The organism is Streptomyces sp. GS7, from assembly GCF_009834125.1.
In the GTDB taxonomy this organism is placed as follows: domain Bacteria; phylum Actinomycetota; class Actinomycetes; order Streptomycetales; family Streptomycetaceae; genus Streptomyces.
Genome location: NZ_CP047146.1, coordinates 8631956 through 8686889, shown reverse-complemented (window position 1 = coordinate 8686889; position 54934 = coordinate 8631956). Strand labels below are relative to the sequence as shown.

57 protein-coding genes, 1 tRNA gene and 1 pseudogene (2 of these 59 cut by a window edge) are annotated in these 54934 nt (G+C 70.5%); 29 read left to right on the top strand and 30 right to left on the bottom strand.

Annotated features, from left to right (window positions below; translation table 11 throughout):
- The 8 genes from GR130_RS37845 to GR130_RS37810 all read left to right on the top strand — a co-directional run.
- A protein-coding gene (locus tag GR130_RS37845; RefSeq protein WP_159508995.1) for a cytochrome P450 family protein crosses the window boundary here: on the top strand, window positions 1–910 show its 3' portion. Its footprint begins 368 nt before the window's first position; only the last 910 of its 1278 coding nucleotides appear in the window; the start codon falls outside the window, past its left edge; it ends in the stop codon at window positions 908–910.
- Between the two features lie 182 nt (window positions 911–1092).
- The gene (locus GR130_RS37840; RefSeq protein ID WP_159508993.1) at window positions 1093–2025 is read left to right on the top strand and encodes an L-tyrosine/L-tryptophan isonitrile synthase family protein; all 933 of its coding nucleotides are present in this window, start codon (window positions 1093–1095) and stop codon (window positions 2023–2025) included.
- Between the two features lie 208 nt (window positions 2026–2233).
- Complete coding sequence (locus tag GR130_RS37835) at window positions 2234–3019, top strand: hypothetical protein (protein WP_159508991.1); 786 nt, start codon at window positions 2234–2236, stop codon at window positions 3017–3019.
- 236 nt (window positions 3020–3255) lie between these two features.
- On the top strand, window positions 3256–3396 hold the full coding sequence (locus tag GR130_RS37830) for a hypothetical protein (protein WP_159508989.1): 141 nt from the start codon (window positions 3256–3258) through the stop codon (window positions 3394–3396).
- 80 nt (window positions 3397–3476) lie between these two features.
- The gene (locus tag GR130_RS37825) at window positions 3477–4109 is read left to right on the top strand and encodes a hypothetical protein (RefSeq protein WP_159508987.1); all 633 of its coding nucleotides are present in this window, start codon (window positions 3477–3479) and stop codon (window positions 4107–4109) included.
- Between the two features lie 117 nt (window positions 4110–4226).
- Entirely contained in the window at window positions 4227–4952 is a 726-nt protein-coding gene (locus GR130_RS37820; RefSeq protein WP_159508985.1) for a YcnI family copper-binding membrane protein, read from the top strand.
- Between the two features lie 304 nt (window positions 4953–5256).
- The gene (locus GR130_RS37815; RefSeq protein ID WP_159508983.1) at window positions 5257–6105 is read left to right on the top strand and encodes a PE-PGRS family protein; all 849 of its coding nucleotides are present in this window, start codon (window positions 5257–5259) and stop codon (window positions 6103–6105) included.
- 378 nt (window positions 6106–6483) lie between these two features.
- On the top strand, window positions 6484–7104 hold the full coding sequence (locus GR130_RS37810; protein ID WP_159510487.1) for a sigma-70 family RNA polymerase sigma factor: 621 nt from the start codon (window positions 6484–6486) through the stop codon (window positions 7102–7104).
- A gap of 376 nt (window positions 7105–7480) precedes the next feature.
- Here GR130_RS37810 and GR130_RS37805 read toward each other — a convergent pair.
- Window positions 7481–7639 (bottom strand): annotated as a pseudogene (locus tag GR130_RS37805) (Dyp-type peroxidase domain-containing protein); the annotation flags it as partial.
- Window positions 7640–7839: 200 nt separating this feature from the next.
- Here GR130_RS37805 and GR130_RS37800 point away from each other — a divergent pair.
- Complete coding sequence (locus GR130_RS37800) at window positions 7840–8469, top strand: hypothetical protein (RefSeq protein WP_159508982.1); 630 nt, start codon at window positions 7840–7842, stop codon at window positions 8467–8469.
- 417 nt (window positions 8470–8886) lie between these two features.
- Window positions 8887–9234, top strand: a complete 348-nt coding sequence (locus tag GR130_RS37795) for a hypothetical protein (protein ID WP_236573846.1) — start codon at window positions 8887–8889, stop codon at window positions 9232–9234.
- Between the two features lies 1 nt (window position 9235).
- Here GR130_RS37795 and GR130_RS37790 read toward each other — a convergent pair whose 3' ends face one another.
- The 4 genes from GR130_RS37790 to GR130_RS37770 all read right to left on the bottom strand — a co-directional run bounded on the left by GR130_RS37790 (window position 9236) and on the right by GR130_RS37770 (window position 12199).
- Complete coding sequence (locus GR130_RS37790) at window positions 9236–9442, bottom strand: hypothetical protein (protein WP_159508978.1); 207 nt, start codon at window positions 9440–9442, stop codon at window positions 9236–9238.
- A gap of 1153 nt (window positions 9443–10595) precedes the next feature.
- Window positions 10596–11312 (bottom strand): NADPH-dependent F420 reductase, encoded by a 717-nt coding sequence (locus GR130_RS37780; RefSeq protein WP_159508976.1) that lies wholly within the window; start codon window positions 11310–11312, stop codon window positions 10596–10598.
- A gap of 58 nt (window positions 11313–11370) precedes the next feature.
- A complete protein-coding gene (locus GR130_RS37775) occupies window positions 11371–11751 on the bottom strand; it encodes a VOC family protein (protein WP_159508974.1) in 381 nt (126 codons plus the stop codon).
- Between the two features lie 13 nt (window positions 11752–11764).
- Window positions 11765–12199 carry a VOC family protein gene (locus GR130_RS37770; protein ID WP_159508972.1) on the bottom strand — a complete coding sequence of 145 codons (435 nt, stop codon included), beginning with the start codon at window positions 12197–12199 and terminating at the stop codon, window positions 11765–11767.
- 455 nt (window positions 12200–12654) lie between these two features.
- On the opposite strand from GR130_RS37770, the gene GR130_RS37765 reads away from it, so the two are divergent.
- Window positions 12655–13281, top strand: coding sequence for a TetR/AcrR family transcriptional regulator (locus tag GR130_RS37765; RefSeq protein ID WP_159508970.1), 627 nt, complete (start codon window positions 12655–12657; stop codon window positions 13279–13281).
- Complete coding sequence (locus tag GR130_RS37760) at window positions 13278–14453, top strand: winged helix DNA-binding domain-containing protein (RefSeq protein ID WP_159508968.1); 1176 nt, start codon at window positions 13278–13280, stop codon at window positions 14451–14453. The genes GR130_RS37765 and GR130_RS37760 overlap by 4 nt, the downstream gene beginning before the upstream one ends.
- A 25-nt stretch (window positions 14454–14478) precedes the next feature.
- Here the strand turns inward: GR130_RS37760 and GR130_RS37755 are convergent, their stop codons facing one another.
- Window positions 14479–14967, bottom strand: coding sequence for a VOC family protein (locus GR130_RS37755; protein WP_159508966.1), 489 nt, complete (start codon window positions 14965–14967; stop codon window positions 14479–14481).
- Between the two features lie 129 nt (window positions 14968–15096).
- Here GR130_RS37755 and GR130_RS37750 point away from each other — a divergent pair, with 129 nt between their 5' ends.
- Window positions 15097–16095 (top strand): helix-turn-helix transcriptional regulator, encoded by a 999-nt coding sequence (locus GR130_RS37750; protein ID WP_159508964.1) that lies wholly within the window; start codon window positions 15097–15099, stop codon window positions 16093–16095.
- Between the two features lie 45 nt (window positions 16096–16140).
- Here GR130_RS37750 and GR130_RS37745 read toward each other — a convergent pair whose 3' ends face one another.
- From GR130_RS37745 to GR130_RS37735, 3 genes are all read right to left on the bottom strand, one after another.
- Window positions 16141–17091, bottom strand: a complete 951-nt coding sequence (locus tag GR130_RS37745) for a Gfo/Idh/MocA family protein (protein ID WP_159508962.1) — start codon at window positions 17089–17091, stop codon at window positions 16141–16143.
- Entirely contained in the window at window positions 17088–17921 is an 834-nt protein-coding gene (locus GR130_RS37740) for a VOC family protein (RefSeq protein ID WP_159508960.1), read from the bottom strand. Before GR130_RS37740 ends, GR130_RS37745 begins: the two co-directional genes overlap by 4 nt.
- Before the next feature lie 196 nt (window positions 17922–18117).
- A complete protein-coding gene (locus GR130_RS37735) occupies window positions 18118–19686 on the bottom strand; it encodes an MFS transporter (RefSeq protein ID WP_159508958.1) in 1569 nt (522 codons plus the stop codon).
- A gap of 62 nt (window positions 19687–19748) precedes the next feature.
- Between GR130_RS37735 and GR130_RS37730 the strand changes: the two genes are divergently transcribed.
- Entirely contained in the window at window positions 19749–20567 is an 819-nt protein-coding gene (locus GR130_RS37730) for a helix-turn-helix transcriptional regulator (protein ID WP_159508956.1), read from the top strand.
- Entirely contained in the window at window positions 20564–21538 is a 975-nt protein-coding gene (locus GR130_RS37725; protein WP_159508954.1) for a radical SAM protein, read from the top strand. Before GR130_RS37730 ends, GR130_RS37725 begins: the two co-directional genes overlap by 4 nt.
- A gap of 74 nt (window positions 21539–21612) precedes the next feature.
- Here the strand turns inward: GR130_RS37725 and GR130_RS37720 are convergent, their stop codons facing one another.
- The 7 genes from GR130_RS37720 to GR130_RS37690 form a co-directional block, all read right to left on the bottom strand.
- Entirely contained in the window at window positions 21613–22659 is a 1047-nt protein-coding gene (locus GR130_RS37720; protein ID WP_159508952.1) for a serine hydrolase domain-containing protein, read from the bottom strand.
- Window positions 22660–22741: 82 nt separating this feature from the next.
- Window positions 22742–23839 carry a glycosyltransferase family 4 protein gene (locus GR130_RS37715; protein WP_159508950.1) on the bottom strand — a complete coding sequence of 366 codons (1098 nt, stop codon included), beginning with the start codon at window positions 23837–23839 and terminating at the stop codon, window positions 22742–22744.
- Entirely contained in the window at window positions 23836–24372 is a 537-nt protein-coding gene (locus GR130_RS37710; protein WP_159508948.1) for a dCTP deaminase, read from the bottom strand. The genes GR130_RS37715 and GR130_RS37710 overlap by 4 nt, the downstream gene beginning before the upstream one ends.
- Window positions 24369–24908, bottom strand: coding sequence for a dCTP deaminase (dcd, locus tag GR130_RS37705; protein ID WP_159508946.1), 540 nt, complete (start codon window positions 24906–24908; stop codon window positions 24369–24371). Before dcd ends, GR130_RS37710 begins: the two co-directional genes overlap by 4 nt.
- Entirely contained in the window at window positions 24905–26128 is a 1224-nt protein-coding gene (locus GR130_RS37700) for a metallophosphoesterase (RefSeq protein WP_159508944.1), read from the bottom strand. The genes dcd and GR130_RS37700 overlap by 4 nt, the downstream gene beginning before the upstream one ends.
- Window positions 26125–27411, bottom strand: a complete 1287-nt coding sequence (locus tag GR130_RS37695; RefSeq protein WP_159510486.1) for a UDP-N-acetylglucosamine 1-carboxyvinyltransferase — start codon at window positions 27409–27411, stop codon at window positions 26125–26127. The genes GR130_RS37700 and GR130_RS37695 overlap by 4 nt, the downstream gene beginning before the upstream one ends.
- Window positions 27412–27449: 38 nt before the next feature.
- Window positions 27450–27887, bottom strand: coding sequence for an ATP-binding protein (locus GR130_RS37690; RefSeq protein WP_159508942.1), 438 nt, complete (start codon window positions 27885–27887; stop codon window positions 27450–27452).
- Between the two features lie 177 nt (window positions 27888–28064).
- Here GR130_RS37690 and GR130_RS37685 point away from each other — a divergent pair, with 177 nt between their 5' ends.
- Together GR130_RS37685 and GR130_RS37680 are read left to right on the top strand one after the other, a co-directional pair.
- Window positions 28065–29327, top strand: a complete 1263-nt coding sequence (locus GR130_RS37685; protein WP_159508940.1) for a helix-turn-helix domain-containing protein — start codon at window positions 28065–28067, stop codon at window positions 29325–29327.
- Window positions 29324–29887, top strand: a complete 564-nt coding sequence (locus tag GR130_RS37680; RefSeq protein WP_159508938.1) for a flavoprotein — start codon at window positions 29324–29326, stop codon at window positions 29885–29887. Before GR130_RS37685 ends, GR130_RS37680 begins: the two co-directional genes overlap by 4 nt.
- On the opposite strand, the gene GR130_RS37675 is transcribed toward GR130_RS37680, so the two are convergent.
- The 6 genes from GR130_RS37675 to GR130_RS37650 form a co-directional block, all read right to left on the bottom strand.
- On the bottom strand, window positions 29797–31590 hold the full coding sequence (locus GR130_RS37675) for a mobilization protein (protein ID WP_236573845.1): 1794 nt from the start codon (window positions 31588–31590) through the stop codon (window positions 29797–29799). The two genes, GR130_RS37680 and GR130_RS37675, sit on opposite strands and share 91 nt — an antisense overlap.
- 4 nt (window positions 31591–31594) lie before the next feature.
- Window positions 31595–31987 carry a plasmid mobilization protein gene (locus GR130_RS40135; RefSeq protein WP_201305112.1) on the bottom strand — a complete coding sequence of 131 codons (393 nt, stop codon included), beginning with the start codon at window positions 31985–31987 and terminating at the stop codon, window positions 31595–31597.
- 319 nt (window positions 31988–32306) lie between these two features.
- A complete protein-coding gene (locus tag GR130_RS37665) occupies window positions 32307–33623 on the bottom strand; it encodes a hypothetical protein (RefSeq protein ID WP_236573843.1) in 1317 nt (438 codons plus the stop codon).
- A 2-nt stretch (window positions 33624–33625) separates the two neighbouring features.
- Window positions 33626–34147, bottom strand: coding sequence for a hypothetical protein (locus GR130_RS37660; RefSeq protein ID WP_159508932.1), 522 nt, complete (start codon window positions 34145–34147; stop codon window positions 33626–33628).
- An 86-nt stretch (window positions 34148–34233) separates the two neighbouring features.
- A complete protein-coding gene (locus GR130_RS37655) occupies window positions 34234–34923 on the bottom strand; it encodes a zinc finger domain-containing protein (RefSeq protein ID WP_159510485.1) in 690 nt (229 codons plus the stop codon).
- Between the two features lie 5 nt (window positions 34924–34928).
- Complete coding sequence (locus tag GR130_RS37650) at window positions 34929–35807, bottom strand: helix-turn-helix domain-containing protein (protein ID WP_159508930.1); 879 nt, start codon at window positions 35805–35807, stop codon at window positions 34929–34931.
- Between the two features lie 592 nt (window positions 35808–36399).
- Between GR130_RS37650 and GR130_RS37645 the strand changes: the two genes are divergently transcribed.
- The 3 genes from GR130_RS37645 to GR130_RS37635 all read left to right on the top strand — a co-directional run bounded on the left by GR130_RS37645 (window position 36400) and on the right by GR130_RS37635 (window position 38738).
- Window positions 36400–36651 (top strand): helix-turn-helix domain-containing protein, encoded by a 252-nt coding sequence (locus GR130_RS37645; RefSeq protein WP_159508929.1) that lies wholly within the window; start codon window positions 36400–36402, stop codon window positions 36649–36651.
- Window positions 36652–36813: 162 nt separating this feature from the next.
- Complete coding sequence (locus tag GR130_RS37640) at window positions 36814–37176, top strand: DNA-binding protein (protein ID WP_159508927.1); 363 nt, start codon at window positions 36814–36816, stop codon at window positions 37174–37176.
- 47 nt (window positions 37177–37223) lie between these two features.
- Window positions 37224–38738 carry a LacI family DNA-binding transcriptional regulator gene (locus GR130_RS37635; RefSeq protein ID WP_159508926.1) on the top strand — a complete coding sequence of 505 codons (1515 nt, stop codon included), beginning with the start codon at window positions 37224–37226 and terminating at the stop codon, window positions 38736–38738.
- A 193-nt stretch (window positions 38739–38931) separates the two neighbouring features.
- Here GR130_RS37635 and GR130_RS37630 read toward each other — a convergent pair whose 3' ends face one another.
- The 3 genes from GR130_RS37630 to GR130_RS37620 all read right to left on the bottom strand — a co-directional run bounded on the left by GR130_RS37630 (window position 38932) and on the right by GR130_RS37620 (window position 42268).
- Window positions 38932–40836 (bottom strand): competence protein CoiA family protein, encoded by a 1905-nt coding sequence (locus tag GR130_RS37630; RefSeq protein WP_159508924.1) that lies wholly within the window; start codon window positions 40834–40836, stop codon window positions 38932–38934.
- Between the two features lie 323 nt (window positions 40837–41159).
- Window positions 41160–41233: transfer RNA gene (locus GR130_RS37625), tRNA-Pro, on the bottom strand.
- A 108-nt stretch (window positions 41234–41341) separates the two neighbouring features.
- Window positions 41342–42268, bottom strand: coding sequence for a metallophosphoesterase (locus GR130_RS37620; protein ID WP_159508922.1), 927 nt, complete (start codon window positions 42266–42268; stop codon window positions 41342–41344).
- A gap of 161 nt (window positions 42269–42429) precedes the next feature.
- Between GR130_RS37620 and GR130_RS37615 the strand changes: the two genes are divergently transcribed.
- Complete coding sequence (locus GR130_RS37615; RefSeq protein WP_159508920.1) at window positions 42430–42894, top strand: GatB/YqeY domain-containing protein; 465 nt, start codon at window positions 42430–42432, stop codon at window positions 42892–42894.
- 150 nt (window positions 42895–43044) lie between these two features.
- On the opposite strand, the gene GR130_RS37610 is transcribed toward GR130_RS37615, so the two are convergent.
- Window positions 43045–45234, bottom strand: a complete 2190-nt coding sequence (locus GR130_RS37610) for a transglycosylase domain-containing protein (RefSeq protein WP_159508919.1) — start codon at window positions 45232–45234, stop codon at window positions 43045–43047.
- Between the two features lie 381 nt (window positions 45235–45615).
- Here GR130_RS37610 and GR130_RS37600 point away from each other — a divergent pair, with 381 nt between their 5' ends.
- Complete coding sequence (locus GR130_RS37600; RefSeq protein ID WP_043265402.1) at window positions 45616–45960, top strand: WhiB family transcriptional regulator; 345 nt, start codon at window positions 45616–45618, stop codon at window positions 45958–45960.
- Window positions 45961–46019: 59 nt separating this feature from the next.
- Here GR130_RS37600 and GR130_RS37595 read toward each other — a convergent pair whose 3' ends face one another.
- On the bottom strand, window positions 46020–47432 hold the full coding sequence (locus GR130_RS37595) for an ArsA family ATPase (RefSeq protein WP_159508917.1): 1413 nt from the start codon (window positions 47430–47432) through the stop codon (window positions 46020–46022).
- Window positions 47429–48406, bottom strand: a complete 978-nt coding sequence (locus tag GR130_RS37590; protein WP_159508915.1) for an ArsA family ATPase — start codon at window positions 48404–48406, stop codon at window positions 47429–47431. The genes GR130_RS37595 and GR130_RS37590 overlap by 4 nt, the downstream gene beginning before the upstream one ends.
- A 176-nt stretch (window positions 48407–48582) precedes the next feature.
- Here GR130_RS37590 and GR130_RS37585 point away from each other — a divergent pair, with 176 nt between their 5' ends.
- The 4 genes from GR130_RS37585 to GR130_RS37570 all read left to right on the top strand — a co-directional run bounded on the left by GR130_RS37585 (window position 48583) and on the right by GR130_RS37570 (window position 51034).
- The gene (locus GR130_RS37585; RefSeq protein ID WP_019992579.1) at window positions 48583–48741 is read left to right on the top strand and encodes a DUF4177 domain-containing protein; all 159 of its coding nucleotides are present in this window, start codon (window positions 48583–48585) and stop codon (window positions 48739–48741) included.
- Window positions 48738–49202, top strand: a complete 465-nt coding sequence (locus GR130_RS37580; RefSeq protein ID WP_159508913.1) for a RidA family protein — start codon at window positions 48738–48740, stop codon at window positions 49200–49202. Before GR130_RS37585 ends, GR130_RS37580 begins: the two co-directional genes overlap by 4 nt.
- Window positions 49203–49292: 90 nt before the next feature.
- Window positions 49293–50207 carry an NUDIX hydrolase gene (locus GR130_RS37575; protein WP_159508911.1) on the top strand — a complete coding sequence of 305 codons (915 nt, stop codon included), beginning with the start codon at window positions 49293–49295 and terminating at the stop codon, window positions 50205–50207.
- Window positions 50204–51034: an MBL fold metallo-hydrolase gene (locus GR130_RS37570; RefSeq protein WP_159508909.1), complete on the top strand. Its 831-nt coding sequence runs from the start codon at window positions 50204–50206 to the stop codon at window positions 51032–51034. The genes GR130_RS37575 and GR130_RS37570 overlap by 4 nt, the downstream gene beginning before the upstream one ends.
- A 42-nt stretch (window positions 51035–51076) precedes the next feature.
- Here the strand turns inward: GR130_RS37570 and GR130_RS37565 are convergent, their stop codons facing one another.
- On the bottom strand, window positions 51077–51910 hold the full coding sequence (locus GR130_RS37565; protein ID WP_159508907.1) for a nucleotidyltransferase domain-containing protein: 834 nt from the start codon (window positions 51908–51910) through the stop codon (window positions 51077–51079).
- Between the two features lie 113 nt (window positions 51911–52023).
- Window positions 52024–52698 (bottom strand): Crp/Fnr family transcriptional regulator, encoded by a 675-nt coding sequence (locus GR130_RS37560; RefSeq protein ID WP_006604164.1) that lies wholly within the window; start codon window positions 52696–52698, stop codon window positions 52024–52026.
- Between the two features lie 383 nt (window positions 52699–53081).
- On the opposite strand from GR130_RS37560, the gene nth reads away from it, so the two are divergent.
- From nth to GR130_RS37545, 3 genes are all read left to right on the top strand, one after another.
- Window positions 53082–54062 carry an endonuclease III gene (gene nth / locus GR130_RS37555; protein ID WP_159508905.1) on the top strand — a complete coding sequence of 327 codons (981 nt, stop codon included), beginning with the start codon at window positions 53082–53084 and terminating at the stop codon, window positions 54060–54062.
- A gap of 97 nt (window positions 54063–54159) precedes the next feature.
- Window positions 54160–54867: an NUDIX hydrolase gene (locus GR130_RS37550; RefSeq protein WP_159508903.1), complete on the top strand. Its 708-nt coding sequence runs from the start codon at window positions 54160–54162 to the stop codon at window positions 54865–54867.
- 13 nt (window positions 54868–54880) lie between these two features.
- Window positions 54881–54934: the 5' portion of a MarP family serine protease gene (locus GR130_RS37545; RefSeq protein WP_159508902.1), read on the top strand. The gene runs 1146 nt beyond the window's last position; 54 of the gene's 1200 nt are visible here — the first part of the coding sequence; the start codon lies at window positions 54881–54883; the stop codon falls past the right edge of the window.

Below are 54934 nucleotides of genomic sequence, written 5' to 3'. Positions count from 1 at the left end.
CGATGCCTTCACCCCCCGCCGCATCGAGAGTCTGCGCCCCCGCTTCGAGGAACTCGCCGACGCCCTCATCGACGCACTCCCCGAAACCGGCCCCGCCGACCTCGTCACCGGCTTCGCCGCCCACTTCCCCTTCCAGGTCCTCGCCGAGGTCATAGGCCTCCCGCAGGATCTGGCCGCCCGCTTCGACCGGGACTGGGGCAAGGTCGTCCAGCCCGTCGGCCCCACCGACCCCGGACGCCCGCTCTACGAGGCCCGGCTGCACGGCCTGCAGAGCTACATAGCCGAGGTCGTCGCCCACAAGCGCGAACACTGGGACGACGACCTCCTCAGCCGCCTCGTCGTGGCCCGCGACCGACGCGAACTGTCCCAGGAAGAGCTGGACTCCATGATCTTCCAGCTCCTCGTCGCCGGCCAGGAACCGGTCACCAACCAGATCACCACCGCACTGATCGCCCTCTTCCGCCACCCCGGCCAGCTCGCCCGCCTGCGCGACGAACCCGCCCTGCTGCCCCGCGCAGTCGAGGAACTCCTCCGCTACGACAGCGCCTTCGAGCTGACCACCTGGCGCTTCCTCGACCAGGACGACGACCTGCACGGCACCGAAGTCCCGGCCGGTGACTCCGTGATCGTCTCCCTGTGCGCAGCCAACCGCGACCCGCGCCGCTTCCCCGACCCCGACACCCTCGACCTCGACCGCACCCCCAACCCCCACCTCGCCTTCGGCCACGGCATCCACTTCTGCCCCGGCGCCGCCCTCGCCCGTACCGAACTCCAGATCGCCCTCGGCACCCTGCTCACCCGGCTCCCCGGCCTCCACCTCGCCATCAGGGACGAGGACATCGAGTGGATCCCGGCCGTCCTCGGCCGCGGCACCAACCACCTGCCCGTCGGCTACGACCGACGCCGCTGAGACACCTCTGACACGCCTCGGACACGCCTGTGATGCCGGCTTCCGGCTGAGCGGGTCCGGCCACACAGCCCGACCCGGAGCCGGACCCGGCTGATCCACCACCCCATCCGCCTGACGGCGCCTGGCCGCCCCCACGCCACGGCGCCATGCCGTCATGCCCGCACGCTTCCCGGAGGAACGACATGCCGCCGACAACCACGCCGGACGCTCTCCCCACGAGAATCAGCACCGCGATCCTGAACCTGCTCCTGCCGCACCACCGCACGACCGACCAGGCCCCCGCCTCCGCCGAGAGGTTTCCCCACCAACTGCGCCAGATCGCCGACTTCGTACGCGACGACGCGCCCGTCACCTTCACCCTGCCCGGCTTCCCCTGCAAGTCCCCCAACCGAGCCAAAGTCCTCGGCCACCTCCCCGACCAGGGAGAAAGCCTCTCCCTCGGCTTCCTCAACGCCCTGTGCACCGAGATCGGGCGGATCCACCCGCCCGGCGCCCGCATGGTCATCTGCTCCGACGGCCACGCCTTCGGCGACCTCATACGCGTCCCCGACAAGCACATCGACGCCTACGCCGACGAACTCCGCACCCTCATAGGTCGATTCGGCCTGACGCGACTGTCCGTATTCGACCTGCGCGACGTGTTCGGCGACCTCCCGCACGACACCAAACGCGCCCACCTCCACAAGAGCTACGCCCCCACCCTGGACGCCCTGCGCGCCGAGGTCCGTGCCGACGACAACACCCTCGCCCTCTACCGGGGCATCACCCGCTTCCTCGTCGAGGACACCGCCGACTGGACTGGCACCCGCTCCGCCCTCCAACGCGAGTGCCGGCAGCGCGCGTACGGCGTCATCCAGCGCAGCCGCGCCTGGGGCGACCTGATCGCCGACCACCACCCCCGCTCCGTACGCCTGTCCATCCACCCCCAGCCCGTCGGCGCCCTCAAGTTCGGCATCCGCCTGCTGGACGCGCCCGATGCCTGGACCACCCCCTGGCACTCGACGGCCTTGCGCCGCGCCGACGGCACCTGGACTCTCATGCCCCGGGCCAAGGCCGCTGAGCGGGGCCGCCTGATCGAGTGCGACGGCCGGCCCAGCCACTTCGACCAGGGCTGACGGGACTGACCGGACCGGCTGAACCATGACGCGGTATGCCGTCCTGGAGCCCGGTCGCGGGCGGCGGCGTCCAGTGATCGTCCGCAGACGGGATCGGCGAGTGGGCCTCAACGATCAAGCTGACGTTGATCGTTTGGACATGCCGCGGTCGGTATTCGGCCACCCCCTGTCCGAAAGCCTCTGGGTCCCTTGTCATGATGTCGGCGCCATGCCTGTCACCACTGCTGTGCGATATGTCCGGGCCGCGGTGTTCGCCGCGGTCTGCGTCGTGCTGTCCGCGGCAGGGCATGCCGTGATGTCCGGTCCGGCGATACCGGGGTGGGCGCTGGTGGCAGCCACGGTGACGGTGTTCGGGTGCGCTGCGCTGGCTGCCGGCCGTGAGCGGTCCCTGCCGGTCATCGCCGGCGGTGTACTCGCCTGCCAGGGCGGTCTGCACCTGTTCTTCTCTCGGGCGCAGGGGATCGCGGTACCTGCTCATGCCCCGGGCAAGGCCGCGGCCTGGGCGGATCTGCTGCTGTGCGGTCACTCGGGCCCGGCAGGTTCGACGCCCCTTCCTGTCGGGTCGATGCGGCAGGTCGTGCGGGCTGCGGGCATGGACTGGAACAGCCCGCCCGTGCACCAGCCCGCCGGGGGTATGACTCGCGGTGGTTCCAGGGCCGACGCCGTGCACTCCATGGCGGGCATGCACCCCATGCCCGCCATGCAGCATGCCGGCGTCGGCATGCTGGCGGCGCACCTCCTGGCGGGGCTGGTGTGCGGCTGGTGGCTGCACCGCGGTGAGCGTGCGCTGTTCGCACTGCTCGCGGCTCTGGCCGCCGCTGCCGACCGGTCGCTGCACCGGCTGCTGCATCTGCTCCTCGTAGGCGTAACGGTGCCCGTTGCGCACGTCGGGCCCCGGCGGGTCCGTCGTCGGGCCACGGCTGAGCAGCCGCACCTGGCGGTGGTCCGGCACACGGTCATTCGCCGCGGCCCTCCGTTGTCCTTCTCGTACTGATCACCGCGTGGTGTGCGGGCTCCGTAGGCCGGGGCCTGTGCTTCGCCGTGCTCTGCGCGGCGGACACGCGGCATCCCGGACGGCGTCCCGGTACGCCCGTCCGCTGACCGGCGGCCGTAGTCGTATCTGTATCCGTGCTCGCGGCCGTCCGGATTCCCGCTGCGATCACCCGTGGTCGGCGCTGCCCGGCCGCCGGGTACGACGAAAGACGACGTGCGACGACGCACGCCCCGAGCGTGCCCGGGGACAGGCCGGACCACGCCGGGATCTCCGTGCTGGTCATCCTTCCCCTGGACCGGTCGATGATCCGCCGGATCGCCCCGCTGCGCCGCCTCTTCGGCTCAGCGACAGGCCGTGAGTCGAGCAACAAGCCGTGAGAGGAGGCGAGACGAAGGTTTTGCGAATGTGGACAAGGGGCCGGTACGCACTCCGGCCTGAAGGAGAGAATCCAGCCGTCATGCATGCATCCCCGGCGCTGCGGATCCTGCGCGCCGCGGTGTTCGCCGCGGTGTGCCTGACGCTGTCCGCCGCCGGCCACCAGCTCGCGGTGGGCTCGGCGCCACCGGCGTGGGTGGACGGGGCCGGGTTCCTCGCCGTCCTCGTTCCGGGCTATCTGCTGGGCGCCCGGGAGCGGTCGCTGCCGGGGATCGGCGGCGCCATGCTCACCACCCAGGGCGGGCTGCACCTGGCCTTCGACGCCGCCCAGGCCCCGGCACGGCGCCTGACTGCGGCCGGCATGCCGATGGGCATGCAGCCGATGGGCATGCACGCGACGCGGATGATGGCGCACCCCCACTCGATGAGTGCCCACGCCGTCGTGGCACACACGGCGGCGGCCCTGCTCGCGTCCTGGTGGCTGCGGCGAGGCGAAGCAGCGCTGTGGTCCCTGCTGCGCAGGGCCGTCGCGCTGGTGCCGGGGCTGCTGGCCTGGTGGGGCGCCCGCACGGGCCAACTGCCCACTCTCGCCCACGCGGTCGCCCCCGGCGGGCGGACGGCCGGGCACCGGCCCCTACGCCAAGTACTGCTGCGCCACGCGGTTTTGCGTCGCGGCCCACCGCTTCCGGACCCGTACCGAGTTCTGTCCGGGTGAGCCGTTCAGCCGTTCAGCCGTTCAGCCGTTCCCGGCAACGGCCTGCTCACCCACACCTCCCGCATTCCTCCCGGCGGCCGATCACCGCGCCAGCCGATTACCAGTACGGAGTCCCCCGTGTCCCCGAAGCACACCACCCTCCGGCGCGCTCTGCGCCGTACCACCCTCGTCACCACCCTCACCGCGGCCGGGCTGCTCACCGCCGCGGGCTCGGCCTTCGCACACGTGACGGTCCACCCCGGCAGCTACCCGAAGGGCGCCACCGACGGCACCCTCACCTTCCGGGTCCCCAACGAGGAGGACAACGCCGACACCACGCAGGTCCAGGTCTTCCTGCCCACGGACCACCCCATCCCCTCGGTGCTCGTCACCCCTGAGCCCGGCTGGACCGCGGAGGTGAAGACCACCAAGCTGAAGAACCCGATCAAGACGGACGACGGCACCATCAACGAAGCCGTCTCGCAGATCACCTGGACCAAGGGCAAGATCGAGCCCGGCCAGTACCAGGACTTCAGCGTCGCCTTCGGCCAACTCCCCGACGACACCGACCAACTGGCCTTGAAGACGCTCCAGACCTACTCCGACGGCAAGGTCGTGCGCTGGATCGAGGAGCCGAAGGCCGGTCAGGCGGAGCCGGAGAACCCGGCACCGGTGCTGCACCTCACCAAGGCCGCAGACGAAGCCGCCCCCTCCGCCTCCGCTTCCGCGGCTCCCAAGGCTTCCGCTGCCGCCGCCGGCGACTCCACCACCCGGGCCCTGGGCATCGCGGGCCTGATCGCGGGCGTCCTGGGTATCGGAACGGCCGCCGTCGCCCTCTACCGCAGCCGCCCGGCCCGCCCGTAACACCCGTAACGCCCGTAGCCAATCGGGATACCGGGCAGCAGACCCTGGTGGGGCGGACGGAGCGCCACCGCCCCACCAGGGTCTCCGGTACAGGCAACTCAGGCTCGGACGACGACGAAACCTCAGGCAGGCGGCGGCATTGATCGGTCAGCTCAGGTCAGTTGGGCAACCCGACCGTCGCCGCCCCGGTAATCGCCGCCGTGGCGGTCTGGTCCTGGCGGACGGTCAAGCAGCGCCACGGTCACCGAGATGTACCGTGCTCTCACCCTCCCGAGCGGGCGGCGCGGCTGGCACGATGGCCGACATGACTGCCGGGTCGGTTTCACGCGCTGTGCGCGCCGCGATCTTCGCGGTGGTGTGCGTGACGACCGCGGCTCTGGGGCACGCGTTGATGTCCGCGCGGCCCTTGCCCTGGTCGACTCTGGTTGCCGCGCTCGGCATTACGGGCTGGGCGGCCTGGTGGCTGACAGGGCGGGAGCGCGGCGTACTCGTCGTCACCGGTTCCACCGTGGTTGCTCAGCTCGGTCTGCACTCCCTGTTCAGCCTGGCGCAGGCGTGCCGGGCCGGTACGACCGCCGAGATCGTGTCCGAAAGGCTGTGGAGCGTAAGGGCGTTGGGCGGTGCGTCGGGCGGCGGCCCGGCGCCTGAGTCGCAGGCGCCGGCGGCCCGGATGCTGCACCAGGCCGGCCTCGGCCCGGGGGCCACCCACGCGTCCCCACCGACGCCGATGGACGGCATGCCCGGGATGAGCGGTACGGCGGGCATGGACGGCATGCCCTCCACCTCTGCCGCGCATGTGGACTATATGGGCCATCTGGCCACCACCATGCACGGCGATATGAGCACGAGTCAGATGCAGTCGATGCACTCCGGCCACGGGGCGCTCGGCATGTTCCTCGCCCACGCGCTGGCCGCGCTGGTATGCGGGCTGTGGATGTGGCGCGGCGAGGCGGCGGCTTTCCGGCTCGCCCGCAGCATGGCCGCGGTGTTGTTCGCGCCCTTGCTGCACGTCCTGACGACGCTGGGGTGGATCGGCCGGAAGCCGCCCGCGCGCCCGGTGGCCGCCGCGGGGCACGTCGTGCGCCTACGCGGGGTGCTCCTGCAATACGCCGTCTCCCGCCGGGGCCCGCCCGGGCACGCCATCCGCTGCTGACCGCTCGTCCTGGAACTTTCCCGGCACCGGCCGGGATTCTGCAATGCCGTCATCGACGCCGTTGATGCGAATGTCGCCGATGACGCAATGCTGTCGATGCCGTCCGGGATCCCCCACTCCCCTTTTCCACAAGGCGCATTGAATCGGTGGCGGGCGGAGTGCCGGCGTGTCCGCGCGGCCGCCTTCCCCATCCGTGAGCACTGTTGCCCGACACGCCGGCCTTGGCCCTGCGGCACTCCGGCCTGCCCGCGGACGCACGCCCGTCGGCCGTCGTCCCTTGACGTCGACATCGACCCAAGTGCGGGTGCTCGGAGTGCCGCTCAGCGACGGGCCGTGCCATACCTCGACACGGCCCGCACCCTCGAAGGACATGTGGCGATGATTCCTGCCCTCATGGGTCCGACCCGTGGCAATCGGACCGCAGTCGACAATGAGCAACTGACCAGCTTGGCGCTGGCCGCGCGGGACGGCGACCCGGTCGCCGTCGAGCGCTTCGTCCGCGCCTCCCACCGCGATGTGTGGAGGTTCGTGGCGCGCCTGAGCGGCGACACGCACAGCGCCGACGACCTCGCCCAGGAGACGTTCCTGCGCGCCCTCACCGGCCTGCCGCGATTCGCCGGACGCTCCGGCGCCCGCACCTGGCTGCTGTCGATCGCCCGCCGTGTGGTGATCGACCGCTACCGGTCCGCCGCCGCCCGCCCGCGCATCGCCGACGTCGAGGACTGGCAGGCGGTCGCGGAATCCCGGCAGCCCAGCGGACTGCCGGGCTTCGACGACGGACTGGCGCTGACCGAGCTGGTCGACGCGCTGGACGGCGAGCGGCGTGAGGCATTCGTGCTCACACAGCTGGTCGGGATGCCGTACGCGGACGCCGCGGCGGTCGTGGGCTGTCCGATCGGCACGGTGCGCTCGCGGGTGGCCCGCGCCCGCGCCGACCTCACCGGCTGGCTGAGAGCTGCCGAGACCTGCGGTGGAGTCCCCCAGGCAGTCGCGGCGTGAGCGGCTCCGGTTCCGAGTGATCACGGGGTTGCCGGTACGCCGCCCCATAGGGCGGAGAGCACCCGTCCGGGCCGGCGTACCGGCAACCCCGAGGAGGCACTGCCGTCGCCGGGCGGGCGCAGCCATGCCCTGTCCGGAACTGACGGAGAGGGCGGGCCCGTCAGGGGCCGGGCGGCGCTCTTCCGGCTGTCGGGTGTGGTGTCCACATGGGATGCATCGCAGAACTGTTGACACGCTCGTGATCAATACACCTGGCGGGTGTTCTGCATCAGCCGGGAGCCGAACCAGGCGTCCTTGTCGCGTACGCCGGGCAGGGCGAAGAAGTAGCCGCCGCCTCGCGGAGTGACGAACCGGGTCAGCGGTTCGTGCCGCAGCCGCCGCTGAAGCGCGCCGGGTCCAGCCGGTCGTCGGGGAACGACGGCATGCGCTTGAGATGCCGCGGCTTGTGCCCGGCCAGTCCGAAGCGGTCGTCGAAGAGCGACGCCCCGACGCCGAGTGTGACGGTCAGTGAGTCTGGTGTGGGCGGCTCGGCAGCGAGAGTGCGACGCCGGTGTCACGGCGGGACTCATGGCGCGCGTGATGGCGTGAGGTGGACGTTCTGGACGGCCGTGCAGGTCACCCGCCGACGGCCGTGAGTGCGACGGCGGTGTGCGCTTGCCCGGATCTATCAAAAAAATACGGAAATACACCGTCTAGATCCCGTTTGCGTGGGTGGCTGGTACTACGCTGGCGGCCGTGACCCCTGGGCCTGGTTTCCGCCTCGCACGTGCTGCGGTCTTCGCGGCGGTGTGTGTGGTGGCGTCGGCTCTGGGGCACGCGCTGATGTCCGGTCAGACCGTGTCCGTGTGGGCGGTGGCGTACGCGTTCGCCGCGACCACGGTGGGCGCGTGGTGGCTCACCGGACGGGAGCGCGGCGCACTGGTGGTCACCGGCTCCGCCGTGGCTGCGCAGTCCGTGCTGCACACGGTGTTCAGCCTGTCGCAGTCGCCGACGGCATCCGCGATGTCTGTACCGATGGCCGCGCACGACGGCATGGGTGGCATGGACGGGATGTCCGGCTCCGTGGGCATGGCGGCCACCGGACACTCCTGGTCCCTCGGTATGGGGCTCGCGCATGGCCTGGCCGCGCTGATCTGCGGGTTGTGGCTGTGGTGCGGTGAGGCGGCGGCGTTCCGCCTGGGCCGGTCGTTGGCCGCCTGTGTCTTCGCGCCGCTGCGGCGTGCTCGGCGGTCCTTCGCCTACGTCGGCCCGGCCTCCCCCGTACGTCCCGGGGCCGTCTACGGTCCCGTTCGGCGGCTGTGCGCGTGGCCGCTGCGATACGCCGTCCTCCGCAGGGGTCCTCCGGTACTTCCGGTCTGCTGCTGACCCCTCGTCCCCGCACGCGGGTCGACGGGCGGATCGCCGACGTGCGCGGATGTCCGCGCGCCGGCTCAATGCCAGCTGACAGCTGGGGCAGCACCAGGACCACTGCCGGATCGAACCATCATCGCGGTTTCGATCGGCAAGTCTGGGTTGGCGGCGGTAGCCGAAGGCCCAGAACCTTCAGGCCGGGAACATTCGCCGGTTGTGCGCCATGGCGACTCCTTTGGGGGACTCGCATGGCGAAACCGTCTGTGAAGATCTTGGAAGGCGAATCGCTAGATGCCGAAATCGAGAAGAAGTACGCCGTCACTCACCTTCGCTCTGCGCCAGCTCAACCGTCATGGACTTCTTGCTCTGCGCTTGTCCCTCGGGACCGTCTACGTATGGTTCGGGGCCCTCAAGGCAGCTGACTGCACCCCCGTGGGCAAGCTCGTTCGCGATGCCGTGCCGTTCACCACCCCGACCTGGTTCGTGTCTGCGGTGGGCATCCTGGAAATCGTCGTAGGTCTCTGGTTCCTGTCCGGACGCCGCCTCAAGTGGCTGCTTCCCCTGTTCGCCGCCCACATGTTCAGCACCTTCAGCGTTCTGGTCTTTCTCCCCGGAATCGCCTTCCTGCACGCCAACCCATGGCAGCTGACCTTGACTGGCGAATTCGTCGTCAAGAACCTCGTCCTGCTCAGCGCCGGGCTCTTCCTGTGCAGCCACCCGGACACATCCCGGGGACCCGAGCATGAGATGAGGGCAGCCGTGCGAGCTCTCAGGGTGTGAACTACGAGCTACTCCGCACATCCTTGTCCCATCCTGCTTCACCGGCGCCTGCCGCCAACACCTCCCTCCACTGCCCGCCGGTCTCGAACCGCCAGATCACGCCCTCGAACTGTTGCCGCAACCGCTTGGGGTACAGGCCGTACTCGCCGATCGGCAGGTGCGGTCCCATGAACTCCCGAGCCTCGTCCGTCAGTTGGCTGCCAGCCACAGCGGCAGTGGTCGTTGGGTTCAGCGGCGCGTACTGCGTCGGCTTGGCCCGGGCGTGCCCTGGGTGGCGGCCATTCGAGGCTGCGGCGGAGCGAGATGCGGCTGCGCTCCTCGGCTGCTGCGGGCCCTCGCTGCTTGAGCCCGAGGGCTGGGGGCGTGGCGTTCGCCGAGGCGGCGGACGCGCCAGGTCAGTGCACGGGCGGGGTTGCGGGCGTCGGCGCATGATCTGGAGGACGCGGGTGCGGCGCGCGAGGACGGCCAGGACCGGTTCGGCGGTCTGTGCGTACGCGGCCTGCAGGCGGACGAGAGCCTGATGCGGCGGCTTCCTTGGCGAGGCGCTCGCGCGTCCAACCGCGATCCTCGCGGAGCCCACGCACGCGCTGCGCGAGGGCATGTGCGCGAGCGTGCTCATGGAGATTCGCGGGACGACTGACCATGTGTCGGGATCCTAGCCCGCGCGGAATCGGGATCTCCAGGCGCGTGACCCGTGTGGGGCCCTGTCGATTCCGATTGCGCTGCGGCGAAGGAGCCCTGCACGGCGCGGAGTTGGCTGGTCGAGGTGGAGGCCGCCGGTTGCTGCAGGCTCAGTGGTCTGCGGTGTTGCCGAGTTCGAGGCGCTGGCTGGGCGCCACCTCGGATTCGCGGAGGCGAGGGTCGCGAGCCGGCCTATGGCGTGCCTCACAACGAGGCGCCGGGTCGCCGCTCGGGAGGAGCGAACCAAGATCTTCTCCCGGATTTCTCCCAAACGATCTCCGGGAACGAGTCAGGGGCCCGACCCGCTAAGCGGATCAGGCCCCTGACCTGGTGTTCCTTCAGTCGGGGTGGCGGGATTTGAACCCACGACCTCTTCGTCCCGAATGAGGTTCGGAGACTGATCTTGCCTGCGGGGATGATGTTTTCCCAGGTCAGAGGTGTGGTGCCGGTTGGTCTCGGGCGGTGTCGAAGGGTTTTCGGGAGCGGGTCGGCTCCCAGATGGCTCCCAGAAGGGCCCGTGGCCTCCCATGCCGACCGAGGGCGTACATCTTGATTCGCTCATGACGGTAAGGCGAGCCTCGGCGAAGTCAAGGCAATGCTTCCTCGCGGGCGGTGAACGGACCTCGATTCCGTCCGCAGTCGACGCCGACTCACGGTGGTTGCCGGGTGCGCCCAGCGGGTCAGCGGCGGACGATCTTGACGCCGAAGTGGTTGCCAAGGCCGAGGGCCAGGCCGATGGCGCCGTGCATGTGGGCGTACATCTCCATGCCCCGGGCGGTGACGAGGCCGCCGAGGTCGAGGATGTCGGTCCAGCCGTAGGACTTCAGGAGGTCGGTGGCGGTCTGCTTGGCGTCGGCGTGGTCGGAGGCGACGAACATGGTGTGGTCGCCGCCGCCGATGGCCTGGGGGTTGACGACGGTGTCCTGTTCCTGGGTGACGAAGGACTTCACGACCTTGGTCCGGGGCAGGGCGCGCTGGATCTGCTCGGCCAGGCTGTCGGTGTCGCAGGGGTCGAGCTTCGGCATGCTGCCCCAGGGGGTGGGCCAGGGGTGCTCCGTCTCGGCGCCGTAGAGGTAGGGGACGGCGTAGTCGATGAGGGTTTTGCCGGCCAGTTGGTCGGCGATGGCGGTGAGGGCGGTGACGGCGTTGTGGCCGTCGATGCCGTTGATGACGATGTCGTCGGCGGCGGCCGCTGCGTCGGCGAAGGTGTGGAGCTGGATGCCGGGGTGGTCGGCGAGCCACTGCTTGTAGGGCGGGTTGCCCATCATGTCGGGCTCGGTGCGGGCGAGGGTGGCCTCGGGGTCGCGGGTGCCGACGTGGACCTTGTGGCCGAGCTCAGCGAGCTTGGCGGCGTGCGCGCGGCCTCCGCCGCCGGTGCCGAGAACTGCGATCTTCATGGGGTGGCTCCTTGCTGTGTGGGGTTGGGGGGATGGCTTCCCGGGGAGGGCCGGGTGGTCAGTGCTGGGTCTTCTGGGTGACGCCGATGAGGTAGCCGTTCAGGTCGCGGAAGTAGAGGGCCTGGTGGCCTCCGGCGTCGACTGGACCCTTGACGACGTCGACGTGGGCGGCGTGTTGCTCGACCCAGGCGTCGAAGTCGTCGACGGCGAGGTAGTGCATGCCGCAGCAGCCGGGTGGGGTGTCCTTGAGGGGCGGCAGCCAGATGCCGAGCAGCTTGGTCTGCTGGAGCATGAAGGCGAATTCGCCGCCGTAGGTCAGCACGCGGATGTAGGCGTGGGGCGGGGCGGGGAGGGCCTGGAAGCCGAGCTTCTCGTAGTAGGCGATGGTCTCGTCGAGGTCGTTGACGCCGAGGCAGGCGGAGATGGCGGGAGTGTGCATGGCGGTGGTGCCCTCAGGTGGTTTCGGTCGCGGTCGCGGTTTCGGTCTGCTGTCGGAAGTCGTCGATGTTGTCGGGGCCGAAGATTCCGAGGATGTAGCCGTCGGGGTCGCAGAAGAAGAACTCGCGGCCGGTGCGGTCGTAGTTGGTGACGGTGTCCTTGACGACCTCGACGTGGGGGCGGATGCGTTCGATGGTGGCGTCGAAGTCGGCGACGGTGAAGTAGTGGATGCCCGAGCAGCCGTTGGTGGGCTGCATGGTGGGCAGCAGCTCGCGCAGGCTGGTGTCGGTTTGGACCATCAGGGCGGGTTTGCCGTCGTGGGTGATGATCAGCAGCGGGTGTTCGGGGTTGAGGGGGCCGGTGTCGAGGACGCCGAAGCCGAGCTTCCGGTAGAAGGCGGCGGTGGCGAGGGGGTCCTTCACGGCCAGGCAGGGGGCGATGTTCATCATGGTGGGCTTCCCTCCGATCGGGGTTGGCGGGATGGCAGGAGTGGTCAGGTGGGGGCGCGTAGGCCGGGGCCGGGTGCTGCGGCGGTTCGCCGCTATCGCCTCCGCGCGATGCCGCCAGGTCACAGCGCCTGTGGCGGTGGGGCGGGCTGGAGCGCGTAGCCGCAGGTGAGAAACCCTGCGCTCTCAGGTTCTGCGGGGTGCCCGCGGAACCGCGCCCCTTAATTAGTACATACGTGCAGCATCTCTGTCGAGCGTTACTGGCAAATAGGGCAAACGACTCGATGCGATCAACCGTCTCACCTGCTCAAATGACGAGGAGTAACGGAAAAAATGCGAGGTGAACGGGATGGTGATGTCGGCGGGGCGGAAGCCTGCAGGCGCTTTCGGGGAGAAATTGATACCTTTGTACACAAGTCACATTCGTCGATGCGTGTGAGACACCTGGGAGGACGATCATGGCCGGGCAGGGCGCCACGAAGCGGCGGTACGACCCCAAGCGGCGGATAGCGGAGATCACCACCGCCACCGAGAAGGTCATCGCCGAGCGCGGCATCGAGGGGCTGACCCACCGGGCGGTCGCCGAGCAGGCCGGTGTCCCGCTGGGCGCGACGACCTACCACTTCGCGACCAAGGACGATCTCATCCAGGCCGCCCTCCAGCGGTCCGTGGACCGCTACGCCGCCTATCTCGCCGACTGGGTCGCCCAGCGTCCCGAGCTCACCCCGGAGCAGCTCGCCGTGCTGCTCACCGATGCCCTCATGGGCTGTTTCGGCCCCCAACGCGACAACCAGGTCATGGAGTTCGAGCTGTACCTGGCGGCCCTGCGCCGGCCCGCACTGCGTCCGATCGCCGACCGGTTCATCGAGCTGAGCATCGATGCGCTAATGCCGTACGTGGACCCGCTCACCGCCCGCGCCGCGGCCGTGGCCACCAACGGCCTGACCCTGCGCGGCCTTGCCGGCACCACGCCGCCCACTCGGGCGGAGGTCGAGGACATCCTGCGCCGCATCCTCACCCCCAACCCGAATCTGCCCGCCCCCACCCCTGCCCCTGGCCAGAACACCCCACAGGCACAGGCATGAACACCGTTCCCCGCATTACCGACGCACAGCGTCGCGCCCGCCTGACCCGACGGCATCTGCCCGGCCCGAGCCGAAGAGCGACGGCCACGCGGGAGGTGGTCGAGTCGGTGCTGGCCCTGCACGCCACCGACGCCGCCACGGTCTACTTTTCGGCCGCCGCCCGCATGGACGGCCCCAGCCACGAGTCCATCGAACGCGAACTGTACGAGCGGGAGGCGCTGTTGCGGATGACAGCGATGCGCTGCACCCTCTTCGTCGTTCCCACCGCCCTGGCGCCCGTGATGCTGGCCGCCGTCGGCCGGCCGAACGCCGCAGGCCGCATGAAGGGTCTGCTGCGTCAGCTCGAACAGAACGGCTACGGCGACGCCGCCTGGCTGGAGGACGTCAGCCGCAGCACGCTGGAGGCCGTACGGGAACGGGGCGAGGCCACCACGGCGGAGTTGGCCACCGCCGTCCCGGGCCTGGACCGGCAGCTGGTCGTCTCGCCCGGCAAACCGTACGAGTCGCGCCGGAGCATCGCGACCGACCTGCTCTTCGCCCTGGCCGCCGACGGCCACCTGACCCGCGGCAGCCGCCGCGGCGGCTGGACCAGCAACCAGCACGCCTGGACCCTCGCTCCCGAACTGCCGGACATGCCAGCCCCGTTGGCCCGCGCCGAGCTGGTCCGCCACTGGCTGGGCGCCTTCGGGCCGGGTACGGTCGCCGACCTGAAGTGGTGGACCGGCTGGACGGTCACCGAGACCCGCAAGGCCGTGGCCGCTGCGCAGGCGGTCGAGGTCCGCCTGGACGACGGCATCACCGGCTATGCACTGGCCGAGGACCTGGACGCACCGGTGGCCGATCCGGAGCCGTCGGCCGTATTGCTGCCCGCGCTGGACCCGACCCCGATGGGCTGGCGGGAGCGCGGCTTCTACCTCGATCCCGACCACGTCGCCGCGCTCTTCGACCGGATGGGCAACATCGGCCCGACCGTGTGGTGGGACGGCCGGATCGTCGGCGGCTGGGCGCAGCGCAAGGACGGCACCCTGGCCTGGCGACTGCTCGCCACCGACCCCGGCCGGGAGGCCCGTACGGCCATCGGGGCCGAGGTAGAACGGATGGCGGCCTTCCTCGGGGAGCGCCGCTTCACCCCCGCCTACCGCACCCCGCTGGAGCGCGAACTCACCTCGTGAGCCCGCGCCCGCGGCGGCCGGGCGGTCAGGCGAGCGCACCGGTCTCACCGGATTCCTCGCCATCACCCTGAGGGAGGTAGCAGTTGGTCTCCCAGATGACGCCGTACTTGTCACGGACGGCGCCGTAGGCGGCGCCCCAGAACCGGTTCTCCAGGTCCTCCAGGACCTTGCCGTGCCTGGCGAGCTTGTCGAAGGCCGTGCGCTGCTCGGCGGGGTCCTCGTAGACCAGGCCGATGTGGATGTTGTTGCCGATGACGTGCTCGCCGTCGGCCTTGGTGTCGGCGGTCAGCTCGGCGACACCCAGCGCGCTCCCGTCGGAGAACTGGAGCTTGGAGTAGACGACCGTCCGGTCCGCGCCGGGGGTCTTTTCCATGCCGGGCACCTGGGACAGCAGCATGGTGCGCTCGGTGAGTTCCTCGACGCCGAAGGCGTCGGTGTAGAAGGCGATCGCCTCCAGGCTGTCACGCACGTACAGCAGGGGCACGAAGCGCTGGAAGATTTCCTTGGTGGCCATGGGGGGGCTCCTATCTGGTGGTCTCTGGTCGCCGGAAATGGGGAGGAAACAGGTGTTTCATCCGGCTTCTTCGACGGTAGGGGCTCAATAGGTCACTCGACGTCCTAAAGGGCGGTGATCGTGAGCGGCATGCCAATCGATCCAGGAGAGGTGCGCGGAACGCGAGACCCCGCTGCCCGTCTGCTGCAGCTGCTGTCGCTGCTGCAGGCCCCGCGGGACTGGACGGGCGCCGAGCTCGCCGAGCGCCTGGGGGTCACGCCCCGCACCATCCGTCGTGACATCGAGCACCTGCGGGAGCTGGGCTATCCCGTGCAGGCCATGCAGGGCAACATCGGCGGCTACCGCCTCAGCGCGGGCACCGCGATGCCGCCCCTGCTCCTGGACGACGACGAAGCCGTGGCCATCGCCATCGGTCTGCGCGCGGCGGCGACGGCGGCGGTCAGCGGCATCGAGGACACCTCGCTGCGCGCCCTGGCCAAGCTGGAGCAGGTACTGCCCTCGCGGCTGCGGCGCCGGGTGTCGCACGTCGCCGAGGCCGCCACGTTCCTCCCCCAGCCTGTCCAGGGGGCCGACGCCGAGCTGCTGGCCGCTCTCGCCGCCGCCTGCGTCGCCCACGAGAAGATCCGCTTCGGATACGCCCCGGCGCGCGGGGCGCCGGCCCGGCGGCTGGCCGAGCCCAAGCGGCTGGTGGCCGCCGGACGGCGCTGGTACCTCCTCGCCTACGACCTGGACCGCGCCGGCTGGCGCACCTTCCGCGTCGACCGGATCGACGCCCTGCACCGCACCGGCGCCCGCGTCCCCGACCGCGAACTGCCCGACGGCCAGGACGCCGCCGCATACGTGGCCGACGCCCTGGCCGCCGGGCCGGGCAACTGCCGCGCCGAACTGATCGTCCACGCCCCGATCGAGCGCGCTGCCGAGGGCGTTCCGTCTTCGCTCGGAGTCTTGGAACGGATCGACGAGCACTGCTGCCGGCTGCGCACGGCCGTGGACTCCCCTGAGTACTTGGCCTTCCGCATCGCCGCCCTGCGCCTGGACTACACCCTCGTCGGACCGCCCGAAATCGTCCCGCACCTGCGCCGGATCGCCGAACGTGCCCTGGGCGCCGTCCAAGGGCAGGGAGAGTGACGTGCACCGCAGCGCTGCCATCTCATCGGCTGTTGATCCGCCGTGTCAGTCCTGCGCGGTGAGCCTCTGCCGGACATCGAGGGTGAGACGGAGGCCGTCCAGTGCGCTTTCGGGCGCGATCCTTGAGGTCTCCTTCCCGGCCAGGCAGGCCAGCACATGGTCGATGACGGCCGCGTACGTGTCGCGCTCGGGCAGGTCGAGGGTGCGCCGCCCGGCGTCGGTGTACTCGACGAGGACGGTGCGGGCCTGCCCCTCGGCGCCTCCCATGAAATCGGTCTCCAGCACGCCCTCGGCGAAGACGATCCGCGAACCACCGCTCATGCCATAGGACTTGGGCATGAGTGCGGAGGCGGCGCAGCGCGCCAGCACGCCGCCGGGATACGTCAGCACGGCTTCACCGGCCGAGCCGGGCCACGCACCCTCGACGCCGTGGGCGGCGACGGACTCGGGCCGGCCCAGGGCGGTGGCGAACAGGTCGAGGTCGCTGTGGAGCGCGTCCATGGCCAGGGAGTCCAGCCGCAGGTCATAGCCCTCCCACAGCAGCGCAGTGCGGGTCTCGGTCTCCCAGGTGCGCAGCGGCCCGTACGTCCCGTCGGCGAGGGCCTTGAGGATGTACTCGTTGACGGGGCTGAAGCGGGCGAAGAGGTCTACGAACGCCTGGCGACCGGTGGCGCGCTGAGCCTCGACGATGCGCTGGGCGTCATCCAACGAGGCGGCCAGCGGCAGCTCGCACAGCACGTCCTTGCCCGCTTCCATGGCCCGTACCGCGTGGTCGGCGTGGAGCGGGGTGGGCAGGCAGATGTCGACGAGGCCGATGTCGGGGTCACCGTAGATCTCATCGAGATCGGTCGTCGTGGCGAAGCAGAACTGCTCTGTGAGCGGCTGGAGTTTGGCCGGCGTGCGGCCGAAGATGACGACCTTCTCGATGTCGGGACGGGTGGCGTAGACGGCGGCGTGTGCGCGGCCGAATCCCGTACCCAGGAGACCGATCTTCATCGTGCACTCTCCTTGCTGTTGCTGTTGCTGTTGTTGCTGAACAGCCCGAAGTGGTTGCCCTGCGGGTCCAGTAGGCGGGCGTAGTGGCAGCCGTCGGGCACCGTTTCCGGCCCCTGCTCGACGCGGGCGCCGGCCGCGACGGCCTTCGCGGCCAACGCCGTGACGTCCTGGGCCAGGAAGCACGGCATGGCGTAGTCCGCGCCGCCCTCCAGCCCGCTGAGGTCATGCAGCCCGCCGACCGGGTACGGGCCGCCGGTGAGGATGGACTGGTACGGGCCCTCGCCCTCGAACCGCCAGCCGAAGGCGGCGGAGTAGAACGAACGGGTGGCGTCCGGGTCGGAGGTGCCGATCTCGAACCAGGCGAACATCCCGGGCCGGGGCTCGACGGCGACCTGCTTCATCTGCTGGTGGGTGGACTCCATGCGGTCCTCGAAGCGGGCTGCGTTGCTCTGGGAGAAGAGCGAGAAGACGTTGCCCCGCGGGTCGCGCAGCCGGGCGAAGACGGTGACGTCACCGACCGGGGTGGCGGGCACCTCCACGTGTGCGCCCAGCCCGCGCAGCCGCTCGACATCACCGGCCACGTCCGTGGAGAGGATCGACAGGTTGGATGCCTCGCGGACGCCGGTCCCTCCTTCCCGGCTCTGGATGGCGCCCATCGGCCAGGGCATGCCAGGGGGGAGGATGCGGAGGTAGATGTTGCCGTCGGTGGAGGAGTCGGGGTCCAGCTCGAAGGTCCAGCCCAGCAGCGGGCCGTAGAAGTCCTTGACCGCCTGGGGATCGGCGGTGGCGAACTCGAACCAGACGACGTTTCCGGGTGACATGAAGCTCATGAGGGCTCCTATCGGAGAGGACGTGCGGTGTTCCGGAACCGTAGGAGCCCAATAGGTCCTCCAACGTCCTAGCGTCCTGACGTCCTGATGTCCTTGGAGGATCCGTGGCCCGATGCCCGTCACCGAAGCGCGCGGGCCGCCACGCGGGGCGGGGGCGGTGCCGCACCAGGTCGACGCGGCACCGGCCCCGCCCGGTTCATCGGGTGAGCGCGGGGTCCGGGGCCGGCTGCGTGGCCTGCTCCTCACCCCGGTTGCCGCCGTCGGCATCCGAGCCCTTGCGCCCGGCCCTGCGCGGCACCGCGTACAGCAGCGCGAACGCGGTGAGGAAGGCGGCGGCGACGTACGGCAGGCTGTGCGCGAAAGCGTCGGGCATCTTGGCCGCCTGGGCGAGGGGGTTGCCGTTGCCGCCCAGGTGGTTGAAGAAGATCACCGAGGACAGGGCCGTGCCGACCGCCTGGCCGAGCTGGGTGGTGGTGTTGTTCAGGCCGGAGGCCGAACCGGCGTGCTCGTGCGGCACCTCGGACAGGATGATGTCCGTCAACGGCGCGACGATCAGGCCCATGCCGATGCCCATCGGCACCAGTGGCAGCATCGTCTGCCACAGCGCGATGTCCGTGCCGTAGTGGCCGGTCAGCCAGGCGAAGAGGACCATCCCGGCCGCGGCGATCAGCGCGCCCGCCTGGAGCACCCGGCGGCCGAAGCGCGGCACCAGCACCTGCATGGAGACACCGGCACCGGCCATCAGCAGCAGGGAGAGCGGCAGTCCGGACAGGCCCGCCTTCAGCGGCGAGAAGCCCAGCCCCAGCTGGAGGTACAGCGCCCAGGCCAGGAAGAAGACACCCGAGGCGAGCCCGAACAGGAGCTGTACGCCCAGCCCGCCCGCAAAGCTCCTGCGGGAGAACAGCGAGAGCACCACCAGCGGTGAGCCGCCGCGGGCGATCACCCGGCGCTCGTACGCGACGAACAGCGCCAGCACCGGCAGCGAGGCCGCCATCATCACGTACGTCCACACCGGCCAGCCCAGCTCGCGCCCCTGGATCAGAGGCAGGACGAGGAAGAGCAGCCCGAGGACGGACAGCAGCATGCCGCCCACGTCGAGCCCGGCCGCGTGCCCGGCCCTGGAATCGCGGATCAGCACCGCGCCGACGATCAGTCCGGCCACGCCCAGCGGCAGGTTGACCAGGAAGATCGGCCGCCAGCCCAGCCCGAACAGATCGCCCTCGACCAGCAGCGCGCCGACCAGTGGCCCGGCCAGCACACCCAGCGCGCTGACCGCTCCGAAGACCCCGAAAACCTTGCCACGCTCCTCCTTCGGGAAGGAGACATGAATGATGGACAGCACCTGGGGCACCATCAGCGCGGCCGCCGCGCCCTGCGCGATCCGGCCGGCCAGCAGCACCTCGGGGGAGCCGGCGATCCCGCACACCAGCGAGGTGAGGGTGAACCCGGCGACCCCGATGAGAAAGACCCGCTTGCGGCCGTACAGGTCGCCCAGGCGCCCGCCGGTGATCAGGCCGAGCGCGAAGGCCAGGGCATAGCCGCCGACCACCCACTGGATCTGGGCGGTCGAGGCCCCCGTGTCCGCCTGTATGTGGGGGATGGCGATATTCACCACGGTCACGTCCACCGCGTCCATGAAAGTCGCGACGAGGAGGACGATCAGCGCCACCCAACGGCGGGGGTCCGCCACTGCCTGCGAGGGACCGACCAGCGCGTCGACAACCGACGCTTTCACGCCGTTTTGAGGAGAATTATTCTCAGTCATGCCTTCGACGCTAAGAACCCAATAGGTCATCCAATGACCTCAATGCCCGGCAGCCTGGAGGCATGACCGCCGACCTGCCCGCCCGGATGCCGCTTCCCTTCGATGCCGAGGAGGCCGTTGCCCTCGCCGTCGCCCTTCGTGCCGCTGCAACGTGCGTCTCCGGCATCGAGGAGACCGCCGTCCGCGCCCTGGCCAAGCTCGAACAGGCCCTGCCCGCCCGCCTGCGCGACCAGGTCTCCGCCGTCCAACACGCCACCGTGTCACTACCGTTCGACGGAGCGCCGAAGGCACAACTCACCGAGCTGACCGCCCTCGCCGCCGCCTGCCGCGACCACGAGATCGTCACCTTCGCCTACGAGTCCCGCGACGGCACCCCCAGCACGCGCCGCGTGGAGCCCCACACCCTCATCGCCGCTCACGGCCGCTGGTACCTCGCCGCATACGACCTCAACCGCGACGCCTGGCGCACCTTCCGCGTCGACCGCCTCACTGACCCCGCCCCCACCGGCCTCCGCGTCCCACCCCGCCGGCTCCCCGCCCCCGACGCCGCCGCGTACCTGACCGCATGCCTGGCCGCCACGCCCGCCCGCTACCGAGCCCAGGCCACGGTCCTCTCCGACGCCGAGACCGTCCGCACCCGCACCGGAGCCTTCCCCTCCCGCGTCCGCGCCCTCGACGACCACACGTGCACCGTCGACCTCTCCGCCGACGACCCGCTCCACATCGCCCTACGAATCCTTACCCTGGAAAACTTGGGACGCGGAGCGACCCTGCACGGCAGCCCCGAACTCGCCCCGCACATCGAAGAGTTCGCCCACCACCTGGCGGACGCGGCTCGCGCCCTCACTCCGCCCCACGACGCGCACGAGACGGACCGGTGAACACCACCGACCCGCACCCGCAACCCGCCCTCTTCCCGGCCTCCGCCGTCACCCCCGCACCACCCCCGTCCCCCGACTTCCACGACGTCACTTTTCACGAGATCCAGGCCCGCACCCTCCTCAACCGCATGCCCGGCGCCACCCCCGACGGCATGGGCTGGACCCTCAACCCCTACCGCGGCTGCACCCACGCCTGCACCTACTGCTTCGCCCGCGACGGCCACCACCACCTCGGCCACAACACCGGCGAGGACTTCCAGACCCACCTCTACGTCAAGACCAACGCCGCCGCCGTCCTGCGCCGTGAACTGCACACCGGGAAAACCGGCAGCCAGTGGGTGATGGTCGGCACCTCCACCGACTGCTACCAACGTGCCGAAGGCCGCTACCAGTTGATGCCCGGCATCCTGCGCTCCCTGACCGACTACCGCGTCCCCTTCACCACGACCACCAAGTCCGCGCTCCTCCGCCGCGACATCGCCTTGTTCACCGAAGCCGCCCGCGTGACCGACGTCCTGGTGATGACCTCCCTCGGCGCCCTCGACAACCGCGTGTGGCGCGCCTTTGAACCAGCCGCCTCCCCACCCCGCGCCCGACTCGACACCCTCCGCGCCCTGCGCGCCGCGGGCGTCCCCGCCGGCGTCCTCATCGCCCCCGTCATCCCCCACGCCGCCGACCACCCCGACGCCCTCAACACCCTCGTCGACGCCTGCGCCGAAGCCGGAGCCGTCACCGTCTTCCCCGACGTCATGCGCCTCAGCCCCGGCGCCCGCGACTGGTTCCTGGACCAAGCCGCCCGGAACCTCCCGCCCCGCCTCCACCACCGCCTGGCCGCCGACTTCGACACCCGCCGCGCCATGCCTTCGCGCTACGTCCAGCAGGTCACCGACCACATCCACGCCCGCGCAGCCCAGCACGGCATCCCTCGATGGCAGGACTACATCAGGAGCCTGCGCCGCCCCGTTCCCTGAACGGCTGGAACAGCGGCCGTGGGCTGGCTGGTGTGCAGGAAGGCTGTGTTCTGTGGCGAGTGGGTCCGATGCTCCTACCGGAATGCGGCGGCGCGGAACGCGTTGCGAACCGCGGTCAGAGGCTCGCGGTCGCGGGTGTAATAGAGCTTGTTGGTGAGCAGGACCGCCCAGCGACTGTTCGCTGGTGAGATCCACATGCCCGTGCCGGTAAAGCCGTAGTGCACCCAGATGTCGTCTGTTGCTGGATCGGTGCCAGGAGCTGGATGCCAGAACAGGCCCCGTTCTGGCGTCATCTCCTCTGTGTGGATCCGGAGTGACTCCGTCACCCAGTCGGGGCCAAAGCCCGGTGCCTCTGGAGCAACTGCGGGATCCAACATGTGGCGGAGGAAGACGGCGAGGTCATCGAGGACGGAGAAGACGCCGGCGATGCCGCACACGCCGTCGAGGAGGCGTGCGGAGAAGTCGTGGGCGATGCCCTTGAGATGGAGTCCGGCGGCCTCGTTCATCTCGGTCGGCGCGCAGCGCTTCACGGAACAGGAGGGAAGGGGGCCGAAGGACGTTTCAGCCATCCCGAGGGGGCGCCAGATCCGTGTGTGAGCGAGCTGGTCGAGCTTTTGCCCGGAGATGTGTTCGGCGAGGTGTCCCAGGACGAGGGCGGCGCGGTCGGTGTATTCGACGGCTTCGCCGGGCGGGCGGTGCAGGGCCTCGTGAAGTACGCCGTCGCGGATGTCCTGGGCATCGGTGCCGTAGAGGTTCTTGAGGTTGGCCCGGAGGGGGAGGCCGGCGGTGTGAGTCAGGAGATGGTGGGTGGTGACCTCACTGAGCTGGTGGCCGGTGACCTCGGGCCAGAAGTTGCCCAGTGGCTCGTTCAGCTGAAGCTTTCCGTCCTCGACGAGTGTCCCGATGGAGGCCCAGACGGCGAGGATCTTGGTGAGGCTGGCGACGTCGAAGATCGTGTCGAGTCGCATCGGCTGGTCGGGTTGCGTCGGGTCGAGGAGCCCGATGGCGCCATTCGCTTGCGTGCCGGTGGCGTCGCCGATGGCCCAGACGGCACCGGGGTAGACGTTGTCGCGAACGCCGTTGTGCAGGAGCTTGTCGATGCTGTCGATGTCGAGCGTCATGGTCTCCCGATCGTGTGCCGTGGGCTTCCGTCGGTCAGCGTAGTGACGCCGTCGGTGCAGGTTCGGCTGCGCCACGGGGTGGTCAGCTGAGCTGTTTGCCGAGGTCGGTCAGGGCCGTGGCGGTGGCGCTGAGGGGGTATTGGGCGGCGTTTGCGCGGCCTGCTTCCCGGAGAGCGGGAAGCAGGCCAGGCGTGGTGCGGAGGCGGTCGAGATCCCGTGTGAGGGCGGCCGGGTTGGTGAAGTCGGTGGCCAGGCCGGTTGCGGCGAGGGACTCGTTCAGGCCGGGCACCGGCTGGTACAGGACGGGCAGGCCACAGGCTTGGGCTTCGAGGGCGATCAGGCCCATGGCCTCCAGAGTGGTGGAGGGCATGACGAGGACGTCGTGATCGACGAAGGTCTTCCACAGCTGTGGACGGCGCAGCCAGCCGAGGTACTGGGCACGCACCCCCAGGCGGCGCAGTAGCGGGGCAAGGGCCTGGAACTGTGCCGGCGGGGCGGCGATGCTCAGTTCTACGGCCTGGGTGAGCGGGATGGCTCGGAGGAGGACATCGACACCCTTCTCGGCGGTGAGGCGGCCGGCGTACAGCAGCCGTAGACGGCTCGTGTGCCGGTGACCTGCCTGGGGCGGTGGACTGGTCAGGAGGTGGTCCGGGATGCCCCAGGGGATCTTCTCGATCTTTCGCGGGTTGGTCTGCGGGGCGAGCTGGAGCAGGCGGTCTGCCATGGCGCCGGTGGGGACGACGATCGCGTCGCTCTCGCGGGCGGACTGCTGGAGGATGGCCAGTTGGTCTCGGTGGGTCTCGGCGAAGAGGAGATCGGTTCCGTGGACGAGGGCGATGCGGGGAGGTGTGGGCAGGGCTTGGATGAGGGCCGGCGTAGCGCCGAAGGCGAGGTGGTGCAGGTGGAGGACACCGATCTGTGCCGACTCGATGGCGATGGCCAAGGCTTTGCGCAGCCTGGCGATGTAGCGACGGAGGGCGGGGCCTTCCAGGCATTTGCCGGTGACGGGCAGGAGCTTCAGCCCTGGAGGTGTGCGGGGGCGATGCCCGGTGGAGTCGAGCATGAACGCGTCGGCGGGGATGAGGGGTTGAGTTCCGGCGTAGAGGTCGAGGAAGAGTTCGACGCTGCCACCGGGGCTGGGGTAGGGAAGGTCCAGGGCTGTGGCAACTTTGCCGGTCATGTCCGGCCTCCTGGGGTCTCCTCGTACAGGCGGGAGGTCTCGATTCCCTGGCTGGCCGTGTACTTGAGGCCGTGCTGCTGATAGCTGGCGGTGGCGCCGAGGGGCTGGAGGAAGACGAGCTTGCCGAAGGTCATGCGGGGATAGATGCGGACCGGCTGGCTGGCGCGGATCTCCAGGGTCCAGCGGATGGCGTGGCCTTGGTGGCCGAGCGGGGCGGATACGTGGACCCAGATGCCGAGGGTGCCGGTGGTGCGGTTGCCGTTGAGGAGCTGTGCGTAGGTTTCCGAGCCGGTCTTCTCATGAGTGACGCCGAGGTAGAGCATGCCGGGTTCCAGGATGAATCCCGTGCGGGGGATGGTGATTTCGGTGGACGGGGTCGGGGTGGCGGCGTCGAGGTCTCCGTCGCAGATGCGCAGTTCGTCGCTGAGACGCCAGTCGTAGGCGTTGGGAGAGAGCCTGTTGGGGTCGTAGGGGTCGATGGTGATCTCGCCCGCGGTGTGGGCGGCGGCGATGGCGGGGCCGGTGAGGATCACGGTGCCACCGCTTCCAACGGGGCGAGGTCTTGCCAATAGGCGGAGGGCTTGGGCCCGGTGGATGCCTGGTACTTGCCTTTGTAGGCGGCGACCGGGCCGATGGCGACGAAGAACATGATCTGGCCGATCTTCATGCCCGCGTAGACGCGTAAGGGGCGGATAGGAGAGAGCATCAGAGTCCACTGGCCGTGGAAGCCGATGTCGCCGATGGGGGCGGTGATTTCTACGAACAGGCCGAGCCGGCCGACGGAGGAGCGGCCGAAGAGGAGGGGGACGAAGGCGTCGGAGCCGACCTGTTCGACGGTGTGGCCGAGGTAGAGCTGGCCGGGTTTGAGGACGTAGCCGTCGTCGCCGATCTCGATCCGGTGGGTCGGGTTGGGCTGGTGGGCGTCGAGGAGAGGGGTGGTGTAGGTGAGCAGGGTCGGGCCGAGGCGGACGTTGTAGCTGTTGGGGTTGATCTGCGCGGCGTCGAAGGGGGTGATGCGCAGGCGGCCGTCGGCCGCGGCTGCGGTGATTTCGGGGCCGGTGAGGATCATCGGTGAGGTCCTTCGGTCAGGATCTGCTGGAGGGCCTGGCGGAGGCGGAGGCCGGCTTGGTGGGTGCGGCCGTCCAGGTAGCTCTCGGCGAGGTAGTTGGTGGTCAGCGCGGTCGGCAGCTGTGGCGGCAGCGGGGTCGGCTCGGCGACCAAGGGGCCAGCACTCTTGGCGAGGAGGTCCAGCAGGGCACGAGGGCTGTTGCGCAGCGTCTCGGGAACGTGGGCGTGGACGAGCTGGTTGTTGAAGGGCTCGATGGTGAGGAGGTCGCCGAAGGTGAGGACATCGTCTAGCTGGGTTGAGCGCAGGGCGGTCTCGTTGAGGATGACGGCTTCGGCGCCGAGGGCGATGTGGAGCCGGGTGGCGAGTTCGCCGAGGAGGAGTCGGCGATCGAGGACCTGGCCTCGGTACGGCTTGGCGATCGGCCCGACTGGCAAGGCGAGGCGATCTCTGAGGTCCTCGATCCGGTCATGGACGGAGGCGAGTTGGGCGGGTAGGGCTGCCGTGCCGGTGGTGTCGGGGAACCGGGCGGTGCGCACGGTCCATCGCTCGGGGGCCGGTTCGGCGAGGGCGTAGCCGACGCCGAGTTCGCGTCCCTTGAGAACGAAGGTCTCGCCCACCTGGACTGGGCCGTAGTGGTCGCTGTGGCAGTGTCCGGCGAAGATCACGTCGAGGAAGGAGCAGGCGGCGGCCAGTTCGAGGTCCTCGTTGAAACCGGCGTGGCTCAGCACCACCCAGGAGTCGACCTCGTAGTGGTGCGCCACCATCACTTCGCGCAGGGCCTGGGCCGGTTCTGTGACTCGGTGCCCAGCTCGCTGCTCGACAGGGATGGAGTGGAACGCCTGCTCGCCGACGACCGCGGTGATGGCGACGCGCTGTCCGCCGATGCGGGCGGTGTGCAAGCGACGGAAGAGCGGTTCGCCGGTGGCGGCATCGACGGCGTTTGCGCACACGGTGATGGCCCGGACCAGGGGGTCGAAGTGGTGGATCCAGCCGTGGTTCCCGGGTGCGATCACGTCGTAGAGGCCCTTGAGGATCGCTGTTTCGATGAGACCGTGGCCGAGGCGGTAGTAGCCGCTGCCTTCGAAGAAGTCGCCGCAATCGACGATCAGTGTCTCCGGGCGGATGGCGTGCAGGTGGGCGAGCATCGGCAGGGCGTTGTCGAACGAGGAGTGGACGTCGGTGGTGGCTGCGATCCGCCGCAGGGCGCGTGGACTGGTCATCGGGTGACCTCGCAGATGTCGGCCCCGAGTGCGAGCAGCTTGGTGGGAAGGTCGGCGTGCCCCCGGCGGAGCTGTTCGAGGCCGCCGAGAGTGGTGACGCCGCGGGCGGTGAGTCCGGCGATGAGCAGGGCGGAGCCGGTCCGGATGTCGGTGGCCTCGACTCCGGCTCCAGTCAGCTGCTGAGGTCCGGTTAGGCGGCACTGGGTGGGGGAGGTCTCGTGGATGTCGGCGCCCAGGCGGGCGAGCTGGGGGATGAGGTTGCTGTGGCGTCCTGGGTTGATCGCATCGGCGAAGAGGTGGGTGCCCGGCATCCCCAACGTTAGGGCCATCAAGGCCGGTTCGAAATCGGCATCCAGTCCGCCGGGAGAGAGTGAGGCGATGGCTCGCAGGGGCTGATGTGTGGGGCGGGTTCCCTCGGCACGGACGACGAGAGTGTTCTGCTGGGCGTCGACGGGCACGCCGAGTCGGCGCAATGCGGCCACCATCGGTGCCACGTCCTTGCTGTGTACGCCCTTGATGCGGCCGTTTCCGCGGGTGGTGGCGATGGCGCAGGCCAGGGTGCCTGCTTCGACCTTGTCTCCGGGGACGACCCAGGCCACCGGCTCCTGCGGAGGGGAAGCAGGCGGAGCCAGGGAGAGGACGCGATCGTCGGCCCGGGTCTCCCATCCGGCTGCCTGAAGCGCTTGCAGGACGCTGACGACTTCGGGCGAGAGGTTTGGCTGACCCAGCCGCAGCGGTCGCCCGGCAACGACGGCGCGCAGCATTGCCGCGATGCTCGCGCCGCGGGAGCGGAACGGCAGCATCACCGACACCGAGCCGGTGCGGCTATCGCCGGCTTCGACGCTGTAGCCGTGGTCGTTGACGAGCGTGCGGTCGCCGAACGCCTCGTACACCTTGAAGTGCTGCTCCATGCCGCGCTCACCGATCCGGCAGCCGCCCGGCCAGGGCAGTACGGCCCGTCCGTGAACGGCGAGGAGAGCTGGAACGAGGTAGTACGAGGCGCGGATACGGGCAGCGGTGGCGTCGAATTCCGGCGCGATGCGCAAACCGTCGGTCGGCCGCACCACGACAGTGTGGGGCTCGCCGACCTGACGGGCGACTCCGTGGCCTGCGTGCTGGAGCAGCATGAGCATGGCCTGGACGTCGTCGTTGGCCGGAACGTTGGACAGCTGGACGGTCCTGCGCAGGGCTGCGGTCGCAGCGAGGAGTGGCAGGGCGGCGTTCTTGGAGCCGTCGACGGTCACGGCCCCGGAAAGCGGCGGGCCGGGACGGATGGCGATCACCTCGGAGGTGATGGCGGGTGTCCGGGTTGTTGTCACGGTCATCTCCTTGGAAGGGGAACCTGAAGTGCGACGTGGGGACTTGGGGCCGCTCGCAGGTGGACTTCGGCCCAGCACCGTTTGCCCGATTCGGTCGGCTCGACGGCGTACCGGTCGGCCAGCGCCGTGACGATGAGCAGGCCCCGGCCGCGCTCCTCGCCTTCGCTGGGCGACCTGGGCCGGGGCAGCTCGCGGCTGCTGTCGCTGACCTCGACACGTATGGCATTGCCGTCGCAGCGGGCAGCCAGGGTGATGGCGCCGGGACCTGTGTGCTGCACCGCGTTCGAGAGCAGTTCGCCGGCCATCAGCTCAGCGGTGTGCAGTGCCTCGCTGTCGGCCGGTAGGCCCCAGTCGTGCATCTCGGCGGCGAGCTGACGTCGCGCAGCTGCTACAGCGCGCGTCGTGCCGGGTACGGAGAAGCTGAGGTGCTGCGGTTCCATGGGCTGGCCTCCCAGGCGAGTGCGGCCACTCCACGGAACCGGCGCCGGTAGAGGACAGGCCACCCCGGGTGCTGGTGCTGCATCTCTTATGCAGGACCTGCATGAGCAGCAAGTGCAGCTCTACTACGCTCTGTTGAGCAGGCAGGATCGGCGACGGCGGAAGGGGCCGTGGCACAGATGGCCGATGCATACGACGAGGCGAGACGGATCGGTGAAGTGATCCGGCGGGCAAGGGTGCTCGCGAAACGCTCCCAGACGGACGTCGCTGCCGCACTGGGCTACCACCAGTCCAAGGTGAGCCGCCTGGAACAGGGCCGGGGGACTGAGGACTCCCGCGTGGTGCGGGCAGCCGCGCTGGAACTCGGCATCCCTTTGCCCGCAGTTGGACTCGCCGCCATGCCGGAAACCAGCACCTGCGAACCCGAGACAGAGGACATGCACCGCCGTACCTTTCTCGCCGCCAGCATCGCCGCCCTCACAGCACCCGCCACACCGGTCGCCGGCCACGGCGATCTCGTCCACTCGCTCCTCCCAGGCCCGATACCTGCCTCTGCCGAGGAACCCCAGGACACACCAGGGCTCAGCGACCGTGTCACTGCGGCCCGGCGGCTCTTCTGCACCTGCGACTATGCCGAGCTGGAACGCGTGCTGCCCGCTCTGATCGGCAACCTCCGGCACGCGGCAACGGGCTCCAGCCAGGCCGCCGGCCTGTTGGCCACCGCGTACCAGACCTCCGCCAGCCTGCTCCTCAAGCTCAGTGATCACGGCCATGCCTGGCTGGCGGTCGGCCGCGCCATGGCCGAGGCCGAGCGCTGCGGCGACCCCGTCGTTCTTGCCTCCAGCGTCCGCGTCCAGGCGCATTTACTGGCCCGCGAGAAACACACCGCCCAGGCCGTCACCCTGGTCCGCCACACCGCCGACCAGCTCACCGGCGCCTACGACAAGCGCTCCCCGCGCTACCTCGCGGCCCTCGGCCTGCTGCTCCTGCGCGGCGTCACGGCCGCCAGCGGAGGCGGGGACCGCTCGGCCACCAAGGACTTCCTCGCCGAGGCGCGGGACGTCGCCCGCTATGTCGACCTCGACCGCCCCGACGCCTGGGCCAACTTCAGCCCCACCAACGTCGCCCTCCACGCGGTCAGTGCCGCGGTCACCTTCGGCGACGCGGGCGTGGCCCTGGAGACCGCCCGTCCCCTCATGCGCCGGCACATCCCGGTCCCCGAGCGACGGGCCGCCCTATGGGTCGAGGCAGCACGCGCCTACAGTCAGCAGGGGAGGCTCGCCGACGGCTACCAGGCCCTGCGGATCGCGGAGAGCTGCGCGGCCCAGGACATCCGTCGTCCTGCCGTACGGGAGCTGGTCGCCGACATGGCCGCCCGTGACCGCCGCCGATCCCTGCCCGAACTGCACCACTTCAGCCGCCAACTGGGAGTTCCCGCGTGAGTGACCAGCCCGACCAGCACCACCAGCCGAAGAAGCCGTTCCTGTACATCGTGGTCTGCGCGTCCGGCATCGCCGGGGACGTCGGCAAGCTGATCACTGCCGCGCAGGAGCGGCACTGGGACGTCGGTGTCGTCGCCACTCCGCAAGCGCTCGGCTTCATAGACGTCCAGGCGATCGAGGCCCAGACCGGCTATCCCATCCGCTCCGCTTGGCGCACTCCTGGCGAGCCCCGCCCGCTGCCACCGGCGGACGCGATCGCGGTCGCCCCGGCCACCTTCAACACGATCAACAAGTGGGCTGCCGGGATCTCCGACACTCTGGCCCTGGGCATCCTGTGCGAGGCGTACGGCTTCGGTATTCCGACCGCCGTCCTGCCGTACCTGAACGCGGCCCAGGCCGCCCACCCCGCGTACCGGCAGAGCCTGGACCGGCTGCGCGAGATGGGCGTCCTGATCGGGGCGTACGAGCCTCACCGGCCGAAGGCCGGCGGCGGGGCCGACCGCTTCCGCTGGGAGGAGGCGCTGGAACTGCTTACACCCCAGCTGCCCAGCTGGACGTGATCAGCGCGCCGCCCTCGTGACGGCTGCGAGGACGGAACGGCTGCTGTCGGTTGGACCGGTGCAGCGGTGGGGCGGTGCGTGGTGCTGCGGGCCTTGGCTGCCTGGGCCAGTGGGCTGGGGGCGTGGCGTTGGCCAAGGCGCTGGATGCGCCAGGTCAGTGCGCGTGCGGGGTTGCGGGCGTCGTCCAGACTGCGTTGATTGACGGCCTGGTCGAGGACGGTAGCCGCGTTGTGCCCCATCGCTTCTGCCTCGGCGAGCACCGCAGTGAGCGCGTCCCAGGCACGGTCTTGCAGGATCCGCTCGGCGTACTCAGGGGCGGCCTGCTGGATGTGGCGGGCGTAGCGGTGCTTGGTCTGTAGAGCGGGAGCTCGCTGGGCGAGGTTGTCGAGCACCGGCTCGGCGACCTGGGCGTACGCGGTGTGCAGGTGGACGAGGGCCTGCTGGGCTGCTGCCTCCTGCTGGGCGTGCTGGTGCTTGCGGTGCCAGTGCATCGCGAAGGCCACGGCGGTGAGCGCGGCGTCCAGCAGCATTGCCAGCCCGGATCCGTCGCTTGCCGGGGTGGGGTTGCACCAGATTGCCTGGACGCTGCGGCGCAGCACGTGGGTGCTGTCGCGGTCGGCGGTGATGCGGGAGCGGGTGGCGCGCTCGAAGACAGCAGCGGCTCGTTCGAGTTCGGTCTTCACCGCAGCTGGTGCGGTGAGAGGCAGTAGGTCCAAGGCTGCGCCGAGCGCTTCCAGCTGTCCTTGTGCCACGTGGTCGTCGCTGTGGATGAGGTGGTGGGGGATGCGTTCGGTGGCGGCGGTGGCCTGGTGCCAGGGATTGCCGGGCTGGGCGGCGATCGGCTGGGCGTGGGTGTCGGTGAGGCGCTGGCGGATCTTGGGCAGGGAGAGGTCGCCGGCGAGGGTGGAGCCGGCGTACCAGATGGGCTCGCCCTGTTTGTTGACGTCGCCGGGCAGGGCGACGCTGTAGCCGGTCACGTCGCCGGACGGCTCGGTCTTGGGCCGCACGGTCACGCCGGTCGCCTCCAGCAGCGCGAAGAACTCGGCTTCGCTGGACGCGGCGGCCACCGCGCGGCGCACCCGCAGGCGTAGGACCTCGCGGGCCGTGGCGTCCTGGCCCAGGCGCTTGGCCTTGAAGTGCTCCTTGCTGGTGGGGCGCTTGGCGGCCGTGCCGTCGCCGTGCTTGAGCCGCCTGAGCCCATAGTCCACTTCGATCTTGCGGGCCTCGCTCTGGACGGCGCGCTTGTCATAGTCGCGCTGTGGGCGGCGGCCGTCCTGGCGGACGAGGGTGGCGGCGATGTGGATGTGGTCGTCGGCGTGGCGCACCGCCACCCAACGGCACGCTTCCTCGTCTCCCTCAGGGGCGATGCCGGCGGCGGCCACGATCCGGCGGGCGACCACGGCCCACTGCTCGTCGGTCAGGATCGGATCCTCGGGAGCGGCGCGTACGGGGCAGTGCCACACGGTGAATTCGGGTGCCTTGTCGCCGAGCATCTGCACGGGCTGGTCGAGCTGTGCGGCGAGCTGGTCCATCACGTCTTTCGGGTCACGGTGCGCGCTGCGGCCGGGATCGGGGGCGAAGTCGTTCCAGGACGCCACCAGGTGCGGATCGATGTGCTCGTTGGCCCGGCCCTTGCCGAAGAGGTAGCCGATCGTGCGGCGCGTGGCCTTGGGGCCCTTGCCAAGGATGATCTTCGGTATCACCGGCTCACCGCCCCGTGGTCACCCGGGCGACGGCGGCGTCCACTTCGGCGATCGATGCCTCGACGCGCTCCAGCAGCCGCTGCACGAGTACCGGTTGCGGCCAGGCGCCGTCCTTGTTGAGGTGCCAGGTGAGCTGGTTGAGGTTGTTGCCGACATGGCCGAGCTGACCGTTGGCGGCCATCAGCGCCTTCACCATGGCGCGGTAGTCGGCGACGGCTGCGGTGGGATCGTCGGCGCGCGCAGCCGCGAGCGAGCTCTCGGCGACGTAGCCGCCTGGCGCCATGTGGCTCAGGTCAGCGGCTTTTCGGACGAGGCCGAACTCGTCGTCGTTGTATCGGGGGTGGATGCGATGCTCGCGCAGCTGCTGGTCACGCAGTCGACGACGCGGAGCGGACATCTGCGACACGTTCGACGACGGTGCGCTGGCCCCTCCCTCGGTCGGCTCCCCCGGGCCGGCCGACTCCGGCGCCCCCTCGGCGCCGGATGCCTCCGCCTCCTCAGGGGCGGAGGACGGGTAAGGGCTCCTTACCCGACAACTTGCTCCGCCTGGGGCAGGGGTACTCGTCAGTGCGTTCTCGTGGATGGTGGGGTCTTCGTGGTGCGGTTCGTGCATGGGTCTCCGTTTCAGAGGATGGTCGGGTGAGGGCGAGCGGGTGTACCGGAATCAATTCCGGAAGTGATTCCGATACACCCGCTGGGTGTTGGAGTCCGGACCGTTACTCGACGCTGGCCTCGCCGAGGATCGGTGTGCCGCCCTTGCGCCCGGCCTCCAGGGCATCGAGTGCCTGCGTGATCCGTTTGTTGGAGGCTTTGCGTTCGAGCTTGTCGAGCTCGGCCCGCATGGCCATGTGGGGGGCGGATCCGGTGCGGGCTTCGAGATCGCGGGCGATAGCGATCAGCTCGTCGATGGAGGTGTCGGGCGGGCGCCCCGTACGGCGAGGCCGAGGTTTCGGCCTGTCGCGGTCCGGAAGAGGGTGAGGTGGTTCCGGCTCCTCGGGTGGTTCCCGCTTCGCTTGCGGGGTGTCCTTCTTCCGGCGGCGCTCGGGGGTGGGGATTTCCGGTACGTGCTCGCGTGCGGGGTGCGGGTCGTCATGGGAACGCGGAGCTGCACCGGAAGTGGGGCCATCGGAAGCGGAGTCACCGGAAGTCGGCAGCCTTGGCGGCGTGGATGCGGAATGGTGGCGGGTGCCGGTCTCCCAGGGGAAGGCCAGGTCGGCATCGAGCAGGGCCGCGGCGTTCCGGCGGGCCGCGAACCGGGCCAGGAGCCGCTCGCGCTGTTGCGGATCGGTGGCCACCTGGGCCCGGTCCACCGCATCGGACAGGCGGCGCATGGCGAGCCGGCCACGCCGGGTCGTGCGGTATGCCTTGGGTTTCGCGTAGAGGCGCGCGGCCAGGTCGGCGGCCTTGGCAGTGGCGCGTTCGCGGGTGATCTCCTGGGCGTCGCGGCTGCGGTCGGCGATGCCCAGGCGAGACAGGAGGCGCTCGCGGGCCTCGCGCCCGATGCGGGCGGCCAGGCTGTCGGAGGCGGCCTTGGCGATGCGGTGGCGCAGCTCGATGCCCATGGCGAGGTGCCACAGCACGCCGGCCATGACCGGCCCGAGGAAGGCCCTCACCGAGCCGCCGACCAGACCCGATTCGGCGTACGCGGGGATGATCTGAACCGTCGTGATGACCCAGACCAGGACCCCGGGCATACCGGGTGCCCGCTTGTCGCTGTGGAGGTTCTGCCGAGCCAGCAGGGCGGTGGAGAACAGCGCGAGCTCACCGGCGGCGAACATCGCGATCCGCTCCGCCGTGCTGTACATGCCGAGGTAGTGTGCGGCGAACCGCCAGCTGGTGTCGGCGCTGTAGATCGTGCACACGGTCGCGGCGACAGCGGCCAGCCGGAGCGCGAGCGTTCCTCGCCGCTCTGGCCGTTGGCCGTTGCTGCCACTCCGGCTTCGCCGGGTCAGGTATGTGGCCAGTACCCCGCCGGAGACGAAGGCCAAAGCGGTGAGCATCAGGGGAGTGGCGTCCCATGTCGACCAGGGCACTTTCAGGCGTCACCGCCCCGAGTCCGCTCCTGGCTCGACGCGTCCGGTTCCCTTCGCTGGCTCACGCCTGCGGCGTGCTCGGCGGCCAGAACGTAGAGGTGGACGACGCCCAAGGGGATGAGAGGCGCGCAGGCCGACATGGCCACGACGGTGACGCCGGCCAGCGTCCAGGCGCCTCCCGGACCCTGCCGGTCGGCGAGCGAGCCGAGCACGACGACCGTGGCGGCGCGGACAGCTATCGCGGCGACAGTCAGCTTCCACGCGTACTCCTCGTCTTCGAGCGGAGCCGAGCGCAGCCGGACTACGGCGGCGATCGACAGGGCGATGAACCCGTTGGTGGCGCCGAGGAACACGTATGGGAGAGGCGTGGAGGCGTAAGCCGTGGCAGTGAGTTGATGCACGAGGTCGAGGGCGAGCAGGAAGGTCAGCGCGGCCAGTACGACGGCCGCGATGCACCCCGACGGAGCGGTCCAGGTCGAAGTCGACGGACCTGTCGGGGCAGGGGGAGCTGCGGTAGTGGGCATATGAGGTCTCCGAAGGGCCCACGGGGCATGCGGCGTTGAGCCGTGCACGGGGGCAGTGAGGGGGGAGGGGAGGGAGTTGGCGCGGATTACGCGGCGGTGTGCTGGGCGAGCTCGGCTGCGGCGAGGTCCACACGCGTCGGGTGGGGCACGGTGCGGGGCACGTTGCCTCGCGAGCGACCGTCGGGGCCTACGCGCCGGGTACGGCAGGGCTCGCCCTTGCCGGCGTGGCACCACTGGCAAGGGACGCTGAGCGCGTCGGGCCGTCCCGCGGCGACGGCGGCCTCGCGGGTGGCTCGCATCGGCCGGTAGGGGGCGAGCTCGGCGCGGGCAGCGGGCGGGACGCACGATCCGATGGCAGCGAGGCGGGCTGCGATGTCGGGGTGTGGACCGCCGTTCGTGATCTGCCGGTGCGACGAGGGCGCAGCCGCACCGGTGGCGACCGCGTGTCGGGTGGCGAACAGTTCGGCCCGCCAGGCGGCAGGGTCGTCCGGGTCAGCGGACGGTGTGGGGTCGGTGTGCCGGCCGAGGCGGTCGCGGCGGTGGGCGCGCCACTTGCGGGCGATGTCCACGGGCAGGAGCGGGTACGGGGAGTCCAGGACGTGGTCCCGTATCGCCTCGCGGGCATCCCAGCCATGGACGGTGGTCAGCGGCACGTCGCTCAGCAACTCGTGCCATTGGGCGATTTGGTCACGGGCCTCGCCGGCATCGGTGCGGATGGAGCGGGGGTCGAGGCGGCCGATGTAGGCGAGGAGGGCGGCAATTTCGCGGCGATCCAGTGCAGTTATTCCGTTCCGGTCGGTTCTTCGAGGGCGGCGAGCAGGGCGGCGGTGTGTGCCTCGGCGCGGGTCATGCCGGCCGTGGGGGCAGGGGTGCCGCCGGGCAGGGCGTAGAGGCTCGGGCGGCTCGGTGCGGGGCTGTGTTCGCGGGCGATCCAGGTGCGCCAGTCGGCAGCCCACGCGGTGGCCGGGCGCGGTGGCCAGGCCGCCCGGTAGGAGCGCCACTTCGCGTCGGCGGCGTGGATGCCGTGTTCGCCGAGGCGGGCGAGGTGCCCCTGCTGCTGCGCCCAGGCGCGGGTCTCCGCGTCGATCTCCCAGTCGGTGGCCGAGGTGAGGGTGGTGGCACTGCTGCTGTACCTACGGTTCACCTTCGGTTCACTACGGTTCTGGGGGCTGGATTCCGGTCCCTCCATGGGCTGGATTCCGGTCCCTGGAGGGGTTGGATTCCGGTCCGTGTCGTTTTCTGGAGGTGCCGGATCCTGGTCCTTCGAGGGGCTGGATTCCAGCCCCTTTCGGGGGCGGATTCCGTACCGTCGCAGGCCGGGTGTGTTGCGGTCGGGCTTCCTGGGCTCGACGGTGGGAGTGTCTTCGGGGCGCGACGCGTTCGCGATGAGGTAGGCCGCTCGCGGCAGCCAGTACACGGTGGCGCGGTACGGGCCCTGGAGATCGTCGGCCTCCTCCAGCTCACCGCAGCGCACCAGCATGTCCAGAGCGTCACGGACGGTGGACCGGGAGGCCCCCGTGCGCTCCATCAGGCTGGGCACCGTGGCGTAGGCGACACACTTCTCGTCGGCGACGCGGTCGGCGATGGAGAGCATCACCAGCCGGGCGTTGCCCTTGCTGGCGCTGTTCTCCCAGACCCACTCGCGGGCGTCTTTGCTCATCGGTTGGCGGCTCCTAGGTCAGGTGGGGAGGTGCGGGCAGTCCGCTTCGGGGGTTTGGGGAGGGCTGCGGCGTGGAGTTGCCGGCGAGGCCCGCGCTGGTGTGCACGAGGTCGCCTTGGCCGCGGCTGTGGCGTGTCGAGTTTCCCCGTGCCCCGGAAACAGTGTTCCGGGCGCCTGGACAAGACAGCCACATCCGCCCGCGCAAGTCCAGCATTCCACCGAGAAAGCAAACAGCTCACGGCGAACACGTCGTGTGCGGGGAATTAAAACGTTAGACCCGGATCCCCGGTTAGCGAAATCACCCAGCGGAGCGGTGGGACAAATAGGGACAGTAGCTCGCAATGCTTCGGTGGCGATTCCGTCAGACCTCGCGCGGAGCGCGACATGTCCCCTGACCAGGCATGATGATCCTTTCGGGGTGGTCGCCCATCGGCGTGGGCGACCTGACGCTCCGTGATTTCGTCAACCGGGGATCCCATGCTATGTTCCGCCCTTTTCCGGCGGTGACCTAGGGGATCTGACAACAAAGCGGCGGAATATAGCAGCGGGTCAGCGGTTAGCAAAACCGGTCTTTCGGAGCTACAACAGATCCGTGCAGCAAAACCCTCTTGAAATAGGCCCGGCCGGAAATCGGACCGCCCGCGCCATCGAGCGCGCCCGCACCATGCGCGGAATCGCTCAAAGACAGCTGGCCGCCCGCGCGACCGAGCTGGGCCGCCCCATGACCGTTACGACCATCTCCCGCATCGAACGCCGGCGCCGACGCTGCGACGTCGACGACCTCGTCGCCATCGCGGCCGCCCTCGGCGTCTCCCCGCTGGCCCTGCTCGCCGGGGAGTGCTAGCCGCCGCAGACGCTGCATCGCTCCCGCCGAGCAGTCGGTGACCGGGGCAACACCCTTCCGCCACCTCCCACTTCCCTCGCCCGTACGTACCCGAGCGATCCACCCCGGTGCGTCCCCCTCGCACCATCGCTCCAGATAGGAACCCTCTTGCGCCAAGAGCCCATGCCTCCTGCCCTCCCGCACACCGCGTCGACACTGCCCCGCCTCTACCTCCCCGAGGAGATCGCCGAGGCCCTCGGCTGCTCTGCCTGGTGGGTCAAGGACCGCGCCCGTCGCAGCCTCATTCCGCACACCCGCGTCGGCCGCGCGTACCGCTTCACCGCCGAACACCTGGCCGAGATCGTCCGCCTCTACGAGGAGCGCCCGACACGATCCCCCGACGACGCGGCTGCCGTTCCGGCAGGGGCGACACCTCCCGCCGCACGAGCCCGTGTCTCCCAGCTTCGTCGGCCTACTGCGGTCCTGACGACGGGGCGTCTGCGGGCTCGGCCGCCGCGCCGTACCCAGTACGAGACCGTCGCGTAGCGCGCCCGCGCCAGCCACAAGCCAAAGCCAGGGGAGGAAGACGGAAGTTGGGTTTCGCGGAGAAGCGCGGAAACTACTGGCGCGGCCGGTACAAGATCGCGCCCAGCAAGCACCTCACGGTCGTCGACGAGAGCGGCAAGGCGATCAGGTTCGCGACCAAGGGCGAGGCCCAGCGCGCCGCGAGCGAGGCCGAGAACAAGTACCGACGGGGCGACTGGCGCGACCCGGCACTGGGCCAGGAGACCTTCGGCGAGTACGCGAGCCGCTGGTACGAGGCCCAGGATCTGGCTGCCTCGACGATGCAGAACTACAGGCGCCACATCGAGGAGCATCTGCTCCCCGAGTTCGAGGACAAGGCGCTCGCGGGCGTCCTGCGCACGGACGTCGACTTGTGGGAGAAGAAGGAGAAGGCCGTGTACGCGGCCTCCAGCGTCAAGACCTGGCGCTCGACGCTCCACCTGATCTTCGAGGACGCGATCGACGAGGGCCTGATCGCGTCCAATCCGGCGGCCAGGCGGCGTGGGCGCGGCAAGCGCGCCGGCCGCTCCCGTGGCCGTGGCCCGGAGAAGGTCATCACCGACGCGCTCGGCATTCTGCTGACCGCCGAGCGGGCTGCCCTGCTCTCCGGCCGCGACGACGAGTTCGTCGCCGTGGTCCTCAAGGGGTACACCGGCAAGCGCTGGGGCGAAATCGTCGGCCTGGAAACCGAGTTCGTCCGCCCCGGAGCGTTCCGCGTCGAGTGGCAGCTGTACGAACTCGACACCGGCGAGCTGCTGCGCTGCCCGCCCAAGGACGACAGCTACCGCACCATCGACTCGACGGTCTGGCTGTCCGCCCTGGTCGCCAACCACATCGCCCGTACGAAGCCGACGCCGTGCCCGTGCCATGGCAGGACGTACGTCTTCCGAGGACAGGGTGCGGCACGTACCGGTGGTCACCAGGGGGCAAAGCTTGTCGACGTCGCGCGCCTGGCCGGGGTCTCCACGGGGACGGTGTCCAACGTCCTCAACCGCCCCGACCGGGTCGCTGAAGCTACGCGAGCGCGTGTGGAGCAGGCCATCGCCGACCTTGGGTTCGTGCGGTGCGGTGCGGTGTCTGGGCACGCGGCTCACTGGCGTCGAAACGGCTTTGCCACCTGGCTGTTCACCCCGGCGGCCTCCGGCTGGTATCCGAAGAAGGCCCCGCAGGAGGCAAGGCCCGTGCCGCTGCTCGGTGAGCCGTGGCCCGGCGTTCCGGCACGAGGACGCAATGCCAGCGAACGGGCCGACACTTGCTGGCTCCCGATTGCCAAGGGCCTCACGCCCCACGGCCTCCGTCACACACACCGGACGATGATGGAGGACCTCGGCACCGAGAAGGTCCTCATGGACGAGCGCATGGGCCACCTCGACGGATCGGTCTCGGCGCGCTACGCCCACGTCACGCCCGGCATGCGTCGGCGCCTCATGGCCGGTCTGACCGAGCAGTGGGAGGCGGCACTCGACGCTCGGCTCTCGATGTGTCCCATATCGCCGGTGCGTGTGCTCAACGAGCTCCTGCGCGCACGCGCGGGTGTCCAGTAGCCCCCGGGCCTCGGTGCCGACGTCATATCACCGGGCCTGTTTCCTCAGGGGACAAGCAGGCTGTTCCCTGAGGGAACAGGCCGCGTGTTCCCTCAGGGAACGGCTCGGGCGCCCACTGTGGTGGCGCTCCTGACTGTCGGGCGCCCGGACAGCCCGCCGTAGGTGCCTCCCCGAATTGGCTCTTCAGCCAGCCTCAGGCGGGCTTCTGCGCAGCGTCGGCAGCGGCCTTCCTGGGGACAAGTCTGGGCGGTACTGGCCGAGGAGGGTCCGCGTAGGCTGCGTGCGCGCGTTCCTGCTCGCGGTGCCAGATCTTCAACAGCGCTTCGTTGGACTGTGGCACAGCGAGTCCGACGCTCTTCAGAATCTCCCGGAAGTACGGGACCGGGCCGCCGTCGGGAGCCACGACCAAGGCAGACAGCAGCGGTGCGTCGCCTTCCGAGCGGTCCTCGGCCTGTGACAGCAGCGTGAGGCGCACTTCCTGTGGAGTGCTCTTTCCGCCGGCCAGCAGCAGCCAGTGTGTGGTGCTGCCTGCCTGCGCGACGGAGATCAGCCGCTGGCGTAGATCTTGGCTTGAGACCGGGACAGCAGTCCGTTTGACCTTCGAGGGCCGGGCGGCACGCTGCTGGTCATCCGGCTTCGACGGCTCAACCGAGGGGCTCGGCCCTCTACCCTCGCCGGATGTCTTCTGGTTCTGATGGGCTGCCTTCCGAGCCCCCGCGATCGCAGTCTCAAGCAGAGCGCTCGTCTCCCATAGGACATTGAGCCCGCGACTGTTGAGCCGGGTGCGCCGTGTGCCTTCCAATAAACGGCGTGCGGTTCGGAGTTCTCGCTTCAGGCGCGCAGCACTCTTGCCCCGTGTGCCACCGAGCAACTCCTGCCCTTCGGTGATCAGACGTTGCAGACGCTTCCAAGCAGTGGGCGTCTGGTCGTGCTGTGTGACAGACCGTCGGTTCCGCGCGGTTGCGCCCCGGCGAGGGGAGTGAGGGAGGACGACGGGGACCTCGGGCACTGCTGCATCGAGCGGCAGCGTCGGTGGCATTGTGCGTGCGGGGATCCCGTACTTCGCGAACGCGCGGTCCGCTTCCCGTTGTGCCCACCGCTTCAGGTGAGGAGCTGATGACGGCCTGCCCAGCCCAAGGCCGTCGAGGACGCGGACCAGGTACGGCAGCGGCTCGCTGGCGTTGGTCCGTATGAGGGCAGACAGCACGGGATCATCCTGTGAGAACGGGGTGTCGACCTCGGTGAGCAGTCCGACGAGATCCGCGTCGCTGTACCGGCTGAAGTCCACGCCGATCATCTGACCCAGGCGTTCCCAGGTGGGCTTGATCGCCCAGCGCGCGTCCAGCTCCAAGGCGTCTCGAAGTGCGACGACCAGTTCTTCCTGGTTCATGTGCCGAACCGTTCGGCGCTCAGCGAGCGATGTTTCGGGCGATGGCTTTCGTGTGCCGCTGCTTCCGGTGCCCGCCTTGGACCGTCTGCGCGCGGCTCGGATCTCCTCGACTGCTGGCGTCGAAAGTCCGTCGACCGTCAGGGCCGCGTCGGCGAACGGCGTCCACTCGGGGGCCCGACCGCGCTGTTGTACGCCGAGGTAGGGGCACCGCTCGGCTCCCTGGGTCTCGAACCGGATGCGGAAGACATAGCCGGCGTCGTCCAGAAACTCCTCAGGCGTGGGGCCACCCAGCCCGAAGATCCAATCTGCTTCCCCCTCACCCAGGGCGTCTGCCTTGTCGGAACCGAGCCCCCATGAACCACTGTTGTCCGGCCGCAGACGGAAACGCAGCCGACGCGGGCTGCCCTGCAGATCGACATCGATCGTGCTGCCGGGGGCGGCGGTGTTCTTGTGTAGATGCACTGCCCCCTTGAAGCCCTGGCTCCCTATCCAGTTGTGCAGGGCCCGCTTCATGAACAGGTGGTCGGCGCTGTCCTCCCCATTGGCTGTGCGAGTGCAGGTGTGATGTGGGTGGTGCGCGAAGTGGCAGACCTTCGAGTGATAGCGGCGGTCGGTCAGCGGCTCTCCGCAGCCGCCGAGCAGCGTGCCGCACCAATACGTGTACCTGGGGTGCTGTTGCCGCCAGCGCGTCAGCTCTGCCGCCTCCATGGGGAGGATGATCGCGAGATCGGAGTCTTTACTGCCTATGACTGCCGTTTGAACCCGACGGTGATCCGCGGCTTGTAGCGGCATGGCGATAGACCTCCGGCGGCGGGAAGCGGCGCAAGACGACCAGTGCCAGCAATGGTGTCAGAACGGCCACTCGCGGTCAGCACACGGTGAGAACTCGCAAGCCCGCCGCCCAGAGCGGGGAGCCCGCTGGGAGCCGCATCCCGAAGTCGGCTCCCAAACGGCTCCCAAAAGGGCCCTGGAAACGAGTCAGGGGCCTGATCCACTGAGTGGATCAGGCCCCTGACCTGGTGTTCCTTCAGTCGGGGTGGCGGGATTTGAACCCACGACCTCTTCGTCCCGAACGAAGCGCGCTGCCAAGCTGCGCTACACCCCGAAGCAACGAGCTCTACTTTAGCGGACTGATCCCCGTAGGTGAAATCCGGTTCCGGGGAGGCCGGGGCCGGGGTGGTGGAAGAGCCCCGGCCGACGGCCTTCGGGGCGGTCAGTCGTGGGGGGTGAGGGTGAGCAGGGTGGCTTCCGGGGGGCAGGCGAAGCGGACCGGGGTGTAGCGGTTGGTGCCGCAGCCGGCGGAGACGTGGAGGTAGGAGGTGTGGCCGTCGGCGGTGTGGCTGGAGAGGCCCTTGGCGCGCCGGGTGTCGATGTCGCAGTTGGTGACGAGGGCGCCGTAGAAGGGGACGCAGAGCTGGCCGCCGTGGGTGTGGCCGGCGAGGATCAGTGGGTAGCCGTCGCCGGTGAAGGCGTCCAGAGAGCGCAGGTACGGCGCGTGGACGACGGCCACGGAGAGGTCGGCGCCGGATTCCGGGCCGCCGGCGACCTCGGCGTAGCGGTCGCGCTTGATGTGCGGGTCGTCCAGTCCGGTCAGCGCGATCTCGGCGCCCTCCAGCTTGAGGCGCCCGCGGGAGTTGGAGAGGCCGACCCAGCCGGCCGCGTCGAAGGCGTCGCGCAGGTTTTCCCAGGGGTTGTGGACGGCGCCGACGACGGGGGCGTTGCCGTTCAGGCCGTGCCGGCCCTGGACCTTCTCGAGCAGATAGCGGGCGGGGTTGCGCAGCCGGGGGCCGTAGTAGTCGTTGGAGCCGAAGACGTAGGCGCCGGGGAACTCCATCAGGGGGCCGAGGGCGTCCAGGGTCTCGGGCACGGCCTCGGGGTCGGAGAGGTTGTCGCCGGTGTTGACGACGAAGTCGGGGCGGAGCCCGGCGAGCGACTGGAGCCAGCGCTGTTTCTTGCGCTGCCCGCTGACCATGTGGATGTCGGAGACCTGGAGGACGCGCAACGGCCGCATACCGCGGGGCAGTACGGGCACGGTGACGCGCCGCAGGCGGAAGGAGCGGGCTTCGAAGCCGGCGGCATAGGCCAGGCCGGCCGCACCGACTGCGGTCAGGGACAGGGGTACTCCGTATCGCGCGCGCATGTGTCCATGGTCGCAGAGTGGCGGTGGGGTGGGGCGACGCCCTTGATCGTCGGGACGGGGGACGGGGGATGGCGGGGGTATTCGGGAGGGGGTGAGGGGACGGGGCGCGCGGCGGGGAAAAGGCGCGGCGGTTGCCGGTGGGTGAGGGCATACTCGACGGCATGACCACGCTCAAGGCCAAGCTCCGGGACGACCTCACCGCTGCGATCAAGGCGCGTGACGAGCTGCGTTCCGCCACCCTCCGTCTCACGCTGACCGCCATCCAGAAGGAGGAGGTGGCCGGCACCCAGGCGCGTGAGCTGTCCGACGGCGAGGTCGAGAAGATCATCGCGCGGGAGGCGAAGAAGCGCCGGGAGGCCGCGGAGGCGTTCGACAAGGCCGGACGGGCCGAATCCGCGGAGCGGGAGCGGGCGGAGGGCGAACTGCTCGCTGTGTATCTGCCCAAGCCGCTGACCGATGACGAGCTGGAGCAGCTGGTCGCGGCGGCCGTGGCGGAGGCCCAGGGGGCCGGTGCCGAGGGGCCGCGCGCGATGGGCGCCGTGATGAAGATCGTCAACCCGCAGGTGGCGGGCCGGGCCGACGGCGGCCGGGTCGCCGCGGTGGTGAAGAAGCTGCTCGCCGGCTGAGGTCCGGACGGAAGCGCGGAAGCGGAAGCGCGGAAGGGGCGCCCTCGTGATGAGGGCGCCCCTTCTGTATGTCGTGGTGGAGTGCCGTGTGCCGTGTGCCGTGTGCTCTGGTGGAGCCGGCGGGCTCGTGGGCGGGGGCCGCCCGGTGGGTCACCAGCCTCCGTTGAGGCCGCCCAGGATGTCGGGGAAGCCCGGAAGGTGCCAGCCGCCCCCGGGCTTGTTGTCGCCGCCGTGGCCGGGGTTCGGCTTGGGCTTGTCCTGCCCCTGGTTGTTGTCGCCGTCGCCGCCCGCCGGGTCGTCGATCGGGACGGTGGGCAGCGCCGGCGCGGGGCGGCCCGCCAGCGCGCCGGACATCGCGTCGCGCCAGATGGGGCCGGGGGTGTCCGCGCCGTAGACCTTGTCGTGCGCGACGCCGCCGATGGTGATGTTGTACATCTGGCGCTGGTGCCGCGGGTCGCCGACCCAGACCGCGCCGGCCGCGTTCGGGGTGTAGCCCACGAACCAGGCGGCGTAGCGGTTGTCCGTCGTTCCGGTCTTGCCGGCGCTGTCGCGGCCCTGGAGGCCGGCCTCCTTGCCGGTGCCGTCCTCGACGACGCCCTTGAGGAGGGCGTTGACCGTGTCCGCGGTCTTCTTGGACATCGCGCTGTGGCACGTGGTCTGCGGGACCTTCAGCGACCGGCCCTGGGCGTCGGTGATCGACTCGATGGCGACCGGGGAGCAGTACGTGCCCTCGTTGGCGAAGGTGGCGTACGCCCCGGCCATGGTCAGCGGGGACATCTCCTGGCCGCCGAGGGCCATGGAGGGAACCTGCTTCAGCGGCTTGCCGTCGGCCCGCTGGATTCCCATCTTCTCGGCCATCTTGACCGCGGGGCAGATGCCCATGTCGCTGATCAGCTGTACGTAGTAGGTGTTGACCGACTTCGCGGTCGCCTCCTTCATGGCGTACGGGCCGTGTTCCTGCGGGTTCTCGTTCTCGGCGGTGTCGTGGCCCTGCCACTCGCCGGTGCACGTCTGGACCGGGCTCGGGTACGGCATCTTGTACGGCGAGGGGTACTGCTGGTACGGGCTGGTGCCCTGCTCCAGGGCCGCCGCCGCGATCACCGGCTTGAAGGTCGAGCCGGGCTGGTAGCCGGCGCCGCCGCCCATGCTGTGGTTGACCGAGAGGTTGATCTGGGTCTGGTTCGTGCCGAAGCCGTACGGCCGGGACTGTCCCATGCCGAGGATCTTGCCGGTGCCCGGTTGGACGACGGTCGCGGCGGCGGCCACCGGGTCGTCGTCGTAGACGTGCTTGCTCAGCGACGCCTGGATCGACTTCTGGGTCTGCGGGTCGAGGGTGGTGCGGATGGTCAGCCCGCCCTCGTTCCAGCGCTGCGAGCGGATCTCGCGGGTCGCGCCGAACGTCTTGTCGTTGAGCAGCACCTCGCGGACGTAGTCGCAGAAGAAGCCGGCGCCGCTGCCGGCGGTGATGCAGCCGTTCTGCGGGCGGCTGACCTTCAGCTGGATCGGCTTCGCGGCGGCGGCGTCGGCCTGTGCGCGGGTGATGTCCTTGAGGTCGGCCATCCGCCGCAGCACGGTGTTGCGGCGCACGGTCGCCTCGTGCAGGTGGTTGACCGGGTCGTAGCGGCTCGGCGACTGCACGATGCCGGCCAGCAGGGCCGACTCCTCCAGGCTCAGGTCCTTGGCGGGCTTGCTGAAGTAGCGCTGCGCCGCGGCCTCGACGCCGTACGCCTGCTCACCGAAGAACGTGATGTTGAGGTAGTTCTGCAGGATCTTGCGCTTGCCGAGCTTCTCCTCCAACTGGATCGCGTACTTCAGCTCCTTGACCTTGCGGCCGATCGTCTGCTGGGTGGCCTGCGCGACCTTGTCCGGGTCGTCGCCGGCCTCCTCGATGAAGACGTTCTTCACGTACTGCTGGGTCAGGGTGGACGCGCCCTGGGCGACGCTGCCGGACTGGGCGTTCTTGTTGACCGCGCGCAGGATGCCCTTGAGGTCGATGGCGCCGTGCTTGTAGAAGCGGGCGTCCTCGATGGCGACGATCGCCTGCTGGACGTAGGGCGACATGTCCTTGAGGCCGACGACCGTGCGGTCGCGGGAGTAGACCTTCGCGATCTCGCCGCCGTCGGCGTCCAGGATGGTGGTGCGCTGACTGAGCGGCGGCGTCCTGAGGTTGGCCGGGATGTCGTCGAAGCCCTGGACGGACGTCTTGGCCGCGAGGCCGAGCGCGCCGGCCGCCGGGAGCGCGATGCCGGCCAGTACCGCTCCGGCGAGGACGCTGACACCGAGGAACTTGGCGGCCTGCTGGGTCTTGGACCGACCTCCGCCCACGCGCTTCTTAGCCATGGGGAGCAGCCTACGTTCTCAATCGCCGGACAGGGGCGCACCTGTTCGTTTAGCCTGTTCCCATCCGCCACAGCGGAACGGCTACACCTCGGTTCGTCAACCCCTACTCCTCCCTCGGGCTGTGCCCCACATGCCCGCTGTGTGCCATAAATCCCTTGCCATCACAGCGAAGTGTCCCGCTTGGGAGGTAAGTGGCGTATGTCGTGCGGTCACTCCGTTGGGTGATCTGCCGCGTACGCATAGTCCGTTCGGGCCATTCAAGATTGGGCCCGAAGGGGGTGTTGCGCCCTGCCCGCCTTCCGTAACGTCCTCAACTGGCAACGGTGAATATGCCGTTTGCCGCCGTGGGGGAGCCTCGATTCGGGAGAGGACGGCGCCAGCATGGGCTGGGTAACCGACTGGAGTGCACAGGCAGCCTGCCGCACTACCGATCCGGATGAACTTTTCGTGCAGGGGGCGGCGCAGAACCGCGCCAAGGCGGTGTGCACCGGGTGTCCGGTGCGCACGGAGTGCCTGGCCGATGCCCTGGACAACCGGGTGGAGTTCGGTGTGTGGGGCGGAATGACCGAACGCGAGCGGAGGGCGCTGCTGCGCCGCCGCCCGACCGTGACGTCATGGCGCCGCCTGTTGGAGACAGCACGTACGGAATACGAGCGCAGCACCGGCATCCTGCCGGTGGACTGCGAGGACGAGGTGTTCGACGACGAGTACGCCGCGGTCGGATAGGCCGCCCGCCGGACCGCGTGTGCGGTCATGTCGCCGCCGCGGCCGTTCGCCGCTGCGGTTCAGGCGTCGGCGTCGTCGGGCCGCACGGCCAGGCGGTCGCCGATCGCGCGCAGGCCCGCGAGGTCGTGGACGTCGCCGGGCAGCGCCGCGACCTGCGCGACCGGGACCTCGGGATGCAGCGCGGTGAAGCGGTCACGGGTGCGCCGTTCGCGCGCGAGGACCTGCATACGTTCCGCGTGCAACCGCAGCAGCCCGGCGGCGAGTTGCGCCGCCGAGGCCGAAGGTGATGACGCCTGCTCCGCCGCGGCAGCGGGGGAGAGGCCGCCGGCGGTACGTGATCCATTCTTCCCGCCGTCGAGATCCACAATGCCGCCCGGCCCAAGATTTTCGACGACCGGGGAACTCGGGTCGTCGGAAGGGGAGTTGGGGGCGGTCCCGCCGGAGGGCCGGCCCGCTTCCGCGGCGTCCGGATCCGCGGCCGGGTCCCCGTCCGCGTCCCTCTCCGCGACCAGCGTCTCCGTCAGGGCCTCCGCGGCGGCCAGCGCGCGCTCGGCGCTCAACTGGGCCGCGCCACTGCCGTGCACGCGGTTCAGTACGAGACCGGCCAGCGGCATCTGCTCGGCGGCCAGCCGCTCGACGAAGTACGCCGCCTCGCGCAGCGCGTCCCGCTCCGGCGCGGCCACCACCAGGAACGCCGTACCGGGCGCCTGGAGCAGCCGGTACGTGGCGTCCGCGCGGGTGCGGAAGCCGCCGAACATGGTGTCCATGGCGGCCACGAACGTCTGGACGTCGCGGAGGAGTTGGCCGCCCATCAGCTTGCTGAGGGTGCCGGTCATCATCGACATGCCGACATTGAGGAACTTCATGCCGGCCCGGCCGCCGACCTTCGCGGGCGCCATCAGGATCCGGATGAACTTGCCGTCCAGGAAGGAGCCCAGGCGCTTGGGCGCGTCGAGGAAGTCCAGCGCGGAACGGCTCGGCGGGGTGTCCACGACGATCAGGTCCCACTCGTCGTTCGCGCGGAGCTGGCCGAGCTTCTCCATGGCCATGTATTCCTGGGTGCCCGCGAAACCGGCCGACAGGGACTGGTAGAAGGGGTTCTCCAGGATGGCGCGGGCCCGCTCGGCGTCCGCATGGCCCTCGACGATCTCGTCGAAGGTGCGCTTCATGTCCAGCATCATCGCGTGCAGTTCGCCGCCCGCGGTCTCGTCGACGCCCTTGACCCGGCGCGGGACGTTGTCGAGCTCCGAGATGCCCATGGACTGCGCCAGCCGCCGGGCCGGGTCGATGGTGAGCACCACGACCTTCCGGCCGCGCTCGGCGGCGCGCACGCCCAGCGCCGCGGCGGTGGTGGTCTTGCCGACGCCGCCCGAGCCGCAGCACACCACGATGCGGGTGCGCGGATCGTCGATCACGGCGTCGACCTCCAGCCACGGGGCCGAGGCGTCCAGCGTCGTGTCGTCCGAGGTCATATGGGCCCCTGTCTCCGCAGGTCTCTGGCCAGGCCGTAGAGCCCGGCGAGGTCCACTCCCTCGGGGAGCAGCCCCAACTCGTAGGTGGGCAGGCCGAGCGCGGTCAGCTCGGCGTACTCGGCACGCTCCAGCTCGACCCGCTCGGCGTGCTCGCGCGCCTGCTCCAGCAGGGGGGCGATCAGGCGGTCGGCGAGGCCGCCGCGGCGGGCGCCGCCCAGACCGGCCTGGGACAGCGCCTTGGCGATGCCCGTACGGGCCCCGCGGGCGGCGACGTCGAGGTCGCCGTTGTCCAGCAGGGCGGGGCGGGTCATATTGATGACGACGCCGCCCACGGGGATGTTGGCGGCGCGCAGCTCGGCGATGCCGTCGGCGGTCTCCTGGACCGGCATCTCCTCCAGGAGGGTCACCAGATGCACCGCGGTCTCGGGCGACTTGAGGACCCGCATCACGGCCTGCGCCTGATTGTGGATCGGGCCGATCTTGGCCAGGCCGGCGACCTCGTCGTTCACGTTCAGGAACCGGGTGACGCGGCCGGTGGGCGGGGCGTCCATCACCACCGCGTCGTAGACGAACGCGCCGCTCTTGTCCTTACGGCGGACGGCCTCGCACGCCTTGCCGGTGAGCAGCACGTCCCGCAGGCCGGGCGCGATGGTGGTGGCGAAGTCGATCGCGCCGAGCTTCTTCAGGGCCCGGCCGGCGCTGCCGAGCTTGTAGAACATCTGGAGGTAGTCCAGCAGGGCGCGCTCGGCGTCGATCGCGAGGGCGTGCACCTCCCCGCCGCCCGGGGCCACCGCGATCTTGCGCTCCTCGTAGGGAAGCGCCTCGGTCTCGAACAGCTGGGCAATGCCCTGCCGGCCCTCGACCTCGACCAGGAGGGTACGGCGCCCTTCGGTGGCCAGGGCGAGGGCGAGGGCAGCGGCGACCGTGGTCTTGCCGGTGCCGCCCTTGCCGCTGACGACATGGAGCCTGCTCACGCCAAGGAGCCTAACCAGTCCGCGTCCCGGCTACGCACGGGATACGCCCGGGACTACCCGGAGATCCGCCGCGCGCCTGTCGGGGACGGCGTCGGGGATGTGCCCTAGGGGGCGCCGTGGCAGGGCCGGGGTCGGGCGGCGGCGGCGCGGCCGGGCGCAGGCATTACGCTCGGGCCATGACCAAGTGGGAATACGCGACCGTGCCGCTGCTCGTGCACGCGACCAAGCAGATTCTGGACACCTGGGGCGAGGACGGCTGGGAGCTGGTCCAGGTCGTGCCCGGCCCGAACAACCCCGAGCAGTTGGTGGCCTACCTGAAGCGGGAGAAGCCGTGAGCGGCGTAGAGGACAAGATCGCGTCGCTGGGCCTGAAGCTGCCGGAGGTCGTGCCTCCGCTGGCCACGTACCAGCCCGCGGTGCGCTCCGGCGCGTACGTCCACACCTCCGGCCAGCTGCCCATGGTGGCCGGCTCGCTGCCCGTCACCGGCAAGGTCGGTGCCGAGGTCAGCCCCGAGCAGGGCAAGGAACTCGCCGCGGTCTGCGCGCTGAACGCGCTGGCCGCCGTCAAGTCCGTCATCGGCGACCTCGACAAGATCGAGCGGGTCGTGAAGGTCGTCGGGTTCGTGGCCTCCGCGCCGGACTTCACCGGGCAGCCGGGCATCGTCAACGGCGCCAGCGAGCTGCTCGGCGAGATCCTGGGCGACAAGGGCGTCCACGCCCGCTCCGCGGTCGGTGTGGCGGTGCTGCCGCTGGACGCGCCGGTCGAGGTGGAGATCCTGGTCGAGATCGCCGAATAGCGGCTCGCCCGTGGTGCGCTCGCGTCCGGATGCCGCCCTCGCACCTGAGGGACCCTCGAACATCCGCGCGCGAGCGCATAGCATCCGGCCATGTCGTCGACGACCAATGGCCAGTGGTATCCGCCGGAATGGCCGGACCGTATCCGGGCGCTCGCCAACGGTGGGCTGACGCCGGCCGCGCCCCGAAGGGCCGCCACGGTCCTGCTGCTGCGGGACACCGGTACCGGCGGCCCCGCCGTCCACATGCTGCGCAGACGCGCCTCCATGGCCTTCGCCGGAGGCGCGTACGCCTATCCGGGCGGCTCCGTCGACCCGCGGGACGAGCGCCCGGTGGAGTGGGCGGGGCCCTCGCGCGCCGAATGGGCGGTGCGGCTGGGCGTCGAGCCGGCCACCGCGCAGGCCATCGTCTGTGCCGCCGTGCGCGAGACCTTCGAGGAGGCGGGCGTGCTGCTCGCGGGGGACTCGGCCACCACGGTCGTCGCGGACACCACCGGCGAGGACTGGGAGGCGGACCGCGCGGCGCTGGTCGCCCACGAGCTGTCCTTCGCCGCGTTCCTGCGGCGCCGCGGGCTGGTGCTGCGGTCCGACCTGCTGGCCGCCTGGGCGCGCTGGATCACCCCGGAGTTCGAACCGCGCCGCTACGACACGTTCTTCTTCGTCGCGGTGCTCCCCGAGGGCCAGCACACCCGGGACGTCTCCACGGAGGCGGACCGCACGGTGTGGATCCGGCCCGAGGAGGCCGCCGCCGGCTACGACCGCGGCGAGCTGCTGATGATGCCGCCGACGATCTCCACGCTGCGGGCGCTCCAGCCGTACGCCGCCGCCGCGGACGCGCTGGCCGCGGCGGCGGCGCAGGACCTGACGCCGGTGCTGGCCAGGGCCCGCCTGGTGGGCGACGAGATCGTGCTGAGCTGGCCGGGCCACGACGAGTTCACCAAGCACATCGCGACGACCGGCGACGGGCCGTCGGCCACCACCGGCCCCTCGGGAGGAACCCCCGCATGACCGAAGCAGCCGCCCTCCCGGGCCAGCCCCGCGGCGAAGTCGTCTCGGGCCGGGCCACCCCGCGCGCGTACTGCGTCCTGGCCCCGAACCCGTCGGCGATGACGCTGGACGGCACCAACACCTGGATCGTCGCCGAGCCGGACTCCGGCCTCGCCGTCGTCATCGACCCCGGGCCGCTCGACGAGGGCCACCTCCGTGCCGTCGTCGACACCGCCGAACGGGCCGGGCAGCGCGTCGCGCTGACCCTGCTCACCCACGGGCACCCCGATCACGCCGACGGGGCCGCGCGCTTCGCCGAGCTGACCGGCACCTCCGTACGGGCGCTGGACCCGGCGCTGCGTCTGGGGGACGAGGGGCTCGAAGCGGGCGATGTCGTCACCACCGGGGGCCTGGAGCTACGGGTGGTGCCCACCCCGGGGCACACCGCGGACTCGCTCTCCTTCCACCTGCCCGCCGACGGCGCGGTCCTGACGGGCGACACGATCCTGGGGCGGGGCACCACCCTGGTCGCCCACCCCGACGGCCGGCTGGGCGACTACCTGGACTCGCTGCGCCGGCTGCGCTGCCTCACCGTCGACGACGGCGTCTCCACGGTCCTGCCGGGTCACGGGCCGGTGCTGAACGACGCCCAGGGGGCGGTGGAGTTCTACCTGGCGCACCGGGCTCACCGGCTCGCCCAGGTGGAGACCGCGGTCGAGGCCGGCCACCGCACCCCCGCCGAGGTCGTGGCGAGCGTGTACGCGGACGTCGACCGCTCCCTGTGGCCGGCCGCCGAGCTGTCGGTGCGGGCCCAGCTGGACTACCTGGACGAGCACGGGCTGATCTAGCCGAGCACGGGCTGATCCAGGTCACCCGGGGCGGAGGCCGCGTCAGGGCGCCTGCGGGCGGGGGGCCTTCGCCCCGTGGACGGCCAGGTACTCCTCCGCGAGCCAGGGCGCGAGTCCGGAGAGCAGCTCGGTCAGCAGCCCGGGGTAGGCGGCGGGCGCCCGGGCGGCGCGTGCCGCGGCGCGCATCTGCTCGGCGTGCGCCGGGTAGTAGCGGCCGAACACCTCGGCGGACTCGGCGAGGTCGCTGGTCCAGCCGCCCCAGCGCGGCATCACCAGGGTGAACCCGGTCCGTACGAGGTTCCGGGCCACCCCGCGGGTCAGCCGGGTGCGCTCCTCCTCGGAGGCGGCCGCGGCGGCCCGCTCGCGCAGGCCCGGCAGCCGGCGGAAGAGGTCGCCGTTGGTCTCCCGGGCGAGGAGCGAGGTGGGGCGGTAGCGGGGCAGCCCGGCGGTCACGTCCGGCCCGCTGAGCGGGGTGCACAGACAGGCCACGAACCAGGCCCCGTCGTACCGCTCCTGCTCGCTGAGCAGCCGGTCCCGCCCGATCAGCAGGATCCCTGCGCCGTCGATCTGCGGGAAGGCAGCGTCCAGCTCCGCCTCGACGGCCCGGGCGGCGGCCTTGTCGGCGTCACCGGGCTCGTCCCGCAGGACGAGGAGGGCGTCGAGGTCGGACACCCCGGGGACGGCGGTGCCGCGCGGGATGCTGCCGTAGAGATAGCTGCTGACCACCCTGCCGGGCGGGAAGCGGGCGGTCAGTCGGTCGGCCAGCCCCGCCACCACGGGAGCGAACGCCGCGGGCACCTGATTCAGGGCCCCTTCCCGTACGAAGCAGCCGTCCTGGTCGAGTCCGGGGCCATGGGGGCCGCTGCCGCTGTCCATGGCGCCACTATGGCGGGGCGGGGCAGCGGGCCGCGAGCGCATTGTCCGGGGCGCGCACGGCCAAGGGCCCCGCCGGAGCGGGGCCCTTGGTGTGGTGGCGTGGACGGGAGGCGTCAGCGCGAGCGCTTGGCCAGCCGCTCGACGTCCAGCAGGATCACGGCGCGCGCCTCCAGGCGCAGCCAGCCGCGGCCCGCGAAGTCCGCGAGCGCCTTGTTGACGGTCTCCCGGGAGGCGCCGACCAGCTGGGCCAGCTCCTCCTGCGTCAGGTCGTGCACGACATGGATGCCTTCCTCGGACTGCACACCGAAGCGGCGCGACAGGTCGAGCAGGGCGCGCGCCACGCGGCCCGGCACGTCCGAGAAGACCAGGTCGGACATCTGGTCGTTGGTCTTGCGCAGCCGCCGGGCGACCGCGCGCAGCAGGGCGGTGGCCACCTCGGGGCGGGCGTTGAGCCAGGGCTGGAGGTCGCCGTGGCCCAGGCCGAGCAGCTTGACCTCCGTGAGGGCGGAGGCGGTGGCCGTACGGGGGCCCGGGTCGAAGAGCGAAAGCTCACCGATCAGCTCACCCGGGCCGAGCACGGCGAGCATGTTCTCCCGACCGTCCGGGGAGGTGCGGTGCAGCTTCACCTTGCCCTCGGTGACCACGTAGAGGCGGTCGCCGGGGTCCCCTTCGTGGAACAGGGCGTCGCCGCGGGCGAGCGTGACCTCTCCCATCGAGGCGCGCAGCTCGGCCGCCTGCTCGTCATCGAGCGCCGCGAAGAGCGGTGCGCGCCGCAGAACGTCGTCCACGAGATCTCTCCTTGTCGACATGCTCCGGGGGACTGTGGTCCCCATCATGCCGGAATGCAAAACAGTGCGATCAATCACAAGTTTGCCGGACCCGTGGCCCAAGCCATACGGCAGGGGGCCGATTGGGGTCACGAATCCTGGTGATCGGGTCGGATGTCAGTGGGTGGCCTTAGTCTGGCCGAGTGTCCAATACGCCGGTGAGAGCAGAGGACTGGGGGGCCGACAGAGTGAGCGCAGGACGCGATTCCGCTGTGGGCGAACAGCGTTCCACAGGCGTCTTGAATACAGATAAAAGTAGCAAATCGCCCTCCAGGGTGACGACCGGGCGCAAGCCGGCGGAGCGCCCGCCCGGCGCGTCGCAACCCGAGGCAAAGGAGGCGTCCGTGAAGGAATCCCCCGCGAAGCGGACAACGGCCGGGAAGGCCGCCGCGAAGAAGGCCCCGGCCAAGAAGGCGCCCGCGAAGAAGGCCGTGACGACGGCTGCGACGACGGCCGCGGCACCTGCCAAGAAGACGGTGGCGAAGAAGACGGCGGCCAAGAAGACCGTGGCGAAGAAGGCGGTCACCGCGCCCCCCGCCCGGAAGGCGGCCGCGCGCAAGCCGGAGTCGCGGGTGGCGATGGTGCGGCGGGCCCGCCGGATCAACCGCGAGCTGGCCGAGCTGTATCCGTACGCCCATCCGGAGCTGGACTTCACCAACCCCTTCGAGCTGCTGGTCGCGACGGTCCTCTCCGCGCAGACCACCGACCTGAGGGTCAACCAGACCACCCCGAGGCTGTTCGCCGTCTGCCCGACGCCCGAGGACATGGCCGCGATCGCCCCGGAGGAGCTGGAGGAGCTGATCCGGCCGACCGGCTTCTTCCGCGCCAAGGCGAAGTCCCTGATCGGCCTCTCCACCGCGCTGCGCGACCGCTTCGGCGGCGAGGTCCCGGGCCGCCTGGAGGATCTCGTCACGCTCCCCGGCGTCGGCCGCAAGACCGCCAACGTGGTGCTCGGCAATGCCTTCGGCGTCCCCGGGATCACCGTCGACACGCACTTCGGCCGGCTGGCCCGCCGCTTCGGCTGGACGACCCAGGAGGACCCGGAGAAGGTCGAGGCCGATGTCGCGGCGATCTTCCCCAAGGGCGAGTGGACGATGCTCTCGCACCGCGTCGTCTTCCACGGCCGCCGCGTCTGCCACTCCCGCAAGCCCGCCTGCGGGGCCTGCCCCATCGCCCCGCTGTGCCCCGCGTACGGCGAGGGCGAGACGGACCCGGACAAGGCGAGGAAGCTGCTCAAGTACGAGCTGGGCGGCCAGCCGGGGCAGCGGCTGAGGCCGCCGGCCGGCTATCCGGGGCAGCCCGCGCCCCCGCTGGCGAGCGCGTAACGGCGAACGGCGCGACCGAGCGCGGGGCCTGCGGGGACCACGGGGACCGCTTCACGAGGGGACACCGACCATCGACGCGATGCCTGAGGGGGCGCGTATGACGAGTGCACGGGAGCAGTACGGCGAGGCGGCGGCCGGCCGGGAGGTCGCGGTCACGGCCGAGGGCCTGCCCGAGTGGCTGGCCCCGGTGGCCCGTGCGGCGGGAACGATAGAGCCGCGCCAGCTCAGCAGGTTCCTGCCGCCGGAGGACGGCGGCCGGCAGTCCGCGGTGCTGATCCTCTTCGGCCACGGACCCCGCGGGCCGGAGCTGCTCCTGATGGAGCGGGCCGGCACCCTGCGCTCCCATGCGGGCCAGCCTTCCTTCCCAGGCGGCGCGCTCGACCCGCAGGACGGCGACCCGGACGGGCCCGGTCCGGTGCGGGCGGCGCTGCGGGAGGCCCAGGAGGAGACCGGCCTCGATCCGTCCGGGGTCCAGGTCTTCGGGGTGCTGCCGCGGCTCTACATCCCGGTCAGCGGCTTCGTCGTGACGCCCGTCCTGGGCTGGTGGCGTACGCCGAGCCCGGTGGGCGTGGTGGACCGGGCGGAGACCGCGCGGGTCTTCACGGTTCCCGTGGCGGATCTCACGGACCCCGCGCATCGGGTCACCACGCGCCATCCCAGCGGCCACACCGGCCCGGCGTTTCGTGTCGAGAACGCCCTGGTCTGGGGTTTTACCGCCGGAGTGATCGACCGGATCCTGCACTACGCGGGCTGGGAGATTGCATGGGACCGCGACAAGCAGGTCCCGCTCGACTGGCGCTCGTGAGACGGTGTCCGGCGTGAACGTCCTGGACATCCTGCTGCTGATCGCGGCCGTGTGGTTCGCGATCGTC

What these genes read in the sequence shown, in the direction of transcription:
- GR130_RS37840 (WP_159508993.1), top strand. Translation starts at nt 1,093, where the DNA reads ATGCCGCCGACAACCACGCCGGACGCTCTCCCCACGAGAATCAGCACC.
- GR130_RS37835 (WP_159508991.1), top strand. Translation starts at nt 2,234, where the DNA reads ATGCCTGTCACCACTGCTGTGCGATATGTCCGGGCCGCGGTGTTCGCC.
- GR130_RS37825 (WP_159508987.1), top strand. Translation starts at nt 3,477, where the DNA reads ATGCATGCATCCCCGGCGCTGCGGATCCTGCGCGCCGCGGTGTTCGCC.
- GR130_RS37815 (WP_159508983.1), top strand. Translation starts at nt 5,257, where the DNA reads ATGACTGCCGGGTCGGTTTCACGCGCTGTGCGCGCCGCGATCTTCGCG.
- GR130_RS37810 (WP_159510487.1), top strand. Translation starts at nt 6,484, where the DNA reads ATGATTCCTGCCCTCATGGGTCCGACCCGTGGCAATCGGACCGCAGTC.
- GR130_RS37780 (WP_159508976.1), bottom strand. Translation starts at nt 11,312, where the DNA reads ATGAAGATCGCAGTTCTCGGCACCGGCGGCGGAGGCCGCGCGCACGCC.
- GR130_RS37775 (WP_159508974.1), bottom strand. Translation starts at nt 11,751, where the DNA reads ATGCACACTCCCGCCATCTCCGCCTGCCTCGGCGTCAACGACCTCGAC.
- GR130_RS37770 (WP_159508972.1), bottom strand. Translation starts at nt 12,199, where the DNA reads ATGATGAACATCGCCCCCTGCCTGGCCGTGAAGGACCCCCTCGCCACC.
- GR130_RS37765 (WP_159508970.1), top strand. Translation starts at nt 12,655, where the DNA reads ATGGCCGGGCAGGGCGCCACGAAGCGGCGGTACGACCCCAAGCGGCGG.
- GR130_RS37760 (WP_159508968.1), top strand. Translation starts at nt 13,278, where the DNA reads ATGAACACCGTTCCCCGCATTACCGACGCACAGCGTCGCGCCCGCCTG.
- GR130_RS37755 (WP_159508966.1), bottom strand. Translation starts at nt 14,967, where the DNA reads ATGGCCACCAAGGAAATCTTCCAGCGCTTCGTGCCCCTGCTGTACGTG.
- GR130_RS37750 (WP_159508964.1), top strand. Translation starts at nt 15,097, where the DNA reads ATGCCAATCGATCCAGGAGAGGTGCGCGGAACGCGAGACCCCGCTGCC.
- GR130_RS37745 (WP_159508962.1), bottom strand. Translation starts at nt 17,091, where the DNA reads ATGAAGATCGGTCTCCTGGGTACGGGATTCGGCCGCGCACACGCCGCC.
- GR130_RS37740 (WP_159508960.1), bottom strand. Translation starts at nt 17,921, where the DNA reads ATGAGCTTCATGTCACCCGGAAACGTCGTCTGGTTCGAGTTCGCCACC.
- GR130_RS37735 (WP_159508958.1), bottom strand. Translation starts at nt 19,686, where the DNA reads ATGACTGAGAATAATTCTCCTCAAAACGGCGTGAAAGCGTCGGTTGTC.
- GR130_RS37730 (WP_159508956.1), top strand. Translation starts at nt 19,749, where the DNA reads ATGACCGCCGACCTGCCCGCCCGGATGCCGCTTCCCTTCGATGCCGAG.
- GR130_RS37720 (WP_159508952.1), bottom strand. Translation starts at nt 22,659, where the DNA reads ATGACGCTCGACATCGACAGCATCGACAAGCTCCTGCACAACGGCGTT.
- GR130_RS37715 (WP_159508950.1), bottom strand. Translation starts at nt 23,839, where the DNA reads ATGACCGGCAAAGTTGCCACAGCCCTGGACCTTCCCTACCCCAGCCCC.
- dcd (WP_159508946.1), bottom strand. Translation starts at nt 24,908, where the DNA reads ATGATCCTCACCGGCCCCGAAATCACCGCAGCCGCGGCCGACGGCCGC.
- GR130_RS37700 (WP_159508944.1), bottom strand. Translation starts at nt 26,128, where the DNA reads ATGACCAGTCCACGCGCCCTGCGGCGGATCGCAGCCACCACCGACGTC.
- GR130_RS37690 (WP_159508942.1), bottom strand. Translation starts at nt 27,887, where the DNA reads ATGGAACCGCAGCACCTCAGCTTCTCCGTACCCGGCACGACGCGCGCT.
- GR130_RS37685 (WP_159508940.1), top strand. Translation starts at nt 28,065, where the DNA reads ATGGCCGATGCATACGACGAGGCGAGACGGATCGGTGAAGTGATCCGG.
- GR130_RS40135 (WP_201305112.1), bottom strand. Translation starts at nt 31,987, where the DNA reads ATGTCCGCTCCGCGTCGTCGACTGCGTGACCAGCAGCTGCGCGAGCAT.
- GR130_RS37660 (WP_159508932.1), bottom strand. Translation starts at nt 34,147, where the DNA reads ATGCCCACTACCGCAGCTCCCCCTGCCCCGACAGGTCCGTCGACTTCG.
- GR130_RS37650 (WP_159508930.1), bottom strand. Translation starts at nt 35,807, where the DNA reads ATGAGCAAAGACGCCCGCGAGTGGGTCTGGGAGAACAGCGCCAGCAAG.
- GR130_RS37640 (WP_159508927.1), top strand. Translation starts at nt 36,814, where the DNA reads ATGCCTCCTGCCCTCCCGCACACCGCGTCGACACTGCCCCGCCTCTAC.
- GR130_RS37630 (WP_159508924.1), bottom strand. Translation starts at nt 40,836, where the DNA reads ATGGAGGCGGCAGAGCTGACGCGCTGGCGGCAACAGCACCCCAGGTAC.
- GR130_RS37620 (WP_159508922.1), bottom strand. Translation starts at nt 42,268, where the DNA reads ATGCGCGCGCGATACGGAGTACCCCTGTCCCTGACCGCAGTCGGTGCG.
- GR130_RS37615 (WP_159508920.1), top strand. Translation starts at nt 42,430, where the DNA reads ATGACCACGCTCAAGGCCAAGCTCCGGGACGACCTCACCGCTGCGATC.
- GR130_RS37610 (WP_159508919.1), bottom strand. Translation starts at nt 45,234, where the DNA reads ATGGCTAAGAAGCGCGTGGGCGGAGGTCGGTCCAAGACCCAGCAGGCC.
- GR130_RS37600 (WP_043265402.1), top strand. Translation starts at nt 45,616, where the DNA reads ATGGGCTGGGTAACCGACTGGAGTGCACAGGCAGCCTGCCGCACTACC.
- GR130_RS37595 (WP_159508917.1), bottom strand. Translation starts at nt 47,432, where the DNA reads ATGACCTCGGACGACACGACGCTGGACGCCTCGGCCCCGTGGCTGGAG.
- GR130_RS37585 (WP_019992579.1), top strand. Translation starts at nt 48,583, where the DNA reads ATGACCAAGTGGGAATACGCGACCGTGCCGCTGCTCGTGCACGCGACC.
- GR130_RS37575 (WP_159508911.1), top strand. Translation starts at nt 49,293, where the DNA reads ATGTCGTCGACGACCAATGGCCAGTGGTATCCGCCGGAATGGCCGGAC.
- GR130_RS37570 (WP_159508909.1), top strand. Translation starts at nt 50,204, where the DNA reads ATGACCGAAGCAGCCGCCCTCCCGGGCCAGCCCCGCGGCGAAGTCGTC.
- GR130_RS37565 (WP_159508907.1), bottom strand. Translation starts at nt 51,910, where the DNA reads ATGGACAGCGGCAGCGGCCCCCATGGCCCCGGACTCGACCAGGACGGC.
- GR130_RS37550 (WP_159508903.1), top strand. Translation starts at nt 54,160, where the DNA reads ATGACGAGTGCACGGGAGCAGTACGGCGAGGCGGCGGCCGGCCGGGAG.